The sequence below is a fragment of the Janthinobacterium sp. P210005 genome (genome assembly GCF_036231865.1).
Lineage (GTDB): Bacteria > Pseudomonadota > Gammaproteobacteria > Burkholderiales > Burkholderiaceae_D > Janthinobacterium > Janthinobacterium kumbetense.
This window is the reverse complement of record NZ_JAZARC010000007.1, coordinates 168,902-226,572: the sequence shown is the minus strand read 5'-3', so window position 1 is coordinate 226,572 and position 57,671 is coordinate 168,902. Positions and strand designations below refer to the sequence as shown.

General features: G+C 63.8%; 47 protein-coding genes and 2 tRNA genes (1 of these 49 cut by a window edge). 20 read left to right on the top strand and 29 right to left on the bottom strand.

Annotation, left to right across the window (positions count from 1 at the left end; translation table 11 throughout):
• Positions 1–278, top strand: partial view of a bacteriohemerythrin gene (locus tag VPH40_RS25105; protein ID WP_099664476.1) — the 3' portion only. It extends 121 nt beyond the left edge of the window; the window shows 278 of its 399 coding nt (coding positions 122–399); the start codon falls outside the window, past its left edge; its stop codon occupies positions 276–278.
• 3 nt (positions 279–281) lie between these two features.
• Here the strand turns inward: VPH40_RS25105 and VPH40_RS25100 are convergent, their stop codons facing one another.
• Entirely contained in the window at positions 282–1,157 is an 876-nt protein-coding gene (locus VPH40_RS25100) for a hypothetical protein (RefSeq protein WP_328574815.1), read from the bottom strand.
• Between the two features lie 336 nt (positions 1,158–1,493).
• Between VPH40_RS25100 and VPH40_RS25095 the strand changes: the two genes are divergently transcribed.
• The gene (locus VPH40_RS25095; RefSeq protein ID WP_328574814.1) at positions 1,494–3,728 is read left to right on the top strand and encodes a TonB-dependent siderophore receptor; all 2,235 of its coding nucleotides are present in this window, start codon (positions 1,494–1,496) and stop codon (positions 3,726–3,728) included.
• Positions 3,729–3,743: 15 nt separating this feature from the next.
• Here VPH40_RS25095 and VPH40_RS25090 read toward each other — a convergent pair whose 3' ends face one another.
• A complete protein-coding gene (locus tag VPH40_RS25090) occupies positions 3,744–4,505 on the bottom strand; it encodes a nucleotidyltransferase domain-containing protein (RefSeq protein ID WP_289898941.1) in 762 nt (253 codons plus the stop codon).
• 94 nt (positions 4,506–4,599) lie between these two features.
• Here VPH40_RS25090 and VPH40_RS25085 point away from each other — a divergent pair, with 94 nt between their 5' ends.
• From VPH40_RS25085 to VPH40_RS25075, 3 genes are all read left to right on the top strand, one after another.
• Positions 4,600–5,166, top strand: coding sequence for a methylated-DNA--[protein]-cysteine S-methyltransferase (locus VPH40_RS25085; RefSeq protein ID WP_328574813.1), 567 nt, complete (start codon positions 4,600–4,602; stop codon positions 5,164–5,166).
• Between the two features lie 58 nt (positions 5,167–5,224).
• Positions 5,225–5,599 (top strand): DUF1294 domain-containing protein, encoded by a 375-nt coding sequence (locus tag VPH40_RS25080; RefSeq protein WP_305057198.1) that lies wholly within the window; start codon positions 5,225–5,227, stop codon positions 5,597–5,599.
• Between the two features lie 124 nt (positions 5,600–5,723).
• Positions 5,724–6,113, top strand: a complete 390-nt coding sequence (locus VPH40_RS25075; RefSeq protein WP_289905478.1) for a hypothetical protein — start codon at positions 5,724–5,726, stop codon at positions 6,111–6,113.
• 81 nt (positions 6,114–6,194) lie between these two features.
• On the opposite strand, the gene VPH40_RS25070 is transcribed toward VPH40_RS25075, so the two are convergent.
• Positions 6,195–6,914, bottom strand: coding sequence for a hypothetical protein (locus VPH40_RS25070; protein ID WP_328574812.1), 720 nt, complete (start codon positions 6,912–6,914; stop codon positions 6,195–6,197).
• A gap of 158 nt (positions 6,915–7,072) precedes the next feature.
• On the opposite strand from VPH40_RS25070, the gene VPH40_RS25065 reads away from it, so the two are divergent.
• The gene (locus tag VPH40_RS25065; protein WP_099664483.1) at positions 7,073–7,252 is read left to right on the top strand and encodes a hypothetical protein; all 180 of its coding nucleotides are present in this window, start codon (positions 7,073–7,075) and stop codon (positions 7,250–7,252) included.
• A gap of 123 nt (positions 7,253–7,375) precedes the next feature.
• Entirely contained in the window at positions 7,376–7,588 is a 213-nt protein-coding gene (locus VPH40_RS25060) for a hypothetical protein (protein ID WP_099664484.1), read from the top strand.
• A 63-nt stretch (positions 7,589–7,651) separates the two neighbouring features.
• Here the strand turns inward: VPH40_RS25060 and cydX are convergent, their stop codons facing one another.
• The 5 genes from cydX to cydD all read right to left on the bottom strand — a co-directional run bounded on the left by cydX (position 7,652) and on the right by cydD (position 14,027).
• Positions 7,652–7,777, bottom strand: coding sequence for a cytochrome bd-I oxidase subunit CydX (gene cydX / locus VPH40_RS25055; protein ID WP_077402854.1), 126 nt, complete (start codon positions 7,775–7,777; stop codon positions 7,652–7,654).
• Positions 7,778–7,799: 22 nt separating this feature from the next.
• Positions 7,800–8,954 (bottom strand): cytochrome d ubiquinol oxidase subunit II, encoded by a 1,155-nt coding sequence (gene cydB / locus VPH40_RS25050; RefSeq protein ID WP_305053196.1) that lies wholly within the window; start codon positions 8,952–8,954, stop codon positions 7,800–7,802.
• Between the two features lie 13 nt (positions 8,955–8,967).
• Positions 8,968–10,545 carry a cytochrome ubiquinol oxidase subunit I gene (locus VPH40_RS25045; RefSeq protein ID WP_099664486.1) on the bottom strand — a complete coding sequence of 526 codons (1,578 nt, stop codon included), beginning with the start codon at positions 10,543–10,545 and terminating at the stop codon, positions 8,968–8,970.
• A 114-nt stretch (positions 10,546–10,659) separates the two neighbouring features.
• The gene (locus tag VPH40_RS25040) at positions 10,660–12,342 is read right to left on the bottom strand and encodes an amino acid ABC transporter ATP-binding/permease protein (RefSeq protein WP_328574811.1); all 1,683 of its coding nucleotides are present in this window, start codon (positions 12,340–12,342) and stop codon (positions 10,660–10,662) included.
• The gene (cydD, locus tag VPH40_RS25035; protein WP_328574810.1) at positions 12,339–14,027 is read right to left on the bottom strand and encodes a thiol reductant ABC exporter subunit CydD; all 1,689 of its coding nucleotides are present in this window, start codon (positions 14,025–14,027) and stop codon (positions 12,339–12,341) included. The genes VPH40_RS25040 and cydD overlap by 4 nt, the downstream gene beginning before the upstream one ends.
• Before the next feature lie 138 nt (positions 14,028–14,165).
• On the opposite strand from cydD, the gene VPH40_RS25030 reads away from it, so the two are divergent.
• From VPH40_RS25030 to VPH40_RS25020, 3 genes are all read left to right on the top strand, one after another.
• Positions 14,166–14,717: a GbsR/MarR family transcriptional regulator gene (locus VPH40_RS25030; RefSeq protein WP_170909696.1), complete on the top strand. Its 552-nt coding sequence runs from the start codon at positions 14,166–14,168 to the stop codon at positions 14,715–14,717.
• Between the two features lie 291 nt (positions 14,718–15,008).
• Positions 15,009–15,575 (top strand): PEP-CTERM sorting domain-containing protein, encoded by a 567-nt coding sequence (locus tag VPH40_RS25025; RefSeq protein WP_328574809.1) that lies wholly within the window; start codon positions 15,009–15,011, stop codon positions 15,573–15,575.
• A 145-nt stretch (positions 15,576–15,720) separates the two neighbouring features.
• Positions 15,721–15,900, top strand: coding sequence for a hypothetical protein (locus tag VPH40_RS25020; protein WP_251351227.1), 180 nt, complete (start codon positions 15,721–15,723; stop codon positions 15,898–15,900).
• An 89-nt stretch (positions 15,901–15,989) separates the two neighbouring features.
• Here the strand turns inward: VPH40_RS25020 and VPH40_RS25015 are convergent.
• The 6 genes from VPH40_RS25015 to VPH40_RS24990 all read right to left on the bottom strand — a co-directional run bounded on the left by VPH40_RS25015 (position 15,990) and on the right by VPH40_RS24990 (position 21,400).
• A tRNA-Arg gene (locus tag VPH40_RS25015) sits at positions 15,990–16,064 on the bottom strand.
• Positions 16,065–16,158: 94 nt separating this feature from the next.
• Positions 16,159–16,235 (bottom strand) — tRNA-Pro (locus tag VPH40_RS25010).
• Positions 16,236–16,316: 81 nt separating this feature from the next.
• Complete coding sequence (gene glmM, locus VPH40_RS25005) at positions 16,317–17,654, bottom strand: phosphoglucosamine mutase (RefSeq protein WP_099664491.1); 1,338 nt, start codon at positions 17,652–17,654, stop codon at positions 16,317–16,319.
• 40 nt (positions 17,655–17,694) lie between these two features.
• A complete protein-coding gene (folP, locus tag VPH40_RS25000; protein ID WP_251351226.1) occupies positions 17,695–18,528 on the bottom strand; it encodes a dihydropteroate synthase in 834 nt (277 codons plus the stop codon).
• Positions 18,529–18,633: 105 nt separating this feature from the next.
• Complete coding sequence (gene ftsH / locus VPH40_RS24995; protein ID WP_328574808.1) at positions 18,634–20,514, bottom strand: ATP-dependent zinc metalloprotease FtsH; 1,881 nt, start codon at positions 20,512–20,514, stop codon at positions 18,634–18,636.
• Between the two features lie 202 nt (positions 20,515–20,716).
• Entirely contained in the window at positions 20,717–21,400 is a 684-nt protein-coding gene (locus VPH40_RS24990; RefSeq protein WP_034757436.1) for an RlmE family RNA methyltransferase, read from the bottom strand.
• Positions 21,401–21,442: 42 nt separating this feature from the next.
• On the opposite strand from VPH40_RS24990, the gene VPH40_RS24985 reads away from it, so the two are divergent.
• The gene (locus VPH40_RS24985; RefSeq protein WP_010397237.1) at positions 21,443–21,913 is read left to right on the top strand and encodes a YhbY family RNA-binding protein; all 471 of its coding nucleotides are present in this window, start codon (positions 21,443–21,445) and stop codon (positions 21,911–21,913) included.
• Positions 21,914–22,011: 98 nt separating this feature from the next.
• Here the strand turns inward: VPH40_RS24985 and VPH40_RS24980 are convergent, their stop codons facing one another.
• From VPH40_RS24980 to VPH40_RS24955, 6 genes are all read right to left on the bottom strand, one after another.
• Positions 22,012–22,455, bottom strand: a complete 444-nt coding sequence (locus tag VPH40_RS24980) for a DUF4149 domain-containing protein (RefSeq protein ID WP_251351225.1) — start codon at positions 22,453–22,455, stop codon at positions 22,012–22,014.
• Complete coding sequence (gene greA / locus VPH40_RS24975; protein WP_034757428.1) at positions 22,455–22,931, bottom strand: transcription elongation factor GreA; 477 nt, start codon at positions 22,929–22,931, stop codon at positions 22,455–22,457. The genes VPH40_RS24980 and greA overlap by 1 nt, the downstream gene beginning before the upstream one ends.
• 163 nt (positions 22,932–23,094) lie before the next feature.
• Positions 23,095–26,325 (bottom strand): carbamoyl-phosphate synthase large subunit, encoded by a 3,231-nt coding sequence (gene carB, locus VPH40_RS24970; RefSeq protein ID WP_328574807.1) that lies wholly within the window; start codon positions 26,323–26,325, stop codon positions 23,095–23,097.
• Entirely contained in the window at positions 26,318–27,496 is a 1,179-nt protein-coding gene (carA, locus tag VPH40_RS24965) for a glutamine-hydrolyzing carbamoyl-phosphate synthase small subunit (RefSeq protein ID WP_099664495.1), read from the bottom strand. The genes carB and carA overlap by 8 nt, the downstream gene beginning before the upstream one ends.
• A gap of 295 nt (positions 27,497–27,791) precedes the next feature.
• The gene (locus VPH40_RS24960; RefSeq protein WP_034786036.1) at positions 27,792–28,199 is read right to left on the bottom strand and encodes a GlcG/HbpS family heme-binding protein; all 408 of its coding nucleotides are present in this window, start codon (positions 28,197–28,199) and stop codon (positions 27,792–27,794) included.
• Between the two features lie 60 nt (positions 28,200–28,259).
• On the bottom strand, positions 28,260–29,171 hold the full coding sequence (locus VPH40_RS24955; protein ID WP_328574806.1) for a patatin-like phospholipase family protein: 912 nt from the start codon (positions 29,169–29,171) through the stop codon (positions 28,260–28,262).
• 238 nt (positions 29,172–29,409) lie between these two features.
• Between VPH40_RS24955 and VPH40_RS24950 the strand changes: the two genes are divergently transcribed.
• From VPH40_RS24950 to VPH40_RS24940, 3 genes are all read left to right on the top strand, one after another.
• Entirely contained in the window at positions 29,410–29,853 is a 444-nt protein-coding gene (locus VPH40_RS24950) for a hypothetical protein (RefSeq protein WP_328574805.1), read from the top strand.
• Positions 29,854–29,972: 119 nt separating this feature from the next.
• Positions 29,973–30,635 (top strand): hypothetical protein, encoded by a 663-nt coding sequence (locus tag VPH40_RS24945; RefSeq protein ID WP_328574804.1) that lies wholly within the window; start codon positions 29,973–29,975, stop codon positions 30,633–30,635.
• Positions 30,632–30,919, top strand: coding sequence for a barstar family protein (locus VPH40_RS24940; RefSeq protein ID WP_305061526.1), 288 nt, complete (start codon positions 30,632–30,634; stop codon positions 30,917–30,919). The genes VPH40_RS24945 and VPH40_RS24940 overlap by 4 nt, the downstream gene beginning before the upstream one ends.
• A 14-nt stretch (positions 30,920–30,933) precedes the next feature.
• Here VPH40_RS24940 and VPH40_RS24935 read toward each other — a convergent pair whose 3' ends face one another.
• The 5 genes from VPH40_RS24935 to tssF all read right to left on the bottom strand — a co-directional run bounded on the left by VPH40_RS24935 (position 30,934) and on the right by tssF (position 40,230).
• Positions 30,934–31,836 (bottom strand): hypothetical protein, encoded by a 903-nt coding sequence (locus VPH40_RS24935; RefSeq protein ID WP_328574803.1) that lies wholly within the window; start codon positions 31,834–31,836, stop codon positions 30,934–30,936.
• Positions 31,837–32,303: 467 nt separating this feature from the next.
• Positions 32,304–34,526, bottom strand: a complete 2,223-nt coding sequence (locus VPH40_RS24930) for a T6SS effector phospholipase Tle3 domain-containing protein (RefSeq protein ID WP_328574802.1) — start codon at positions 34,524–34,526, stop codon at positions 32,304–32,306.
• 40 nt (positions 34,527–34,566) lie between these two features.
• The gene (locus tag VPH40_RS24925) at positions 34,567–37,320 is read right to left on the bottom strand and encodes a type VI secretion system Vgr family protein (RefSeq protein WP_328574801.1); all 2,754 of its coding nucleotides are present in this window, start codon (positions 37,318–37,320) and stop codon (positions 34,567–34,569) included.
• Between the two features lie 79 nt (positions 37,321–37,399).
• The gene (tssG, locus tag VPH40_RS24920; protein WP_328574800.1) at positions 37,400–38,425 is read right to left on the bottom strand and encodes a type VI secretion system baseplate subunit TssG; all 1,026 of its coding nucleotides are present in this window, start codon (positions 38,423–38,425) and stop codon (positions 37,400–37,402) included.
• Positions 38,389–40,230: a type VI secretion system baseplate subunit TssF gene (gene tssF / locus VPH40_RS24915; protein WP_328574799.1), complete on the bottom strand. Its 1,842-nt coding sequence runs from the start codon at positions 40,228–40,230 to the stop codon at positions 38,389–38,391. The genes tssG and tssF overlap by 37 nt, the downstream gene beginning before the upstream one ends.
• A gap of 483 nt (positions 40,231–40,713) precedes the next feature.
• Here tssF and leuA point away from each other — a divergent pair, with 483 nt between their 5' ends.
• Positions 40,714–42,420, top strand: coding sequence for a 2-isopropylmalate synthase (leuA, locus tag VPH40_RS24910; RefSeq protein WP_328574798.1), 1,707 nt, complete (start codon positions 40,714–40,716; stop codon positions 42,418–42,420).
• Positions 42,421–42,586: 166 nt separating this feature from the next.
• A complete protein-coding gene (locus VPH40_RS24905) occupies positions 42,587–44,188 on the top strand; it encodes a methyl-accepting chemotaxis protein (protein WP_328574797.1) in 1,602 nt (533 codons plus the stop codon).
• 5 nt (positions 44,189–44,193) lie between these two features.
• Here the strand turns inward: VPH40_RS24905 and egtB are convergent, their stop codons facing one another.
• Together egtB and egtD are read right to left on the bottom strand one after the other, a co-directional pair.
• Positions 44,194–45,435, bottom strand: coding sequence for an ergothioneine biosynthesis protein EgtB (gene egtB / locus VPH40_RS24900; RefSeq protein WP_328574796.1), 1,242 nt, complete (start codon positions 45,433–45,435; stop codon positions 44,194–44,196).
• A gap of 9 nt (positions 45,436–45,444) precedes the next feature.
• A complete protein-coding gene (gene egtD, locus VPH40_RS24895; RefSeq protein WP_251351217.1) occupies positions 45,445–46,437 on the bottom strand; it encodes an L-histidine N(alpha)-methyltransferase in 993 nt (330 codons plus the stop codon).
• 322 nt (positions 46,438–46,759) lie between these two features.
• On the opposite strand from egtD, the gene VPH40_RS24890 reads away from it, so the two are divergent.
• The 3 genes from VPH40_RS24890 to VPH40_RS24880 all read left to right on the top strand — a co-directional run bounded on the left by VPH40_RS24890 (position 46,760) and on the right by VPH40_RS24880 (position 53,645).
• Complete coding sequence (locus VPH40_RS24890; RefSeq protein WP_034757401.1) at positions 46,760–47,452, top strand: ABC transporter ATP-binding protein; 693 nt, start codon at positions 46,760–46,762, stop codon at positions 47,450–47,452.
• Positions 47,453–47,633: 181 nt separating this feature from the next.
• Entirely contained in the window at positions 47,634–47,921 is a 288-nt protein-coding gene (locus VPH40_RS24885; RefSeq protein ID WP_034786045.1) for a hypothetical protein, read from the top strand.
• Between the two features lie 261 nt (positions 47,922–48,182).
• Positions 48,183–53,645: a CHAT domain-containing protein gene (locus tag VPH40_RS24880; protein WP_328574795.1), complete on the top strand. Its 5,463-nt coding sequence runs from the start codon at positions 48,183–48,185 to the stop codon at positions 53,643–53,645.
• Here the strand turns inward: VPH40_RS24880 and VPH40_RS24875 are convergent.
• Positions 53,578–54,339 carry a GNAT family N-acetyltransferase gene (locus VPH40_RS24875; protein WP_099664512.1) on the bottom strand — a complete coding sequence of 254 codons (762 nt, stop codon included), beginning with the start codon at positions 54,337–54,339 and terminating at the stop codon, positions 53,578–53,580. The two genes, VPH40_RS24880 and VPH40_RS24875, sit on opposite strands and share 68 nt — an antisense overlap.
• 145 nt (positions 54,340–54,484) lie before the next feature.
• Between VPH40_RS24875 and VPH40_RS24870 the strand changes: the two genes are divergently transcribed.
• Complete coding sequence (locus VPH40_RS24870) at positions 54,485–56,809, top strand: FdhF/YdeP family oxidoreductase (RefSeq protein ID WP_328574794.1); 2,325 nt, start codon at positions 54,485–54,487, stop codon at positions 56,807–56,809.
• Here the strand turns inward: VPH40_RS24870 and fdhD are convergent.
• On the bottom strand, positions 56,785–57,612 hold the full coding sequence (gene fdhD / locus VPH40_RS24865; protein WP_328574793.1) for a formate dehydrogenase accessory sulfurtransferase FdhD: 828 nt from the start codon (positions 57,610–57,612) through the stop codon (positions 56,785–56,787). The genes VPH40_RS24870 and fdhD overlap by 25 nt on opposite strands.
• Positions 57,613–57,671 lie beyond the last annotated feature (59 nt).

The following is a 57,671-nucleotide window of genomic DNA, read 5'->3' as shown; positions in this document are numbered from 1 at the left end:
TGGCGTTTCGCGAGCTGATCGCGGCCGTCGAACGCGATTTCCGCGAGGAAGAGGATTTGATGGAGCAAATCGCCTTTCCCTCGCTGGCCAACCACCGCGAACAGCATGCGCGCGTGCTCAGCGGCCTGCACCATGCCTGGGCCGCCGTCGATGAAGGCGACCTGGAACAGGGGCGCCATGCACTGTCGCTGTTGCCGCAATGGCTGATCTTTCACCAGGCCACGATGGACCTGGCCCTGGCGGCGGCGCTGGAGCTGGTGCAGCGCCAGCCTAGCTAGCTTCTACAGCAGCAGCACCGTGGCTTGCTCGGGCAAGACGACGCGGTAGTGGCCCGGGTATTTGTCTTCGCCATCGAAAATCTTGCAAAACACGGGCTGGTTGATGTCGTTGACGGCGGCCTCGTTCATGGGCAGGGTGGCGATCAGCTGCTCGCCTTCGACCAGTTGCAGCGCGCTGCCCCGCTCGGCAGCGCAAAACGCCAGCGATTGCACGTCGCTGGCGAACGGCCGCTTGTACCACGGCGTGATGGCCCGCACGGCGCGCCGGGCGTCCTGCAAGACCTGCCCCACGCGCTTGACGTTCCAGGCATCGCGCGCCACGGACGGCTGAAGCACGATATTCGCCGTCAACTCGCCCCTGCTCTTATTCACCAGGAAAGTACCGTCCTGCGCGGCGATATCTTCGTTGAGCGGCACGACGAACACGCCGCCATCGGACACCTTGATCGGCATGGGAGCGCCATTGCCTTGCAAGGCCACGCGCACGTCGTCGATGGTGGCGCTCAGCTTGGCCGGAATCAGGCGCAGGGCCATGACCACGCTGCCGCTCGACACTTGCCACACTTTCCGGGCCGTCAGATAACTGTCGCGGTAAGCCGTGAAACGCACGCGCGGCGCCTTGGCGTCGCTGCTGGCGGTGACCGTCACCGTTTGCGATGGCAAGGTTTCCTCCGCGCCCGCCGGCGCCGCTGGCGCCACGGGCGTGGCTGGCGCAGGGAGTGCCGGCACGAGCGGTGGCGGCACAAGCGGCGGTGGCACGGCGGCGGGCGGCACGCTGGCGCTCTGCAGCGGCGCGGGGATAGCCGGCGGCGCGTGCTCCTGGGCCTGGCCCAGCGACACGACACACAACCATCCGGCACAAGCGATCCATGTACGCATGCATTTCTTTCAATGAGGAAAATATTTTATCAGCGCCTGCATTATCGCAGAAGGCCAGCCCATGCGCCGCCCCTGGTCTGCCTCCACTCCTGCCCGCACTCTTTTGGTGCGCACGCTTGATTATTTAACAAATACCACTTATATTGATAATGATTCTTATTCACACAAGTGAAGGGAATCGCGCGCCCTTCTTTTCCACTGCCCGCACGCGCCGGGCCTTGCGGTGGAACTGCTATCCAAGCCAGACCACGGGCCAGCGTCACGCCATCCCCCAGCTACTGCGCACCTCGCCAGACGAGATAGGAAAACACACAACTACAATATGCCAGGAAAATGATGCAATCGACGACAGTCTTCCCTCCTTCGCGCCAGCCCGCCTTGCGCCCCCTCCCCCGCCTGTTACACGTCGCCCTGCTGAGCCTAGCCGCCGGCACCGTCTTGCCGGCCCAGGCCGCCGACGCCGCCGCGGCCGACGTCACCATGCCGGCCGTCACCGTGCTGGGCCAGTCGATGGCCGGCACGGAAGGCACGCAGTCGTACACGACAGGCGAAGCGCGCAGCGCCACGCGCATGGACCTGTCCCTGCGCGAAACGCCGCAATCGGTCAGCGTCATCACGCGCCAGTTGCTCGACGACCTGGGCGCCGTGCGGCTGGACCAGGCGCTGGCGCAGACGACGGGCATCCAGGTTGGCCAGAATGACACGGAGCGCACGACCTTTTATGCGCGCGGCTTCGGCATCAACAATATCCAGATCGACGGCATGGCGCGCGGCGGCCAAGCGCCGCTGCAAGACACGATTTTGTACGACCGCATCGAGGTCGTGCGCGGCGCCACCGGCTTGATGGGCGGCAAGGGCGACCCGTCGGCCACCATCAACATGATACGCAAGCGCCCGACGAAGGAATTCCAGGCCAGCGCCGGCCTCATCATGGGCCGCTGGGATGACCAGCGCGTCGAGGCCGACCTGTCCACGCCGCTGAACGCGCAGGGCAGCGTGCGTGCGCGCACGGCCCTGGCCTGGCAAAAACGCGATTCCTACCTGGACATGTATCACGAACGCAAGACGGTCGGCATGCTCATCGTCGAGGCGGACCTGCGTCCCGGCACCCGGCTGACGGCGGGCGTCGACTTCCAGGACAACGAGCCCACGGGCGCCACCTGGGGCGCCGTGCCCTACTGGAACGCGGACGGCAGCCTGGCCAATTTGCCGCGCAACACCAGCTGGACGGCGCCATGGAGCACCTGGGCCAAAAAACAGCACACGGTGTTTACCTCGGTGGACCAGCGCCTGCCGGGCAACTGGAATCTGCACCTCGGCTATGCGCGCACGGAAAGCACGAACCGCACCACCGTTCTGTATGCGGGCAAAGGTTATCCCGATCCCGCCACGGGCAAAGGCATGGAACTGTGGACGGGCGCCTGGGGCGCGGGCAAAAATTACAGCGACAATTTCGACGTCTACGCCAGCGGGCCGTTTACCTTGCTGGGACGCAAGCACACGGCCATCATCGGCTGGAATGGCGACAACAGCCAGGATCGCTCCATCGGCGGCAAGGAAAAAATCGATTACTCGAAATTCATCCCCGATTACCGCAGCTGGACGGGCAACGTCCCCCGCCCCGTGTTCACCCCGGATGGCTCGCACACGGAAAGCGTGACGCGCCTGGCGGGCGGCTATGTGGCCACGCGTTTGAGCCTGGCCGACCCGCTGCACGTGATCATCGGCGCGCGCAGCAGCACCTATCGCACGGACACGCGCAGCTACAACACGCAAGGCGTGTACACGGGCAGCAGCGACTTTGTGGAAACGCGCAATGAAATCACGCCGTACGTGGGCGCCGTGTTCGATATCAACAAGCAATATTCCGCCTACGCCAGCTTCACGCAGCTGTTCAACCCGCAAACGAGCAAGGACCGCAACAACCAGTTCCTGGCGCCGGAAACGGGCGACAATGCCGAGCTGGGCGTCAAGGGGGAATTCTATGAAGGCAAGCTGAATGCGTCGGCCGCCCTGTTCCACACGAAGAAAAAGAACCTGGCGGAACTCGACCGTTCCGTGCCGCCCGGCTTTTTGCTGCCCGACGGCGGCCAGGCCATGGTGGCCAACGGCGCCGGCGTGACGGCCAAGGGCGTCGAATTCGACGTTTCCGGCCAGTTAACACCCGCCTGGGAAGCGAGCGGCGGCTATACCTATCTGCACGCGGCCGAGGCCGATGGCCGCCGCGCCGCCACCACCCAGCCGCGCCATTTGCTGCGCCTGGCCACCAGCTACCGCTTCGACGGCCGCCTGGCAGGGCTGAAAGCGGGCGCCAGCCTGACGGCGCAAAGCGCCACCTACAGCGAATCGTGGTACGGCCGTCCGCCGTCAAGCGAGATGACGAACATCCCGCAAGCCGGTTATGCGCTGGTCAACGCCATGGCCAGCTATGCCATCAACCGCCATGCCAGCGTGCAGCTGAACGTGAATAACTTGCTCGACAAAAAGTACTACCGCAACGTGGGCTTCTTCGATGGCGTGTTCTGGGGCGAACCGCGCAACATCAGCCTGGCCGTGCGCACGGCGTTTTAAGCGGGACGCAGTGCATCAGGCTGCCGGCGCGCTGCGCCAGTGCGCGGGCGCGGGCAAAGTGAAGCCTTCGAGCAAGGGGCCGCCCACGGGCGCCAGCACGGCGGCGGCCACCTGCCCGAACGCATGCTGGCCGGCCGGCAAGTCGCTGGCGACCAGGCGCAGCGCGCCGTCCAGCTGCCCGGCGACGGCGGCGTCGAACGCCTGCAGGCGGCGGAACAGATGCTTGCCGCCGCCGCTCCATACGCCCGCCGCGCGCAAGTGCAGGTCGGCCAGCGCTTCGTACAGCTGGCAAGCCACGGCCAGCGCCTCGCCCGGATGCACGCTGTCGACCAGGTCTTCCAGCGCCGTGGTGATGGCGTAGCGGCGGCGCTGCAGGTTTTCCACGTCGAGCAAGGGCGGCCCGGCTGCGGCGATGGCTTGCGCCAGCGCCAGCAGCTGCGCGTGCTGCGCTCCGGGCGCGAGAATGTTTTCCCCTTCCACCACCATCATCACCAGCGGCACCTTGCCGCCCGGCGCATCGATTTCCTTGCAAAAATACGTGAACGTGGCCATGTCGTGCGCGAACAGTTCCACCGTGCGCCCTTCGGCCACGAGGGTGTCGCGCCAGGCGCAATCGACGTGGTCGAACAGCAGCAGCAAGTCGATGTCGGAAGTGGGCGTCTGCCGGCCCGTGGCGAACGAACCGCCGATGATGGCCGCCACGGCCGTGGGATAGCGTTCACGCACCAGCCGCACGGCGATCGCGCGGATAGCGTCATAGGTGGAAATGTCTGTCACAGCCAGTGCTCCTTGCCGAAAAGCACTATCCTACACGCGATACGCGGCCTGCCGCCATCCTGCTACACTGGCGCTCTCTGATCAAGGAACCAACATGGAATACGATTGCATCGTGGTGCCCTCGCCCGTGGGCGAGCTGACGCTGGTGGCGCGCGGGACGGCCCTGGCCGCCATCCTGTGGGAAAACGACAAGCCCAACCGCGTGCGCCTGGGCGCGATGCGCGTCGATGACGGTTGCGCCGTGCTGCAGCAAACGGCGCGCCAGCTGGCGGAATATTTCGCCGGCACGCGCCAGTGTTTTGACGTGCCGCTCGATTTCGCCGGCACCGCCTTCCAGCAGGAAGTATGGCGCGCACTGCTGACGATACCGTATGGCCAGACGCGCAGCTATGGCGAGATCGCGCGCCAGATCGGCCGTCCCGCCGCCGTGCGCGCCGTGGGCGCCGCCAACGGCAAGAATCCCATTTCCATCATCGCCCCCTGCCACAGGGTCATCGGCGCCACGGGCGAGTTGACGGGCTTTGCGGGCGGCCTGCATGCCAAGGAAACCCTGCTGGCGCTGGAAGGCATCGCCCTGTCCAGCGACCGCGAAGCGCTGAAAACGGGCCACGCCCGCCGCCGCGCCGTACCCATCGATACGGCGCAAGGCTGCTTGTTTTAGCCGCGGCATCGCTCCCCTTGTGGGATACTCACGCCCTCCGTTCAAGCAAACACACCCTATGCCCTACCTTGTCATCCTGTTCTTTGTCGTCCTGTATTTGCTGGCCACGTTCTTTTTCCACATCCCCGCCCTGGTCGCCCTCGTGTATGGCGTGCTGAGCCTGAGCTGTTTCGTTGCCTATGCGATCGACAAGTCCGCCGCCAAAGGGGGCCGCTGGCGCACCTCGGAACGCACCCTGCTGCTGCTGGGGCTGCTGTGCGGCTGGCCGGGCGCCGTGCTGGCCCAGCAATGGCTGCGCCACAAGTCCAGCAAGCGCTCGTTCCGCATCCTGTTCTGGATCACGGTCGCCCTCAATATCGGCGCCTTCGTGTATTTCAGCATGCATTACGCGGCGCCCGATATCGGCACCGACGTGGCGCCCATCGAACTGTAAAACTACTTCGCACCAAGATGTAACAATTATTGCAGCCCGTTGTTCTTGAAATGATCGCCTGTCAGAATATCAATATTCACGATATTCAAGCCAATTCATTTACACGGGAAAGCCCTTTTCGACCATGCGTACCTTGCAATTCCACAATTCCTTCCTGTTCCGCCTTGCCGCCGCGATTTGTTTCGCCATCACCTTGGCGGGCTGCACAAGCTATCGCTTTATTCCCCCGGACTCCGATGCGGGGCGTCAATGCGTGACGAGTTGCGGGACCAATCGGCAAATATGCATTGCCGGCAAGGAACAAGTTGCCGCGGCCCAGGCGCAAGCTTGCGAGATGCGCAACGTCAGTACCGTTTCCCTCTGCCTGGCCGTGGCGAAAACAGATGCGGACCGGGAACTGTGCTCGAAGAAACGCCAATATTGCTCCTCAAACAACTCTGCAACGTGGCAATGCGAGGCGGATTACCGAAGCTGCTATACGCAATGCGGCGGCAGGATCGAGGAAAGCGAATAAACGCGGAAAGCCTGATGCCATCGAACAGGATGCCGCGTGGCAAGCGCAAGGCGCGATGAACGACGCGCGGCAGACAGCTGCTTACTCGCCCAGCAGGCGCAGCGATTCCAGCCAGTCCGCCTTCCATTCGCGCAGCAACGGTTGCGTGGCGAACGCCTTCTTCAGGTGCGCCATCGGCACGCGGTGCACGTCGTGCAAGCCGAACGCCAACGTCACCGGATGCCACAGATGGCTGTTCTTGCCGCCGCGCGAATTCTTGCGCACGCGCGCGCCATCGTCGCCGAAGATGCCCACGCCGCTGGCCAGCCCCTTGTCCAGGTCGACCTTGCCCACGCCGGCGAAGGCCAGCAGAATCTGCTCGCGCCCCAGGCCCTTCAAGGCGCTGGGCAAGACCACGGGGCCCTTGTCCACCTCTGCGACATCCGGCTGCGGATGCTGCAACTCCTTGAGCAAACGCAACAGATCGCGCTCCTGGAAGTGCAAGCCGTCCAGCGGCGCGCGCAAGCCCGGCGCCTTCAGTTCGATGGCGATATTGCCCGAGTCGCGCGTAAAACGCAGCCACACGTCGTCCGCGCCCGAGGCCAGGTGCTGCTTGTCCCCGATAAACACGACGGGCGCCGCATAGCGCGTCACGCCGTCATGGAACAGCTCGGCCCATGCCTCGCTGTAATCGAGCCAGACGTAGGGCAAGCCGCCCTGCTCCAGCAAGCGCGCCAGGGTCCACGGCGTGCCCGTCTGTTCAGCCAGCCAGGCACAGGCGTCAAGGGCGGTGGCCCGGTATGGCAGGGATATGGCAGTCATGGCGGTTCCATCGATAAAAGTGGAGCGCAGTGTAGCAGACCTCGTCCTCATCCCCTTCGGCAGGCGCAGCGGGACGCTGCGCGATGTGCTAGGCTGGAAGCATCAGCACGCGCCATGCCCATTCCGGCCGCCTGGCGCACTACCGCGAGGGGATCACCATGCATTCGAGCACCAACGCCGCCACCGCACCTGCCCCGCCACCGGAACGCGATTCGCCCACGCCGGCCAGCGAAAGCCATGCCGAGGAAGCGCTCGATGAAGCGCTGAAGGAAAGCTTCCCGGCCAGCGACCCGATCGCCATTGCCACGCCAAAACCAGCCGGCAAGACGCCGCCCTGATGGCGCGCGCCCCAGCCACCGTTGCGGTGGCTTTTTTTTGCCTGAACTGAATCCGGACGCCCCGCCCCCGCGTAGATGGCTATGCCACGACCGAACGAAGTTACTACGCGGAAAGGAAACGCCATGCAGCATTACAGCAAAAAGACGGATCCCCTGGACCAGCGCCTGTACCTGGCCCAGCGCATCGACCGGGCCGATGCGCGCCTGCAACGCTTGCACGATGCGGCCGAGCGCGAACGCTGCGCGCAATGGATCACGGCCTGGGCCGTGGCGGCGGGCGCCGACGCGCCGCGCGGCATGAAGCTGCGCATCCGCGGCGAATTCATCCTGCTTTGATCCAAAACAAAAGCCCCGCCCGGTGCATGCGCACGGGGCGGGGCCAGTCAAGCCGACAGTTTCCTAATCGGACGTGTCGCGGTACTGCTCGGGCGTCGTGTCGCCATCGGCGACTTCATACCACATCGCATTGAGCACGGCGAAGGTCGCCGCCAGCGGAAGACCCAGTATCCAGGCGAAATACCACATAGTTATATCCTTTCGTTGATTCTTAGTAGGCGTGACCGCTGTCGTCCTTGATTGCTTTTGCGTCAACCTTACCCCACAGCACTTTATATACCCACGTCGTGTACGCCACGATGAGGGGAATGAAGACGGCCGTGACGACCAGCATGATGAACAGGGTCATGTGACTGGACGAGGAATCCCACACCGTCAGGCTGGCGCGCGGGTCGATCGACGATGGCAGGATGAACGGGAACATGGCCGCGCCCACGCCGAGGATGATGCCGGCGATGCCGGCCGCGCTGGCCAGCAAGGCGGGCACTTCGCGGCGCGCGCGCTGGAAGGCAAAGGCCAGCAGCGGGCAAAGCAGGCCCAGCGCAGGGGCGATCCAGGTCCAGGGATGGGCGGCAAAGTTGAGGAACCAGGCGCCCACGTGCACTTCCGCCGTTTTCAGCATCGGGTTCGACGGACCGTCGACCACCACCGTGCTGCTGATGCGGTAGCCATCGACCCACAGCCACAGGGCCACGCCGGCCAGCGCATACAACACGACGGTGGCAAGCGCCGCCACGCTGCCGTAGCGGCGCGCCCGTTCGGCCACGGCACCGTCCGTTTTCAGCTGCAGCCAGGTGGCGCCGTGCATCACCAGCATGGCCACCGAGACGAGGCCGCACAGCAGCGCGAACGGGTTGAGCAGCGCAAAGAAGCTGCCGTCATAGAAGATGTGCATGTCTGGCGAGAAACGGAACGGCACGCCTTGCAGCACGTTGCCGATGGCCACGCCGCAGATCAGGGCCGGCACGAAGCCGCCCACGAACAGGGCCGCATCCCAGCGGGCGCGCCAGCGCGGGTCTTCCCGCTTGCTGCGGAACTTGAAGGCCACGGGGCGCACGATCAGCGCCACGAGGATGACGAACATAGCCAGGTAAAAGCCCGAAAACGACACGGCGTACAGCTGCGGCCAGGCGGCAAAGATGGCGCCGCCGCCGAGGATCAGCCACACCTGGTTGCCTTCCCACACGGGACCGATACTGTTGATGACGACCCTGCGCTCGAGGTCCGTCTTGCCGACGAAGGGCAGCAGGATGCCCGTGCCCAGGTCGAAGCCGTCCGTGATGGCAAAGCCCACCAGCAAGATGCCGATCAGCAGCCACCAGATCAGGCGCAGTGTTTCGTAAGAAATCATTTCATGCAAAATCATGGTCTGGCCCTCCTTAGGCGCGTTGAGTCTGAATGGCAGCGGGGGCTGGCACGGGGGCCGGCGCCTTCTCTTCCGGCCCCTTGCGGATGGCCTTGAGCATGAGCTTCATTTCAATCATCAACAGCACCGTGTAGATGGCGGCAAAGCCGGCAATCGTGATCAGGAGGGTCGAAGCGCCCAGATTCGAGACGGCCACGGCCGTCGGCAGCACGCCTTCGATGACCCACGGCTGGCGGCCCACTTCGGCCACGATCCAGCCCGCTTCAATGGCCACCCACGGCAGCGGGATGGCGAACACGGCCAGCTTCAGCAGCCAGCGGTGCTTGTCCAGGGTGCGGCGCGTCGACAGCAGGAAGAAGGTGCCGGTCAACAAGATAAAGAACATGCCCAGGCCCACCATCACGCGGAAGGACCAGAACAGGGGCGCCACGGGCGGCACGGTATCGAGCGCGGCCTTGCGAATTTGCTCGGGCGTGGCCTGGCGCGGGTCGTCGACATAGCGTTTCAGCAGCAAGGCATAGCCCATGGACTGGCCTTTCGACTCGAACATGTCCTTCGCGTCCTGCGGCACGGGGCTGCCCGGCGCCACGCTGCGGATGGTTTGCAGCGCGTCATACGCCTTGATGCCATCCTTGATCAGCAGTTCGCCGCGGTCGACCAATTGCTCGATGCCGGGGATTTCCGTCGTCAGCGAGCGCGTGCCGATCAAGCCCATCACCATCGGGATGTGCACGGCGTAATGCGTCTCGCGCGCTTTCGCGTCGGGGAAGCCGAAGGCCGTGAAGGCGGCCGGGGCCGGCTCCGTGGTCCACATGGCCTCGATCGCGGCCAGCTTCATCTTTTGGTGTTCCGACGACAGGTAGCCGCTTTCATCACCCAGTACCACCACCGACAGCGAAGCGGCCAGGCCGAACGAGGCGGCGACCGTCATCGAGCGCTTGGCCAGCTGCACGTGGCGGCCCTTCAGCAAATACCAGGCGGAAATACCCAGCACGAACACGGCTGCGGCCGTATAGCCGGCCGACACCGTGTGCACGAATTTCGCCTGAGCAACAGGATTCGTCAGCACGGCGCCGAAATCCGTCACTTCCATGCGCATGGTTTGCGGATTGAAGGCCGCGCCGACGGGATTTTGCATCCAGCCGTTGGCGATCAGGATCCACAGGGCCGAGAAGTTCGAACCGATGGCCACCAGCCAGGTCGTGACCAGGTGGCCCCGCTTCGACAGCTTGTCCCAGCCGAAGAAGAACAGGCCGACGAAGGTCGCTTCCAGGAAGAAGGCCATCAAGCCCTCGATGGCCAGCGGCGCGCCGAAAATGTCGCCCACGTAATGGCTGTAGTAGCTCCAGTTCATGCCGAACTGGAATTCCATGACGATGCCCGTCGCCACGCCCATGGCGAAGTTGATGCCGAACAAGACACCCCAGAACTTGGTCATGTCGCGCCAGATGGGGCGGTTCGTCATCACGTAAACCGTCTCCATGATGGCGAGGATCACTGACAGGCCTATCGTCAGCGGAACGAATATAAAGTGGTACAGGGCTGTCAGCGCAAACTGCAGTCTGGATAAAGCGACAATATCGAAGTCCATATGATTTCCTTGGTGTTTCCCTACTGTAATTGTAAACTTGGTATCTATCTGATGCGATTCGATTGGTTCCGCCGCCTTCGGGCTGGCGTGCGGCACCGCCTGTCTCCGTTCTTGTCAATCCCCCCGCAAACCCGCCAAGGCCGCTTCGAAGCCATCCGTGCCGCGCCGCAGCTCTTCGACGATGCGGCCGTCGCGGATGCGCAGCAGCCGGTCCGCCAGCGCCGCTTCGCGCCGCAAGTGGGTTGCGATCAGCAAGCTGCGCCCTTCACAGCGCGCGCGCAAGCGCTGCAAAACGTCGCCTGCCGTCCCCGCATTCAGTGCTTCCGTCGCTTCGTCGAGCAGCCACAAGGTCGATTCGTGCAGGAACAGCCGCGCCAGCGCCAAACGGCGCGCCTGGCCGCCCGACAAGCCCAAACCGCCCTCGCCCAGCATGGTGTCGAGGCCGCCCGCCAGGGCGCGCACCTCGTCGTCCAGGCCGGCCGCCTGCAGCGCCGCCCACAGCTGCGCATCGCTGGCGGCGGGGTCGGCCAGGCGCAGGTTGTCGCGCAAGCTGTCCTGGAACAATTCCGTCTTCTGCGTGAACAAACAGGCGCGCGGCGCGCTCACCTTGCCCGACAATGGCGCCAGCTCGCGCGCGGCCAGGGCCAGCAAGGTGGACTTGCCCGCGCCGCTGGGGCCGATCAAGGCCACGCGCTCGCCGGCGGCGATGTGCAGCGATACGTCATGCAGGATGGCAACGTGGCTGCCCGCATGCGCGGCGCTGACGCGTTCCAGGCGCAAGCCCGGTGCGGCATCCATGGGCAGCGTGGCGACATCCTGCTGCTCCAGGCGCGGCGCCAGGCGGCGCATCGCCAGCAGCATGCGCCCCGCTTCCAGCGCGCCGCGGCGCAATCCCGCAAACGGTTCCACGGCCGTCAGGGCGATCAGCAGGGCCAGCGCCGCGGCCGGCACACTCAGCGCCTGCTGCTGCACCAGCGCGGCGACGGCCAGCAGCACGCCAGCCAGGGTCGCGCTGCCGGCCACGCCATACGCTGCGCCCGCCGCCGTTTCCAGGCGCAGCAAGGCGAAATCGGCTTGCGCCAGCGAGCGGTCGATCCGCCCCAGCGCCGCGCACTGGGCGTCGATGCGGCCCGCCATCACCAGGTCCGTCTGGCCGGCCACCAGGTCGATGGCGCCGGAACGCAGTTTTTCGATGGCGCGCGAGCGCACGATGGCCGGGCGGCGGGCGCGGCGCGCCACGCTCCAGCTGATGCCGCCGCCGGCGGCCAGCAGCCACGCGGCCAGTCCCAGGCCCAGCTGCCACTGCATCACGCCCAGCGCCACGCCCGCCAGCAAGGCCACGCACAGGGCCGTGAAGGCAGGCACCAGCAGGCGCAGGTACAGCGATTCGAGCGCATCGATATCGGCCGTCAGGCGGAACAGCAGCTTGGCGGGCTGGCGCAGCAGGCGGCTGGCCGCTTCCGGGCGCGACCAGCCGCGAAACAGTTGCACGCGGATGCTGGCCAGCGCGGCGAACGTGGCGTCGTGCGTGACGAGGCGTTCCGCATAGCGCGAACCCGTGCGGCCGATGGCCAGCAGGCGGATGCCGGCCGACGGGCCGAACACGTCGAACAGGATGGCCGTCGAGGCATGCAGGCCGGCAATCGAGGTGGCCGTGATGAACCAGCCGGACAAGCCCAATAAGGCCATGCCGGACACCGCCGTCAGGGCCGCCAGCAAGGCGCCCCCGATCAGCTTGCCGGGTTGGGCCAGCAGCAATTGCCGCAGGACGGGATGCGAGATCAGTGTGGTGTTCATGCGCGCAACTCCTGTGCCTGCGCCCGGGCATCGACCTGCACCGTGCGCTGCAGGCGGCCGGCCAGCACGGGGTCGTGCGTGGCGACGATCATCGTCTTGCCTTTCGCCAATTCCAGCAAGGCGTCCGTCACGCGCGCCGCCGTTTCGCTGTCCAGGTGGGCCGTCGGTTCATCGACCAGCAGCAAGTCCGCATGCGGATGCAGGGCCACGCGGGCCAAGGCCAGGCGCACGGCTTCGCCGCCGGACAAGCCCTGCCCGCCATCGCTGAGCATGACGGCCGGCTGCGCCTGCGCCACGGCAGCCAGGTCGGCCAAGTGCAGCGCCTGCGTCACTTGCGCGGCATGCGCGCCCACGCGGCCCAGGGTCACGTTCTGGCTGACGGAGGCGGCAAACACATGGGGACGCTGGCCCATCCACGCCATGCGCTGGCGCAAGGTATTCACGGTGCCGTCGGTCAGGCGTACGCCGCCGATGCGGATCTCGCCGCCGCTGGCGGGCAGCAAGCCGGCCAGCAAGGACAGCAAGGTGGTCTTGCCGGCGCCGCTGGCGCCCAGCAGCGCGACATGTTCGCCGGCGCGCACGGTCAGGTCGAAGCCGTCGAAGACGCGCGCCTCGCCGGGATGGGCAAAGCGCAGTTGATGGATATCAATAGCGGGCGGCGGCGCCACGGCCATGGCGGCGGCGGAGACGGCAGCGGCTGCCACGCCGGCGCCGGGCAGGGGCACGCCTTCGGCCGCCAGGTCGTGCAGGCCGGCCAGGCCCGCTTCGCCGGCCGCCTTGTCGTGCCAGACGGCGGCCAGTTCGCGCAAGGGTTCGAAAAACGCGGGCGCCAGCAGCAGGATGAACAAGCCCTGCCCCAGGCTCAGTTCGCGGCCCCAGGTGCCGAAATTGATACTGCCCAGCAAGGAGAAACCGATAAACGCGGCCACCATGGCGACACCGAGCGCGGAAAACAGTTCCAGCACGGCCGACGACAGGAAGGCGATGCGCAGCACGACCATCGTGCGCCGGCGCACGGATTGCGACGAGGCATCCAGCCGCGCGGCCGTGGCATCGACGGCGTCGAGCGCGCGCAGGGTAGCCAGGCCGCGCAGGCGGTCCAGCAGAAACGCGTTCATGCTGCCCATTTCCACCATCTGCGCGCGGCTGGCCGCTTGCGCGCCCATGCCCACGAGGGCCATGAAGACGGGAATCAGGGGCGCGGCGATGAGCAGGATCAGGGCAGCGATCCACGACAGGGGCGTCACCACGGCGAGGATCACGAGCGGCACGAGCATGACTTTCCAGCGCGCGGGCTTGTAGCGCACCAGGTAGGGCACGATGGCTTCGGCCTGTTCGGCGATGACGCTGGCCGCCTGCCCCGACTGGGCGCGCTGGCGGTCCAGCGGCGAACGGTGCGCCAGCGCTTGCGCCACTTGCGCGCGCAAGGTGGACAGGTGGTCGCGCGCCGCCGCATACATGCGCCGCGCGCCCCACGCTTCGCAGCCGGCGCGCAGCATGCCCAGCAGCAGCACGCCGGCGGCCGGCAACAGGGCCGCGCGCCACGGTGCACCGGCGAGCATGGCTTGCACGGCCCAGGCCAGCAAGGCCGCTTGCGGCAGCCACAGCAAGGCGGCGCCGCCCTGCGCCAGGCTGGCGGCGCGGGGAAGGATAAAGCGGGGCAAGGACAGTGGCGTGGTAGGCATCTCTATACTTTTTGAGTTTTCAGAATTTTCTGTAAATTCGATATTTTGTATAATACTGCGAAACATGACATATATCAATTGACCCTGCGGGTGTGGCGTGAAAAAATTCAGATAATTATGAAAACTCAACATATCCAAATGACGCCGCTGATCCTGACCTTCGTCAGCCATTTCGGCGAGATGGGCAGCCGCTGGGGCTTTAACCGGACAGTGGGGCAAGTGTACGCCTTGTTGTTTGTCGCAGAGCATCCTTTACACGCGGATGAAATCGCGGAACACCTGAGTTTTTCACGCTCGAACGTGAGCATCGGCTTGAAGGAATTGCAGGGCTGGGGCTTGATCCGCCAGTCGCGCATCCCCGGCGACCGGCGCGAGTATTTTTCCTCGCTGGGAGATGTGTGGCAAATCTTCCGCGTGGTGGCCGCCGAGCGCCGCCGCCGCGAAGTGGCGCCCACCTTGACGGTGCTGCGCGAATCGCTGCTGGCGCCGGCCACGGAGCCCGTCGACCAGTATGCGCAGGAGCGCATGCGCGAAATGTATGAACTGGTCGACCTGGCCAACACCTGGTTCGACGACTTGCAGCGCCTGTCGCCCGAATCGATGGCGCAGTTGATGAAAATGGGCGCCAAGGTGCAAAAGCTGCTCAATGCCAAGGATCGCTTGTTCGGCGTCAGCAATAACAGCGACTGAAACCCGCCCCCCCCCTCTCCCCAATCAAGGCATTGCTAGCACAAGCTGGCACGCCTTGTCACGCCATTTCCGCTCGCCGTACAGGCTTACGCCAGCACAGCCATACATAGCCGTATGCGATGTTGTCAAGCATGCCAATAGCATTATTTAAATTGTATTAATTTACATCAAGACTAAGCTTGCATATGCGTACTCACGCAAAGGCGACCGGGCGACAAGTCGACCTCCCTGACCGGACGGCGCGCACCCTGAAGCAGTGAAATGTCTGCAATAAAATAAAAGGGGATTTTCATGAAAAGCATAACAAGCATTGCCATACGGGCATCCATGCTGGCCGCCCTGACGGCCTGCATGGGCGTGGCACAGGCTGCTACATGGGTCGATGTGGGACCGGCCAGCGGTTTCAGCATCGAAGGCAGCACCGTCACTTACTCGCCGTCACCTGCCCTCATGGTGAAATACTATAACGACAATCTCGTGCCGCAGAGTCCCACCGACATCCAGGGCTATATCAACGGCGTTTTCGGCACCAGCCTGGGTGCGGCCGTCTCGTTTTGCGACAATGCCACCTCAGGCTGCACCGCGGGCACCACGGCAGGCGCCAGCGGCGGGGTGAATTCCTTCACGAGTGCGGCGGACTATGATTACCTGGCCATCCATTTCGGCCAGGGCGAACTGGTCTTCCACTGGGCAGCGCCCGTCGCAGCCGGCACGACCTTCACGGTGGAAGGCTTGCCCAAGGACCTGAGCAATTACCGCGCCTACGTTTCCGCCATCCCTGAACCGGAAACCTATGCCATGCTGCTCGCCGGCCTGGGCCTGCTCGGCGTCCTGGCGCGCCGCCGCCAGGCAAAATAAGAGCATCGGGCAAGACCCGCAACACGGCGCCGGCGCACCCATGTTTACAGCGCGCTTGCGCCGCGCCGCTCACTCTTTACACCGTCTTTATGCCCCTCCCGCTATGCTGACCGGCATCTTCAGTCATCGTTGCGAGGGAGCCCACATGCATGAATCCCCATTCCAGCCGCGCGCGCGCCATGCGCTGCGCCAGCACTTGCCCGTGCGCGAACGGCTGCGCCTGGCACGCCTGGCCAGCAAGAAAGTGCTGTCGCTGTGTTCCGCGCTGCTGTGCGCGGCGCCGCTGCTGTATTTGCTGAGCTTAGTGCTGGGCGCGCAGCCCTGAACAGCTGCGCGAAAACCGGATGTGGGGGAAAGATGGGGTGCGTAGCGTTGCGGCAGCTTGGCGCCGCATGATCGTGGCCAGTATGAAACTGGTCCGCCCAGAGGGAATCGAACCCCCATTCACGGTTTAGAAGACCGTTGTCCTATCCGTTGAACGATGGGCGGAGAGGTGCAGTATTTTAATCCATGCGCGCCAGCAATGAAATGCCAGCGCGGAATAGAAAACGGGCTGTCATTTCTGACAGCCCGCTTATGACTTTGGTCGGAGTACAAGGATTCGAACCTTGGACCCCCTGGTCCCAAACCAGGTGCGCTACCGGGCTGCGCCACACTCCGAAGACAAGATAATAACGCCCCCACCCAATTTCGTCAATTGCCATAGACGAATTAGATGGAAATAACTATCGGCGCCTGCCTTTACACAGCCACTTTATCCGCAATGCGGCGCGCCATCGACTCGGCCTTTTCCTTATCTTTCGCCTCGACCATCACGCGGATCAGCGGCTCGGTGCCGGAAGCGCGGATCAGCACGCGGCCCGTGTCGCCCAGTTCGGCCTCGACCAGTTCTTTCTCGGCCACCATGGCGGCATTTTTTTGCCAGTCGAAACCGGGCGCCACGCGCAGGTTGATCAGGGTTTGCGGGAACAGCACCAGTTCGGCCAGGCATTGCTGCAGGCTCTGGCCGCTGCGCTTGAGGGCGGACAATACTTGCAGCGCGGAAACGATGCCGTCGCCCGTCGTGTGCTTGTCCAGGCACAGCAGATGGCCGGAACCTTCGCCGCCCAGTATCCAGCCCTTTTCCTTCATGACTTCCAGCACGTAGCGGTCGCCCACCTTGGCGCGCGCAAAGCCGATGCCCTGCTGCTTGAACAGCACTTCCAGCGCCATATTCGTCATCAGGGTGCCGACGGCGCCGGCCACGGGGCCTGTCGCCAGGCGGTCCTTGACCATGACGTACAACAACTCGTCACCGTTATACAGGCGGCCCGTGGCATCGCACATGATCAGGCGGTCGGCGTCGCCATCGAGGGCGATGCCCAGGTCGGCGCCGTGCTCGACGACGGCTTCGGCCATGGCCTTGGTTGCCGTGGCGCCGAAGCCCGCATTGATATTGAAACCGTCGGGCTTGTTGCCGATGGCGATGACTTCCGCGCCCAGCTCATGGAACACGTGCGGCGCGATATGGTAGGCGGCGCCATGCGCGCAATCGACGACGATCTTCAGGCCGCGCAAGTCCAGCTCGTTCGGGAAGGTACCCTTGCAAAATTCGATGTAGCGGCCCTGGGCATCGTCCAGGCGCTTGGCGCGGCCCAGCTTGTCCGAGGGCACGCAAGCCATGGGCTCGTCGAGCGCCGCTTCGATTTCCAGTTCCACGCTGTCGGGCAGCTTGGTGCCCTGGCCAGAAAAGAACTTGATGCCATTGTCGTGGTACGGGTTGTGCGAAGCGGAAATGACCACGCCGGCCGACAGGCGCAGCGCCCGCGTCAGGTAGGCGATTGCCGGGGTCGGCATAGGGCCGGCCAGCATCACGTCCACGCCGGCGGCCGACAGGCCCGCTTCCAGCGCCGCTTCCAGCATGTAGCCGGAAATGCGCGTGTCCTTGCCGATCAGCACCGTCGGTCGCGTCTTGCCGCCTTGCGACTTGGCCAGCACCTTGCCGGCCGCATAGCCGAGGCGCATGACGAAGTCGGGGGTGATCGGAGCCGTGCCCACCAGGCCGCGGATGCCATCCGTGCCAAAATATTTACGCGTCATAGTATTTCTCTTTTTGTTGTTTATGATAAATCTTACAGGCTCAGTGTGCCATGCGCCAGACCTTCAGTGCATCGACGGTTTCAGCTACATCATGCACACGGATAATTTCCGCACCTTGCGCTACCGCAGCAAGCGCACCGGCAACACTGCCGGCCAGGCGCTGCTCGACGGGACGTCCCGTGACGGCGCCGATCATCGACTTGCGCGACAGCCCGGCCAGCACGGGCAGGCCCAGTTCGCTGCGCAACTGGCGCGTGGCGCGCAATAAGGCGTAGTTCTGCTCCACCGTCTTGCCGAAGCCAAAGCCGGGATCGACGCACAGGCGCTCGCGGGCGATGCCGGCCGCCGTCATCGTGTCGATGCGCTCGCGCAGGAAGTCGATGACTTCGCGTACCACGTCTTCGTACTGCGGCTGGGCTTGCATAGTTTCCGGCACGTTTTGCATGTGCATGATGCACAGCGCGCAATCGCTGTCCCGCACGGCGTCGATGGCGCCCGGCGCGCGGAAACCGTTGATATCGTTGATCATGTCGGCGCCCGCCAGGATGGCTTCGCGCATCACTTCCGGCTTGTAGGTGTCGACGGACAGGGGTTTGCCGCAGTCGCGCAAGGCGTACAGCACCGGCATGACGCGCTGCAACTCGTCTTGCAGCGGCAGCGGCGGCGCGCCGGGGCGGCTCGATTCGCCGCCGATGTCGATGATGTCGACACCGTCCATGATCATCTGCTCGGCGCGCGAAATGGCAAATTCCAGGTGCTGGTACTGGCCCGCATCGGAAAACGAGTCGGGCGTGATGTTCAGGATGCCCATCACCAGCGCCTGCGTGCCCTGCAGGTTGAAGCCGAAACGGCCGAATTGCAAATAGTGTCGCATGTGAATCTTTGTAGTCGTCAGGAAAAAACTGCTGCGGCAACGAAAAAGGGCAAGGATTGCTCCTTACCCTTCTCTTGCATGCCACTAATCAGGCAGTGGTCGCTATCAGGCTGGCGCCGTCACGTTGGGCGAGATGCCGCCCGCGCCGCTGTCGCCCGCATTGCGGCGTGGCGGGATGACTTTCGGTGGACGCGGCTCCAGGCCGGCCATGATGTCATTGATTTGCTCTGCATCAATGGTTTCCCATTCCAGCAAGGCTTTGGTCATCATTTCGACCTTGTCGCGGTTGCCTTCCAGCAAGGTGCGCGCCAAAGCATATTGCTTGTCGAGAATGTTGCGGATTTCAGCATCGACCTTTTGCTGCGTCGCTTCCGAGATCGTCTTCGTGGCGCCGCCGAAGAAACCTTCGTTTTCGCTGTCTTCGTAGACCATCACGCCCATGCTGTCGGACATGCCGAAGCGGGTCACCATGGAACGGGCCAGCTTGGTGGCGCGCGAAAAGTCGTTCGACGCGCCCGTGGACATTTGGCCCACGAAAATCTCTTCGGCGATACGGCCACCGAACAGGATGGAAATTTCTTCCAGCATCTTGTCCTTGTAGGCGGACAAGTTGTCGTGTTCCGGCAACTGCCAGGTCAGGCCCAGGGCCCAGCCGCGCGGCATGATCGTTACCTTGTGCACGGGATCGGCCTTCGGCAGCAGCTTGGCGACGACGGCGTGACCGGACTCATGGTAAGCCGTATTGCGACGCTCTTCCTCGCGGATGATCATCGATTTACGCTCTGGACCCATGTAGATCTTGTCTTTCGCATCTTCGAAGTCCGCCATTTCCACCAGGCGCTTGCTGCGGCGCGCGGCGAACAGGGCTGCCTCGTTGACCAGGTTGGCCAGGTCAGCGCCCGAGAAACCGGGAGTGCCGCGGGCCAGGATATCGGCTTTCACGTCGGTACCGATAGGCACTTTGCGCATGTGCACGTTCAAGATCTGCTCGCGGCCGCGGATATCGGGCAAGCCGACGGACACCTGGCGGTCGAAACGGCCCGGACGCAGCAGCGCTTTGTCGAGCACGTCGGCGCGGTTGGTGGCGGCCACGACGATCACGCCGGAGTTCGCTTCAAAACCGTCCATCTCGACCAGCAACTGGTTCAAGGTCTGTTCGCGCTCGTCATTGCCGCCGCCCATGCCGGCGCCGCGGTGACGGCCGACAGCGTCGATCTCATCGATGAAGATGATGCATGGCGAATGCTTTTTCGCGTTTTCGAACATGTCGCGCACGCGGCTCGCGCCGACGCCGACGAACATTTCCACGAAGTCGGAACCGGAAATCGAGAAGAACGGCACCTTGGCTTCGCCGGCGATGGCGCGCGCCAGCAGGGTTTTACCCGTGCCCGGAGGACCGACCATCAGCACGCCGCGGGGAATGCGGCCGCCCAGTTTCTGGAATTTGCTCGGGTCCTTGAGGAAGTCGACCACTTCGTTGACTTCTTCTTTCGCTTCGTCGCAACCGGCGACATCGGCGAAGGTGACGGTGTTGCTGGCTTCATCCATCATGCGCGCCTTCGACTTGCCGAACGAGAATGCCCCGCCCTTGCCGCCGCCTTGCATCTGACGCATGAAGAAGACCCAGACGCCGATCAACAGCAGCATGGGGAACCAGGAAACAAAAATAGTTTGCAGGAAAGACGCTTCCTCGGGCGGACGCACATCGAAATGCACGCCATTGTCGCGCAAGTCGCCGATCAAGCCCTTGTCGAGGCTGGTGGCGGTGGTACGCACCTTGGTGTCGTCCATCAGCTTGGCGGTGATCGACGAACCTTCGATCACGACATCCTTGACGCGCTTGGCTTTGACTTCATCCAGCAAATCGGAATAAGCGATGGCCTTGCTGCCGCCTGTGGCGCCATGACTGTCGAATTGCTTGAACAGCATGAACAACAGCAGCAATACGACTACCCAGATGGCAGATTTGGAAAACATGTTATTCACGAAGACTCCTTGGATGCAGTGCGCATCTCTTTACCTATAGCTAGAAACACGATTTTACTCGCAATAAGCGGGCCGTGCCAAAGCCCGCCGATCCGTGCGCGCGAAAAAATCGCGTTCACGCAAAAAAATGCAGTATAAACAATTTAGGCTTTTATGCCATCAGACGCTACTGCACTTCTCGTTCCCATGTGCGGATTCCCTCTTAAATATCAAGGGCGGAATCATCTTCTTCCACGGCATTTTTCAGCGGATTCTTGATTCCACGGCCCATCAGGAAGATTTCCGACGATTTATCGCGGCTGGCCTTGGGCTTTTTCTGCACGACGACCTTGAATTCGGCGCGGAATTTCTCCACGATCTGGCTGAAACCCATGTCCTTGAAGCATTTCACCAGCAGCACGCCAGACGGTTTCAGGTGCAATTGCGAAAATTCGATGGCCAGGTCGATCAAGTGTTCCATGCGCGCGGCATCCGCCGTGGCAATGCCCGACAGGTTGGGCGCCATGTCCGACAGGACCAGGTCGACCTTGCGGCCCTGCAACACCACTTCCAGCTGGCGCAGCACGCGCGCTTCGCGGAAGTCGCCCTGGATGAAGTGGAAATCGGCGATTGGCTCCATTTCCAGCATATCCAGGCCAATCAGGGTACCATTGACCCCGCCGCCGTCCTTGCCGGCCAGCTTGCGCCGCGTGTACTGGGCCCAGCTGCCAGGAGTGCAACCCAGGTCGACGATCACCTGGCCAGGTTTGATCAGTTTCTCGTCTTCATCGATTTCTTTCAGCTTGTATGCTGCCCGGGCGCGGTAGCCCTCTTTTTGCGCCAACTTCACATATGGATCATTTATGTGGTCGTGCAACCAGTTTTTGTTTAATTTCTTCTTTGCCATTCGCGTAGAATACTGCTTTTAAGGGAATTACTAAATATTATTATGCTAAAACTTACACCCGTAGAGCGCAGCGCACTGCGCGCCGAAGCACACGCGCTGAAGCCTATCGTCATTATTGGCGAAGCGGGCTTGACACCTGCTGTCCTCAAAGAGATCGACCTTGGCCTGGATTCGCACGGTCTGATTAAAGTCCGCGTGTTCGGCGACGACCGCGAAGCCCGCGTCGGAATGTACGATACGATTTGCGGCAATCTCGGCGCCGCCCCGGTACAACATATTGGCAAACTGCTGGTAATCTACCGTCCGAAAAAAGAAGTGGTTAAGGAGAAGGTCAGCGCCGGCAAAGGCATGCGCGAAGTGACCATCGTCAAGGCCAGCGCCAGCGGCACCAAGCGCCCGAGCGTGACGAAAGTCATGATCAAGGGCAATGAGCGCGTTACCGAAGGCGGTTCCATCAAGCGTGCCAAGCCACGTCAGAAAAGCGCCAAGAAAAGCGCACTGGGCAGCAAGTAAGCCTGTTCACCCGGCCACCGCAAGGCGGCCGGGCTTGAAACAAGAAGCGGAGCACGGGATATTCCCTGCTCCGCTTTTTTATTGCTGCTGAATCAAGATTACTGCTGTTTCCAGATCAGCACGCCCGCCAGCAGGCTCTGCACGGCAAAGATCAGGGTCGACACGCCATGCAGCATGCCGAAGCGGCTGCGCATGGCCTCGTCCATGAGGCCCGACGGCGCTTGCGCCTTGATTTCGGCCATCAGGGGCGAAATGCCGAAATGGCTGAGCAGCGCGCACACCAGCATCGATAGTACCAATGCGGCCAGCAAGCGCCGGCGCTTCAGTTCCAGCGCGCCCGCGCCCCATTGCAACAGGGCCAGCAGCACCAGCGCACAGGCGATGGACAGCCAGGCCTCGGCGCGGAACATGCTGCCGGCGATATTGCCCGCCAGCACGCGGTCACTGAGGGTGCCGAACAGGGTGGGCGCCACGATGAAGCCGATGGTCCACAGGCTGCCGGCCCACAGGGTGGCAACGAGGAGGCGCACGCGCGTCAGCATCAGATGTACAGCACTTCCAGGATTTCGTATTCGCGCGGGCCGGACGGCGCCTGCACTTCCACCACGTCGCCGGCGTACTTGCCGATCAGTGCGCGGGCGATCGGGGACGTCACGGAAACCTTGTTCATTTTCAAGTCGGCTTCATCGAGGCCGACGATCTGGTACGTGACTTTCTGGCCCGATTCCAGGTCTTCCAGGTTCACGGTCGAGGCAAACACCACGCGGCCTTCCGCGTCGAGCGCGGTCGGGTCGATGATTTGCGCTGCGCCCAGCTTGCCTTCGAGCTCGGCGATGCGGCCTTCGACGAAGGCCTGGCGTTCCTTGGCGGCATCGTACTCGGCGTTTTCCGACAAATCTCCGTGCGAACGCGCTTCGGCGATCGCATCGATGACGATGCGGCGTTCCTTGGTCTTCAAATGATGCAGCTCTTCCTTCAAGAGTTCTGCGCCGTATTTGGTCAATGGGACTGAGGTCATGTTATCTCTACTATCTGCTAGTTATCGGCGCCGCTGTCCGTGTTTTGCCACGGTTAACGGACTTACCAAGTGAAAACCACAGAGGCCGCGCGCTGCTCTGCACGGAACTCTGTGGTTGATAAGCATGCAGTGTACCGCCTAACGGCGGCCACTGCAAACGCACTTAGTTCAAGGTCTTGTGCAGACCTTGCAAATCGTACACACGCAGCTCATCCAGGTGGCGGATGCCTTCGACGGCCGCTTCCGCGCCGGCGATGGTGGTGTAGGTCGTCACGCGCGACGCCAGGGCCGACGTGCGGATGGCCCGCGAATCGACGATGGCGCTGCGTTTTTCTTCCACGGTGTTGATCACCAGCACGATTTCATGGTTCTTGATCATGTCGACCACGTGCGGACGGCCTTCGATCACCTTGTTCACTGGCGTGACGGCGATGCCGGCAGCAGCGATCACGGCGGCGGTACCCTTGGTGGCGACCACGGTGAAGCCGGACTCGACCAGGTCACGCGCCACTTGCACGGCGCGCGGCTTGTCCGACGCTTTCACGCTGATGAAGACCTTGCCCGATTTTGGCAGGTTCACGCCGGCACCGAGTTGCGATTTCACAAACGCTTCGCCGAACGTCAGGCCCACGCCCATGACTTCGCCCGTCGATTTCATTTCAGGGCCCAGGATGGTGTCCACGCCAGGGAACTTGACGAACGGGAACACGGCTTCCTTGACGCTGAAGTATGGCGGCACGACTTCCTGCGTGATGCCTTGCGACGCCAGCGACTGGCCAACCATGCAGCGCGCGGCGATCTTCGCCAGTTGCAGACCGGTGGCTTTCGAGACGAAAGGCACGGTGCGCGACGCGCGTGGATTGACTTCCAGCACGAAGACGACGTCTTTCAGCTGGCCATCGATCTCTTGCTTCTGGATCGCGAACTGCACGTTCATCAGGCCGACCACGTTCAGGCCCTTGGCCATCAGCGCCGTCTGGCGTTTCAGTTCTTCAATGGTTTCCGGTGCCAACGAGTATGGTGGCAAGGAGCAAGCCGAGTCGCCCGAGTGGACGCCAGCCTGTTCGATGTGTTCCATCACGCCGCCGATGAACGTCGTTTCGCCGTCGGAGATGCAATCGACGTCGCACTCGATGGCGTCGTTCAGGAAGCGGTCCAGCAGCACCGGCGAATCGTGCGACACCTTGACGGCTTCGCGCATGTAGCGCTCGAGGTCGCGTTGCTCGTGGACGATTTCCATGGCGCGGCCGCCCAGCACGTACGATGGACGCACGACCAGCGGGTAACCGATTTCCTGCGCCAGCGCCAAAGCGTCGGCTTCCGTGCGCGCGGTGCGGTTAGGCGGCTGGCGCAGCTCCAGCTTGTGCAGCATTTGCTGGAAACGCTCGCGGTCTTCGGCCGCATCGATCATGTCGGGCGAGGTGCCGATGATGGGCACGCCATTCGCTTCCAGGTCCAGCGCCAGCTTCAAAGGCGTCTGGCCGCCGTACTGCACGATCACGCCCACCGGTTTTTCGATGGCGACGATTTCCAGCACGTCTTCCAGCGTCAAGGATTCGAAGTACAGACGGTCCGAGGTATCGTAGTCGGTCGAAACCGTTTCTGGGTTGCAATTGACCATGATGGTTTCGTAGCCGTCTTCGCGCATGGCGAGGGCCGCGTGGACGCAGCAATAGTCAAACTCGATACCCTGGCCGATACGGTTCGGGCCACCGCCCAGTACCATGATCTTTTTCTTGTCGGTCGGATTCGATTCGCACTCTTCGTCGTACGTGGAATACATGTACGCCGTGTCGGTCGAAAATTCCGCCGCGCACGTGTCGACGCGCTTGTAGACAGGACGGATGTTCAGCGCATGGCGCTGCTGGCGCACGGCCGTGTCGGTCGTCTGCAGCAGGAAGCCCAGGCGGCGATCCGAGAAGCCCTTCTGTTTCAACTTGTACAGGGTGTTCTTGTCCAGGTTTTCCAGCTTCTGCGTATCGAGCCACAGTTCCAGGTCGACGATTTCCTTGATCTGAATCAAGAACCACGGGTCGATCTTGGTGAGTTGGTGCACTTCTTCCAGGGTGAAGCCCTGGGCAAACGCATCGCCCACGTACCAGATGCGCTCAGGACCAGGCTCGCCCAGTTCTTCTTCGATCTTTTCGCGGTCCTTGGTCTTTTCATTCATGCCGTCCACGCCCACTTCCAGGCCGCGCAAGGCTTTCTGGAACGATTCCTGGAAGGTACGGCCGATGGCCATCACTTCGCCGACGGATTTCATCTGCGTCGTCAGGTGGTGGTCGGCGGTCGGGAATTTCTCGAACGTGAAACGGGGGATCTTGGTGACGACGTAATCGATCGACGGTTCGAATGATGCCGGCGTGGCGCCGCCCGTGATTTCATTGCGCAGCTCGTCCAGGGTGAAACCGACGGCCAGCTTGGCGGCGATCTTGGCGATCGGGAAACCCGTCGCTTTCGATGCCAGGGCCGACGAACGCGATACGCGCGGGTTCATCTCGATGACGATCATGCGGCCATCGACAGGGTTGATCGAGAATTGCACGTTCGAGCCACCCGTGTCGACGCCGATCTCGCGCAGCACTGCCAGACTGGCATTGCGCATGATCTGGTATTCCTTGTCCGTCAGGGTTTGCGCTGGCGCAACCGTGATGGAGTCGCCCGTGTGCACGCCCATCGGGTCGAGGTTTTCGATCGAGCAAATGATGATGCAGTTGTCCGCCTTGTCGCGCACCACTTCCATCTCGTACTCTTTCCAGCCCAGCAACGATTCTTCGATCAGCAACTCTTTCGTCGGCGAAGCTTCCAGGCCACGCTTGCAGATGGTTTCGAATTCTTCTTCGTTGTAGGCGATGCCGCCGCCGGAACCACCCATGGTGAACGATGGACGGATGATGGTCGGGAAGCCCAGGGTGCGCTGCACGGCCCACGATTCTTCCATCGAGTGCGCCACGCCGGAACGGGCCGAACCGAGGCCGATCTTGGTCATCGCGTCCTTGAACTTGGAACGGTCTTCCGCCTTGTCGATGGCTTCCGGCGACGCGCCGATCAGCTCGACGTTGTATTTTGCCAGCACGCCATTGTTGAACAGGTCCAGCGCGCAGTTCAGCGCCGTCTGGCCGCCCATCGTCGGCAGGATGGCGTCAGGACGCTCCTTGGCGATGATGCGTTCAACGACCGACCAGGTGATCGGTTCGATATAGGTCACGTCGGCCATTTCCGGATCGGTCATGATGGTCGCAGGATTGCTGTTGACCAGGATGACTTTGTAGCCCTCTTCGCGCAGGGCCTTGCACGCTTGCGCGCCGGAATAATCGAATTCGCAGGCCTGGCCGATCACGATCGGGCCAGCGCCAATAATCAGAATACTTTTGATATCTAAACGTTTAGGCATTTTTCTTTTTCTCCTCCGCAGCCATCAAGTTGATGAAGCGGTCAAACAGGTAAGCAACATCCATCGGGCCCGGCGACGCTTCAGGGTGGCCCTGGAAGCAGAAGGCCGGCTTGTCCGTGCGGGCAAAGCCCTGCAGGGAGCCGTCGAACAGCGATTCATGGGTCACGCGGCAGTTCGCGGGCAAGGTTGCCGCGTCGACTGCGAAACCGTGGTTTTGCGAGGTAATCAAGACCTGTTTCGTTTCCAGGTCTTGCACCGGGTGGTTGGCGCCGTGGTGGCCGAACTTCATCTTCAGGGTTTTCGCACCGGAAGCCAAAGCCATGATCTGGTGGCCGAGGCAGATGCCGAAGGTCGGGATGCCCTTCTCAATCAATTCCTTGGTCGCCGCAATCGCGTAGTCGCACGGTTCCGGGTCGCCGGGGCCGTTCGACAGGAAGATGCCGTCCGGATTGAGCGCCAGGGCGTCGGCAGCCGTCGCTTGCGCAGGCAATACGGTGACCTTGCAGCCGCGCGCCGTCAGCATGCGCAGGATATTGCGCTTGACGCCGTAGTCGAAGGCGACCACGTGGTATTTCGCGTCCGCGTCGGCCAGCTGGCCGTAGCCTTCGCCCAGCGTCCATTCCGTTTCGCGGTACTCGTAGGCATCCTTGCTGGACACGACCTTGGCCAGGTCCATGCCGGCCAGGCCGGGGAAGGAGCGGGCCAGTTCCAGCGCTTGCGCGGCGGATGGCTCGTTGCCTTGCGTACCGACGAGGATGGCGCCGCCCTGCGCACCTTTTTCACGCAGGATGCGCGTGAGCTTGCGTGTATCGATGCCGGCGATGGCGACGATATTTTCAGCTTTCAGGTAATCGGACAGGGAGAGGGTGGAACGGAAACTGGATGCCAGCAATGGCAGATCGCGGATGATGAGGCCAGCGGCGTGAACCTTGGAAGATTCGACATCTTCCGGATTGACGCCCGTATTGCCGATATGCGGATAGGTCAGGGTGACCATCTGACGGCAATAGCTTGGGTCGGTAAGGATTTCCTGATACCCGGTCATCGAGGTGTTGAAAACAACCTCGCCCGTGGTATGACCGGCGGCACCGATCGAAAAACCTTTAAAGATCGTTCCATCAGCAAGCGCTAATATGGCTGGAACGGCAGGGCCAGAAAAAAATGGCGGCAAGGGCAACTCCTGATAAAGTTACCGTAGCTGCGCCACGTCAGACCGACCGCCTAGATACCCGAGCCAGATGCACTCAGGGTGTTTCAACGGTCATTTTGAATGAGGGGATGGGTAGTCGCTACGGTATATGTGTGATTGGCTAAACCTTTGAATTATAACCAAAAGGAAGCTTTTCCACAAGGAAGAAAACTCGGAATCGGCGGCATTTTTTTGCGCAGCAGCATAAATCCCCCGCCCCATGAAAAAAGCCGCCCGGCTTGCGCGGGGCGGCTGGTTCTGCAACTGCGGCTACTACTTAGGCCGTCAGGGCCGCAATGCCCGCTTTCGCGATTTGCGCGTCCTCGGCGGACTTGACGCCCGAGACGCCGACGGCGCCCACGTAATGGCCGTCGAACACGATGGGCACGCCGCCTTCCAGCAAGCCGTCGATTTCCGGCGCGCTCAGGAACGAGACGCGGCCGCCGTTGATCATCTCTTCATAGATGCGCGATTCGCGGCGGCCCAGCGCGGCCGTCTTGGCTTTCGATGGGGCGATGTGCGACGAGATCGGCGCCACGCCATCCATGCGCTGCAGCCACAGCAGGTGGCCGCCGTCGTCGACGATGGCGATCGTGACCGCCCAGTTATTCTTGACCGCTTCCGCTTCGGCGGCGGCAGCGATTTTCTTTACGTCGTCCAGGGTCAAAATCGGTTTCGATTGCATGGTGCATCCTTGTTATGTTGAATCAAAATTGTATACGAAATGCGGGGCCAGAATAACGACTTACTGCTCGCGCTTGGCTTTCAGCTTTTGCTTGAGCTGCGCCATGACGGCAAAGGTCGCCTGCTCGCCCGCCAGGATCGCCTGGTTGCGGCTGTTGAAATCGTTGCCCTTCATGGTGCCCAGGCTGGGCTGGATCACCACGTCCGCATCCTTGAGCTCGAACTGGTTGATGCGCTGACCCATGATGGCGAAGGTCTGCATGATCACTTCCATCGAGCTGATGGCTTTTTGCGTATCCGTTTGCGACGAAATATTCACGGCAATGATGAAATCGGCGCCCATGTCGCGCGCAAAGCGCACGGGCACGGGAGCGACGAGGCCGCCATCGACATAGGTGTGGCCGGCAATCGTCACGGGCTGGAACACGCCGGGCACGGCCGACGAGGCGCGCACGGCCATGCCGGTGTTGCCGCGCTGGAACAGGATCGGCTGGCCATTTTTCAGGTCGGTCGCCACCACGCCAAACGGAATTTTCAGTTTTTCCAGCGGCACGCCGCCCACGGCCTTGTTGACATAGCTTTGCAGCGCTTCGCCTTTCAGCACGCCGGACGACTTGCCGAACAAGGGCAAGGCCCAGTCGGAAATGGCCGCCTCGTCCATGTCGAACGCCATCTTTTGCAGGGCGAAACCGGAGTTGCCCGCCGCATACATGGCGCCCACCACGCTGCCGGCGCTGGTGCCCGTGACGATGTCCGCGTTGATGCCCTGCGATTCGAGCGCCTTGATCACGCCGATGTGCGCGAAACCGCGCGCCGCGCCGCCGCCCAGGGCCAGGCCGATCTTGATCTTGCGCGGCGCGACGACGATGGGCTCGGGTGGCGTCAATACCTGGATAGGTTTCGGGGCGGTGGTTTCGCAGCCGGCCAGCGCAAAGGCGGCCAGGGCAAGCAGGGTCAGGCGTTTAGGGAACATGGTGGAGAATGAGAACCGCGCGCGGCAGTGGCAACAAAGGAGAGCCGATTGTAGCGCAAGCAGGGCCGCCCGCACTGAAGGCCGCCTTAAATGTTAATAAATAACAAGATTCCGAATCGTGCGCGCCACTGCGGCTGCTAGACTGGCGCCTGGCTTACCGCATCATTAATGTTGTTTTTAATATAATCAATTGCGCGCACCAGCCTGGCGCCGCAAGCCAACCTATATTGATCGGCTTATGAAAACAGACCTGTTACGCCTCATCGCCCATCCATGCCTGCTCGCTGCCGCCCTGCTGGGTGCGGCCGGCGCCAACGCCGTCGCGGCGACACAGGGCGCCAATAACATCGCGGAGAAAATGGCGGGCTTTACCTGTACGGGGAACTTGCAGATGCCCATGGATCCGGGGGAGCACACGATAGCGCTCAGCTTTGACGCCCCCGACCAGCACGGGGCGCAAGGCACCCTCATGGTTGACGAGCGCGGCAAGGCGAGCAACTTCTACGACTGCCGGCAAAGCGGCGACAACCTGGCGTGCACATATGACGCGGGACCGGCCAGCGGCCCGCTGACCATGCGCTTTAGCGGCAAATTGAAGGAGGTAAAGGGCGAGATCAATTCCCCGTTTGAAAACAGCGCCACCATGCACTTTTCCGCACGCTGCCAAAAATCGGCGCCGTAGCAGCCAACCCTCCGGCGTCGCAGCGTCCGGTGTATTGCTCAACCCTGCTTGCTCAACCCTGCCCCTGGCCAGGCAGGCAGTCAACCTATAAACTCTTCTCACTCGCCGAATCACAGAACATGTCCGACGCATATCAATTTTCCGACAGCCGCGCCCTGAGCGACCCGTTTGCCCAACAGCTATCGCAGCAGCAGCCCGACGGCGCCCTCGCCTGGCTGACCGCCATCCTCGCCGCGCAGGCGCCCGCGCTGCGCTCATCGAACGCCACCTTGCTGGCCTACACGGGCAATCCGGCCGCCCTCGCCTGGATCGACGCCAATGTGGGCTCGCCCGTGGCGGGACAATGGGGCGTGGCGGCGGCGCTGCTGGGCACGCCGTGGCCGCGCATCCTGGACTGGCTGCAGCGCGGCGGCCCGCACCGGCTGATGGCGCTCGACACCTTGCTCGCCTACCGCAAGCCGGCCGTCAACATGTCGCCGCTGGAACAGATCGCCGCCCCCGTGCTGCCGCAGGCGCCCGCGCGCGCCGAACTCGACGCCGCGCTGGCAGCCTGCCTGGCCGCCTCGGCGACGCCGCGCATCCAGGCGGCCGTCAACTCGATCCAGCAGCATGCGGACGACATCCTGCGCGGCGGCCCGCGCGGCGTGGCCGTGGCCGACTTGCCGCGCCTGTATCTGGACCCGGCGCCATTCCAGGATGCGTCCGCTATCCTGGAACGGCACGAAACGGTGGTCGCCGGCATGCGTGCAAACCTGCAGAACTTGCTCAAGGGAATAGTGTGAAGAGACCAACCCTTGTGTCGGTCGACTTGAGCGATATCAACTCGCCGCGCCAGCTGCACGCGGCGCTGGCCGCCGCACTGGGTTTTCCTTCCTTCTATGGCATGAACTGGGATGCTTTCCAGGATGCCATCACGGGCCTGGTGGACATGCCGCAACAACTGGAGCTGCGCGGCTGGCCAGCCTTCGCCGCGCGCCTGCCCGACGAAGCGGCCATCCTGCAGCGCATCCTGGCGCGCATGGCGCAAGATGCGCCGGACGGGGCGGCGCAGCTACGCTATGCCTGACATGTCACCATCTTTTACTTCGAGTAACCCTGCTCATTGAATTGCCCCGCATCCAGCGTCGCCCACGCATGGCGGATGCCCCACCACATCAGATAGGCATTGCCGCCGCCGCGCGCGCGGAACCACGGTTTCACGGGGTCGATGGGCCGCACCTTGGCCGGCGGCAAGATCAACACGCCAGTCGTCTGGCCCGCGTCGCTGGTGCCCGCCACCAGCACGTTCTGGCCGAAGTGATTCGCCTGCGCGATGCCCAGCGCCACGTTCGTCAAGGCTGTGGCGGCGCCCATCTCGCCCAGCAAGGCCGGCGTATTGAAGGTCTGCTGGAGAAAATCGAAGGCCGGCAATTCCATCGTCAAGGTTTGCGCCAGGTAGGCGATGCGGTCCGATGAAGCCGGATGCGCGTTGTGCGCATCGTGGATCACATAGCCGATCTCGGCATCGGTCTTGCGTCCATTCGCGGCCGCCTGCGCCAGCGTCGCTTGCCACGCCTGCACCGTCGGCGGCGGCAAGCCCTTCTGCGCAGCAAAGGCGCTGACCTGCTGCGTGGCCGGATAGCCTATCCACGCCAGCGCATCGCGCTCCGTCTTGTAATGGGGACCGGCCAGCACCAGCAACACCATGTTTTCATTGATCTGCTCATCTTTCGGAAAACTGGGCGCATCCCAGCTCATCACCCACACTGTTTCCTTCGGATGCGCCTGCAGGTAATCGAGCGCGGCCGCCAGGGAAACAAATCCGGAATGCGCGCCACCGGCCGTCACACGCACGTCGGGCGGGGTGGACTTGGTCCAGGAGTTGGGGAAACTTGGGTTGCCGATGGAAAAAGTATCGATGATTTCTTCGCGCAGGGCGGCGCCGGCCAAGAGAGGATCAAAACGCTCTGCGGGCACGGCATATTCGACATGAATGCCCGCCAATTCATTCCAGCCTTTTTTATGTTTGAAGTCGTGGGCGTTATAAAAATAGGTGGGATTGGAAAAATACACACCGTGGAAATTACCTATCATTTCAAACAAATATTTACCATGAAAATTAAAAAAAGTGCCCTTTCCATTATTTGACGAAGCTATCCCCGAAACAGATCTTACTTCGGAAAATATAGCAGGATATTGTTCTAACATATCGTCTTTTTTATTTGGCTTTACTTTCCCGAGCGTCCATAGCAGTTGCCATTCGGTTGGATAATCCTGACGCTGCAGCGGATTTAACCATTGCACACCGACCACTTGAGCAACGAATGGCTTCTCTGCTTCGATTGCTTTTAGCATGTCGTCATTAGTAGTAGTTCCCGAATGCACAGCGCAGGAAGATAGTCCTATTGTGGCCATGAGCGCGACCATGGAGGTAAATCTGAATTTTTTAGCCATTATTAATCCCTCTAATTTTAATTACTGGCATCTTCGCGTGAATCTATAATTTTTTCCGGCATTGCTCCTCCTGTGGATTCTTTTATCCACTCCGAGGCAGTCTGCCGTTTTAATCTCCCTTTTTTTAGATACTCCTTAAATACGAGCATATCCTTGCTTCCCTCAAAATCATTAAGAAACCGCCAATCCGCCATCGTCCTCAATTCCCGCAGCTCCGTTTCCAACAAATGACAACAGCCCACGGCCACGTCATACGCCAGCGCCTTTCTGGAGTGCTCGCTGTTGGTCAGGATGGTGGAGTGATCGGCGGCATAGGTGCCGACGTTGCCAGCCAGGCCCGCCTGGATTTTCCGGTGGCGCCAAGCGGTGTATTCGGCGCTTGCCGTTTCGGGATGGTCTTCTTCGGTGACATGTTTGTCTTTCTGGACCTTGCCTTCGCGCTTGGCCATCATGCGCAGGGAGGCGTGGTATTCGTATTGCAGGGCTGCTTCGCTGCCTTCATCGCCGCGCGCCGCGTCCGTGCGCTGTTTTTCGCCATGCAGGCCGCCGCGCGGTATCGGCAACTCGCGCTCGCCATGGAAAGGGTCGCCCTGCGGATGGGCGGCATCCTTGTTGCGTTCCCAGCCGTGAGGATGCAGGCCCATGTCAAAGCTGGGGCAGATCGCGCCAAACAACTTCGCCTGCGGGAAGAACTTCTCCGGCAAGTCGGGCGCTTCCAGCGGGATTTTCCAGTACTTGTCGGGCGAGGCATTGATACGCTTGCGCATCAAGGTGGTGGCCACGATGGCGATGGGCGCAAACGCCACGGTGAGTATCTGGAACAGCCAGTTTTCTTGCGCCTCCAGCCCCTTTTCCACGCTATACGTGGAAATCATGGACGGCGGATTCCAGAAATGGTCGCTGCCGAAATCAATGGCAGGACGATGATCGCCCCAGTAGTCGTACGCGCCCTTTACGCCGACGGGAAAACCCTCGGCAAACACGCGCTGGGTAAATATTCCCTCGCCACCTGCCCTGGCGATTTCGCCAGGGTCGACCTTGCCCTGGCGGTCTCTCCTGGGCAGGCCGTCCTTGTTCAGCACCGGGCCGGCCAAGCCGCGCCAGCCGATGCCTTGCACCGTCAAGGACGAAATCACCTGGTCGTGCGGATTGCAATACAGGGTCACGCGGCCCACGGTCGCGCCCCGCACGCCATAGGCATCGATATCCTGCTGCGCCTTGAACGGATGGTGCGCACTGCTCATGGCCTGGTCGATCTTCCCGGCCGGCCATTGTGCGGCGCGCCGCTCGCCGATGAGGGCGAAAAAGGCCGCCAGCGTGTCGATGCGCGCCGCGGCCGTCTGGCGGCCCGTGCTGCCGTCCGCCGCCTTCAGGTTGGACGACGTCCAGTTCTCCGCCATGTTGTCTTCCACCACGCTGTAGGGTGGATTACACAGGACATAATTATCGGCAATGCAAGGCCATAGCCTGCCTTGGGAGTCCGCCACCTTGGGCAGGCGCTCGCCGAGGAAGGCCGCCGCCATGCTGACCATATTGCCCTGGCTGTGGCACACGATGGTGATCGGCACATCGGCCTGCTTTTGCCGGATGGCCTCGATCAACCGCGCCAGGCGGTAGGCGGCCAGCACGAAATACGGCCGTGGCGGGCAAGCGTACACTTGCCGGTCATTGGTGGGATTCATGTGCTGGATCTGCATCCACAGGAATAGCTGGTCCGACAGGCCCTCGCCCCACAAGTCCGGCAGCGAAGTGCAGCCATTGGCAAAGGGCCCACCGCCCCAGTAATTCTGTTCATTCAAGAAGATGCCGTCGCCATACGTCTGCAACTCGATATCATTGGCTGCGTAACCCCAGCGAAAACGGATCACGGGCGAATAGCCGTCGCCCTCCATGAAGGTTCTGGGTTTCATCAGGGGATTGATGAAACCGTCGCGCGTCAGCTGCTTCAGATAGCGGGCCGGCGTCATGGCGATGCCTTCCTGGGCGCCCCGCCCGGCATCGTGTACGCGCCGGTGCAGGCGGACATTCAATCCCGCGCACAAACCGGCTTCCGCCTCGTCATACCACTCGCCATCAGAGTTGACGCCATGCACGAAAATCATGATCCCCGGCAAGGGCAAGCGCGTGGTAATCGGCAAGGTGTCATGGTCGAAGCGCAGCAGGCCGTCCTTTTCGCCTATCTGCAGGTATTTGCTTTCATCGAAGGGCAAAGAACCGGCCTTGGGCTTATGTACACTCATGCTTGACTCCCGTGAATGGTGGACAATGCACGATCCATGCTCAGTCGCGCGGCCTGAAAATACGCACCTTGAGTTTTTCCAGGCTGTCGCCCACGATGGCCGCGCCCTTGCCTTCGCCATCGGCATCGACCACGTGCTGCGAGCCATCCTCGCGCTCGACGACGATCTTGACGCCGCTGACGGGACTGCCGTCGAGGCCGGAAAGCACCTGGGGCATGCGGCCCAGGTCACCCTCATCAAAGCTCGGCAGTTCAGCCTTGCTGCTGGCCGGCCCATTCCAGTGATGGCCGTCAGTCTTGATGGTCAGCGCACCGGGGCCGCCCAGTTCCACGCTGCCGCCCGCCAGTTTCAGATAGGCGCCCCCGGCCGTCATGAACGTGATTTCATCCTGCGCCATGCCGATCAGGCGGGTATTCGCCGTCAATTGCAGGGCCTTGGCGGCGTTGAGCTGCATGTCGTCAAACTGGCTCTGCATGAGAAATTTGCCATGGTGCGCGATTTGGGCGATGCCGCCCTTGTGGGCAAACACGGAAACGCCATCGCCGGCTTGTACGCTGCAGCGCTGGCCGGCGATCACGTGCACATGCTGCTGCGCCACCGTGTCGACATTCACGCCGGCATAGCTGACGATGGTCTTGGGACTGCTCAGCGCCAGCCCCGCAGGCGCCGTCAGGCTGGCCGCAGGCGCCTCGGCACCAGCCACCGCTTCTTTCAAGGCGGCGGCGGGCGCCACGTCGACCGGCAGCGCCTGGTGCGCGCCAGCATACTCGCCCAGCGATTTGAACAAGTTCAAGCACTCCTGCATCAGGGTCACATGTTCCTCGGCCGATAGCTGGCCGCCTGCGGCGTCGAGCCGGCGCCAGGCCGACAGCAGCAATGCCTTGCCGCTGCGCACGGCGCCGCCATGATCGCTGCGCAACTCGAATCCGTCGCCGCGCTGGCGGCCCGCGCCGCCCGCGCGCGGCTCGACGAGAAATCCCAGGTTGAGCTCGGTGGCGGCGTGATCGCTGGCCAGCTGGGCGCTGATTTGCCGGGGCGTATCGTCGAAACGCAGCTGATTGCCACCCTGGCCGCGCACTTCGCGGCTGCGCATGCCCGCCAGGTAGCGGTTGCCCGGCAGCGCGCCCCGCTTGCTGAGGGCCGGTGGTGGCGCCACCGTATTGAACAATTGCCCCAAGACAATCGGCCGGTCGGGATCGCCCGCCAGAAATCCGATCAGCACTTCCGAGCCGACGCGCGGCAATGCCAGCGTGCCGCACTGGTGCGCGCTGCCCTGTCCATCGCCAGCCCAGTTGCTGACGACACGCAGCCAGGCCGTGTCGCGCTCCGTATCCGAAGCACCGGAACCTTGCGCGTGCGCATGGTCGGCAGCACGGGTAGCGGGGAAACGCACCTTGATGCGCCCTTGCTCGTCGCAATGCACTTCTTCGCCGCCGGGTCCGACGACGATGGCGCTTTGCAATTGCGGCTGGGGCACATCGCGCTGCGGATCGAAGGCGGGCACCAGGGCCACGCTGGAACGCACGCAGCGAAAGCGCATGCGATAGCGCGGCGTTCCTGGCCCCGTCTCGCCCGCTCCCCAGGCCGCTCCTTGCCCCTGCCAGCCATTCGAGGCGAACAGGCGCGCGATGCGCGCATCCAGCGCTTGCGGCAGATTGTTGCTGGCATGCACCTCCAATGCCGTCACCAGGAAACGCCGGTCCTCCGGCCGGTGCTGGTCGATTTCCGGATGTCCCGCCAGACTGAACTGCTGCCCCGCGCACAGCGTGCGCACCACGCCTTCGCCATGAAAGCACTTGGTTTCCACGTCATGGCGTGCCATCGCCAGCAAGCCCAGCCGTCGAAAATCCTCGGCGTCATTGCCCAGGTGCGGCGTCGCCACCAGATAATCGTCGAGGCTGGCGGCAAAACTATTGCCGCTGCTTCCCTGATCCGCCATCCCGCCAGCGTCCACCTGCATGAACTGGCGGTTACGCGGCGCCGCATAGTCCCAGCTGTGAAAGCCGGCACTGCCGGCTTGCAAGGTGCGCACGGCGCCCCAGGCCGTGATGGTATCGCTCTCCTCCGTGGCGTCCGCGCGGTGGTAGCGGATCACCGGCGCCGCATTCTCGGGCAGGCGGCTGGCATCATCGAACAGCAACAGGACGTGCGAGGGCACGGCGTCGGATGCCCCGCTCAGTGCGGCGCCAGGCTGGATGACCCAGGAAATGCCGCGCCGCCGCAACAGGCGCCGGATGAATGCGGCATCGGATTCATTGTGCTGCATGGTCAATTCACGGGCCGGGAATCGACGGTCGGCCAAGGCCTGATCGATTTTGCAGGCAAACGTGGCGCCGATGATGGTGCTGCCCAGCCGCCATTCGGCAATCAGCAATTCGACGATCTCCAGCTCCGTCTTGCCACGGAAAACACGCGTATTGCGGCGTTTCTCCATCAACGTCAGCGTATCGTGCAGCACCAGCTGGTAGGTGGCGAGGCCTCCATCGCTCAGTCCCGCGGATGCCTGCCCGACGATGCCGCACACGCTGCGCAACTGCCCTGCGTCGGTCACGATCTGCAACTCCGCCGGCACGCCGATGAACTGCTTGAGCGGCAGATGCGCATCGAGCGAAACGCAACGTATGTCGTACTCCAGGCTGCCGCAAATGGCTTCACGGCCATGCACCTGCTGCGGCAACAGCACATCATCGTTCACGCCGTCCGCATACGCCAGCCGCAGGCGCAATGGCCGGTTGCTGGAGTTCAACTCCTGCGCCTCCAGCATGAATTGCATGAATTCTTCCGCGCTATCCATTCCACCTCCCTGCATGCCGACACGCATCGTCCCAAGCTCATCAGTATTCATCTATTTACCGGCGGCCAATTGCGGCGCGTCAAGCGGAACCGGGAAATCGGACGTCATAGTGCATGGCGTCGCAGTCGCTGCCTGCCGCTCCCGCCAGCAAACGCGCAGCTTGCCCGAGGCAGGCAGCACCCTGCCGAGCCGCCAGGGTGCTGCCGTGCACATCGGCAGCGCGCAGGATCAGACGGATGTCGTATTGCACGCAAGGCAGGCCAAACAGGCTCAACATGCTTTTCAAGGCCAGTGCGCCCGAATTTCCAGGAAGAAAATCGTCGAACCGTGCCCGCGTCAGAGGGCCCAGGCACAGGCGCACGCGCAAATCCCTGCGCCGGCAACGGGCACCCAGCATGGTCCCCTGCCCCAGGCTCGCATTGCTGCGATTGAGCAGCGAATGCTCATCGCTTGGGCGCACGTGCCAGGTGCTGACGAACGATTCGATGCGCAAGGGCACGTTAAAATAATCGGCCAGCACGTCCGCCATCCATGCGGCGCTGACGGGCCGCTGCCGCAGCGCCGCCGCGTAGTAAGCGAGCGCTTCCGGTGGCAATGCGCCTGTGCTTGCCAGGCGCGACGGCCAGGCGCCAGCCAGCGCCAGCTGCAATGACAGGAAGCCGGGGCGGCCGCTGGCGTCGACCTGGCACTCGATCCGGCTGCCGGCCCAGGCCTGATACAACAGCACGGGAGCGCGTTGCGACAGGGCGTCGAGAAAAGCACGCGCGCCGGCATTCCCCGTTGCCCGCTCCTGGCGCACCAGCCGCTCCGTATAGTGCAGGGGCAAAGTGCCGTTCACACCCAGCAAACCCATGAAACTGGGCCGCAGGTGCAGGCGGCCATGCTCGCTGTCATGCCATACTGCCTCTATCTCGCAGGCAGGAAAGACCAGGGCAACGCTATGATGGAAACGCAATCCATCGTGCAAGGCCGACTCCGCGCACGCTCCCTGCCGGCATAGCCAGCGTTCGAGCAGGCGTACGGTCTGGAAGAAACCGAAACGGTACGGCGCCTGTGACAGCAGCGCGACTACGCCAGCGTTTGCTGGCCATTGCGGGGCAGGCATCGCAGCAACTCCTTCCCGCTTTTGTGCGAAATCACGAACAAACGGCAATAGCTGTTCACATGCACATACATGCCCAGCACATGGTCGATCACTTGCGCAAAGACATGCAGGCCACTGCCGATATAGGCTTCTTCCTCCACTGTCAGCAAGACGTCAATGCCAAACACCAGTACGCCGCCACTGGCGTCGGGCATCCAGGTGCTGCTGGCGCGGTGCGTCAATGCCTTGATGCCCTGAATTTGCCGTTGCGACATCAGGGAAGCCGGCAAATCATGCAGCGTCAGCATTTCCTGAAACAACGCCACGCCATCGTCCAGCAAGGATTGATGATTCAATGACAGCAATGCCAGCAACCGGGCTTGCGCAGGCAAGTCGGCTTTAAAGCGGTACGCCGGACTCGGTTGACGCAACAGGCGCACCGGCAGCGCGCCAGCCGCCCCCTCGTGCCGCAGATCGCCGCCGGGCGAACCGAATGGCAATGCGCCCGGCAAATCGCGATTGCTGCACGTCAGGTCGACCGATACCGTCGCCATGCCCCCATGCGTATCGTCCTCGTCGCTGTCGACAAACGCCAGGCTGCTTTCGTAACCGGGATGGGCGAGCGCCCGCGCCTCATCGCGCCGCAGCACCCAGCAAGGGCTCTTCGCCCCGGCAGGCTGCCCATGGTGCATGGCATAAAACGGCTGGCATTGCGTGACCGTGCCGGCATTGGCCCCCTGCCGCACCAGGCGCACGGCGTCGACACTATGGATGTCATACGCATGCGCATATTTATGTTCGGCGAGCAAGGGATACTCGCTGTGCGTTTGCGTCAGCCTGATCGGTGCTGCCGCCTGCTGGAACAAGTTAATGACCGGCGTGCAGCCAAGCAGCAGATTGCTTGCCGATACAGAGCGCAGCAAACGTGCGCCAGCGCTGCCGGCAGCGATGTCCCGCAAGCCCAGGTGCAAGGTCCAGCGCTCGCATCCGGGCGGCAAGCGTGGCGTAATCAAGCCAAGGTCGATATCAAAAAACTGGAATTTCTCAGGGAAGGCAAAGTATTCGGTCAGCAGGCAATAGGCTCGATGCGAGCCCGGCTTGCGCGGCAGCAGCGCTTCATCCGGCAAGAAACCGACGGCACGCAGCGGCACTTGCGGCAGTGGCAACTGTACGCCTCCCGCCTCGACCCACGCGTGCGCGGCATGCAGAAACAGGGCATCGCGCAACGTGGCGGCGAGCGATGGCGTGCCGTCGATGAAGACGCGCACGGCAGGCAGCGTGCATTGCTCCAGCGTGCCGGTGGCCGACGTGGAGACGATCTCGATGGCGATCGCGGTCGCGATGTCGGCGGGCAAATGCATCGCCGCAGTCACATCAATGATGGGAATGAAACGCGCACCGGCAAGGCTGAGCGGTGCCAGCACCACATCATAGGCGGTGCGAAACTTGCAGACGACACCCTGATATTGGGCTGCATGCATCAAGGTTCCGCGCGGCAACGTATCGATGCCGTCACGCGCCTGGCCCGCCGCCCCACTGGCGTCCACATGGGCAATCGAACACGCTGGAAACGGCCTCAGGTAGTGTGGAAAATTCACTTCCAGCATGGACTCGGTGAAGACACGGCGTGCGTCATCGATCTTCTTGGCCGTGCGGGCATTGCACAGGGCATATGCCTCGATCAGGCGTTCAATGTGAGGGTCCTGGCAATTGCTGCCCACGATGCCCAGTGCGGCAGCGACACCAGGATAGCGCGCGGCAAATTCCTGCTGATGCGTACGCAGCATGCCCAGTTCGAGTTCATAGTATTTCAGCAAAGATTCCATGCCGGCGGCTCCAAGGCAGGACGGGCGACACACATCGCCAGACGGAAACTGCATTATTCAATAATGATAAAAAAATAAATTGCGCAAGAACAATAAGTCGACCTGCGGCGTGGCGGCAGCATCGTTCCCTGCTGAAATATGCTTGACAGCCCCGCCCAATTTCCCGTACATTAAGTGCATGTCCTCCTTCAAACATTCCTCCCCTTCCCTGCTGTCGCTATCGCGACTACTACTAGCACGCGCATAAGTTTGCCGCATTGCTTCGCCTGGCCACACGCCGGCGTGTTTCAAAAACCCTGGAAGGTTTGATGATGTTTGCACCATCCCCATTCGTACACGTAATCCCCACTGCGACCGCCCCCGCTGGCATCGTCGCTGCACTGCTATCGCTACCGATCGCTTGCCTGGCCTAGTGTTGCGTGGCCGCCCGGCAAGCTTGCGCCACAACCATTGATTTCCCCCTATCTTCAGGAGTACCCGATCATGATGTTGCAAAACCCAGCTTCCAAATACCGCGCCTTTCCTCCCGTCAAATTGACCGACCGTCAATGGCCGAACCAGATCATCAGCAAACCGCCTATCTGGATGAGCACCGACTTGCGCGACGGCAACCAGTCGCTGATCGAGCCGATGAGCGCGGAAAAGAAGCTGCGGTTCTTCGACATGCTGATCGCCATCGGCCTGAAGGAAATCGAAGTGGGTTTCCCATCGGCATCGCAGACGGATTTCGATTTCGTCCGCAAGCTCGTCGATGAAGGCCGCATCCCGGACGACGTCACCATCATCGTGCTGACCCAGTCGCGCGAAGAGCTGATCCGCCGCACGGTGGAATCCGTCGTCGGCGCCAAGCGCGCCATCGTCCACCTGTACAACTCCGTGGCGCCCGTGTTCCGCAAAGTCGTGTTCGGCATGTCGCGCGAAGAAATCACGAATATCGCCACCACCGGCACCACGCTCGTGAAACAATTGGTGGCGCAGCATCCGGAAACGGAATGGGGTTTTGAATACACGCCGGAATCGTTTTCCACCACGGAACTCGATTTCTCCAAGCATATCTGCGACGCCGTCAGCGCCATCTGGAAGCCGACGCCGGCCAACAAGATGATCATCAACCTGCCCTCGACCGTGGAATGCAGCACGCCCAACGTGTATGCGGACCAGATCGAATGGATGTCGCGCAAGCTGGCGCGCCGCGATTCCATCATCATCAGCGTGCACCCGCATAACGACCGCGGCACGGCCGTCGCATCGGCCGAGCTGGCCGTGATGGCGGGCGCCGACCGCGTGGAAGGCTGTTTGTTCGGCAATGGCGAGCGCACCGGCAACGTCGACCTGGTCACCCTGGCGATGAATCTGTACACGCAAGGCGTGCATCCGGGCCTGGATTTCTCCGACATCGATACCGTGCGCAAGTGCGTGGAAGAGTGCAACCAGTTGCCCGTCCACCCGCGCCACCCGTATGCGGGCGACCTGGTCTTCACGGCCTTCTCCGGTTCGCACCAGGATGCGATCAAGAAAGGTTTCGCCAAGCAAGAAGCCGGCGCCATCTGGGAAGTGCCGTACTTGCCGATCGATCCGGCCGACCTGGGCCGCAGCTATGACGCCGTGATCCGCGTCAACAGCCAGTCCGGCAAGGGCGGCATGGCGTACTTGCTGGAACAGGAATACGGCCTGGTCTTGCCGCGCCGCCTGCAGATCGAATTCTCGCGCGCCGTGCAAGCCGTGGCCGACTCCACGGGCCGCGAAATCGCCGCGCAGGATATCCACGACATCTTCCAGCGCGAATACCTGGAGCAGACGGCGCCGTACGCCTACGCTTCGCACCGCATGGTGGAAGACACGAGCAGCGACGAATCCGTGCAGATCGACATCAGCCTGTCGCACCGCCAGACGCCGCTGGCCCTGCAAGGCGGCGGCAACGGCCCCATCGATGCCTTCGTCAATGCGCTCGGTCTCGACATCAAGCTGATGGATTACCATGAGCACTCGATCGGCTCCGGCGCCAATGCGCAAGCGGCTTGCTACGTGGAATTGCGCCTCGACAACGGCCCGACCCTGTTCGGCGCCGCCATCGACAGCAATATCGTCACCGCCTCGTTCAAGGCCGTACTGTCCGCCGTGAACCGCCGCATCGGGCAAACGGAAGCCGAAAAAACAACAGCGGCCGACGTGGCTGCCAGCGCCGCCTAAGCAATTTCGGCGCGCCCCAGAGGGAGAAAAAGCGGTACGGCTTGATCGCCGTGCCGCTTTTTCATTTCTATAGGGCAATTAGTAGTGCAAATCAGGTATCACCCGCCTATAATTGTTTCATAACAAGACCACCGGAGACAGATCATTAGCTACCGAGGGAATCAGTATGAAATTAACGGATATGAAGATAGGCGTGCGCCTGGGTGCCGGTTTTGGCGTGGTGCTGCTGCTGATGGCAGTGCTGGTGGGCACGGGCCTGCTGCGCCTGGATAAGATCGGTGCGCTCAGCGAAGCCATCATCGAGAAAGACTGGGCCAAGGCCGACGCCATCGCCACCATCCGCAGTACCACGCGTTCGAACGCGGCACTGGTGCTGGAACTGTTCATCCATGAAGATCCGGCCCGCGCCAACGCCATCCACGGCGAAATCGACGCCAACAAGGCCACCATCACCGATGCGCTGGTCGTGCTCGACCGCCTGATCGTGCTGCCTGAAGGCAAGGAACTGTTGGCCACCCTGAAGCAGCAGCGCAAGGCCTATGTCGTGTCGTTCAGCCAGGCCGACAAGCTGCTGGTGGCCGGACAGCGGGCGGAAGCGGCCGTGCACGTGCGCGACGACACCCTGCCCGCCCTGAACCAGTTGCAAAAGACGGTCAACCACCTGAATGAAATCCAGCGCGGCGTGGTCGTGCATGGCGGCCAGCAAATCAAGCAGAACATTTCCGCCGCCAATGTGCTGATGGCCAGCCTGGGCACGGCCGCCCTGCTGCTGGGCGTGCTCTTTGCCTGGTGGGTCACGCGCTCGATCACCACGCCGATTGCGTATGCCTTGCGCGTGGCGCAAGCCGTGGCCGGAGGCGACCTGAGCAGTAAAATCGTGGCCGACGGCAAGGATGAAGCGGGCCAGCTGCTGCAGGCGCTGCGCGACATGAACACCAACCTGGCCACCCTGGTGGGCCAGGTGCGCGGCGGTACGGGCACGATCGCCGTGGCGTCGAGCCAGATTGCCAGCGGCAATGCCGACCTGTCGGCCCGCACGGAAGCGCAGGCGAGCGCGCTGGAAGAGACGGCCTCCTCGATGATCGAGATGACGGGTACCGTGCGCAGCAACAGCGACAATGCGCGCCAGGCCGACAGCCTGGCCCGCTCGGCATCGGCCATCGCGCAGCGCGGCGGCTCGGCCATGGCGGAAGTGATCGGCACCATGGACGCCATCAATGCCTCGTCGCGCAAGATCGTCGACATCATCGCCGTCATCGACGGCATCGCCTTCCAGACGAATATCCTGGCCCTGAACGCGGCCGTCGAGGCGGCACGGGCCGGCGAACAGGGACGGGGCTTCGCCGTCGTGGCTTCCGAAGTGCGCAACCTGGCGCAGCGCTCGGCAGCGGCCGCCAAGGAAATCAAGGAACTCATTGCCGACTCCGTCAGCCGGGTCGACCAGGGCGCGCAGCTGGTCAGCCAGGCGGGCGCGACGATGGATGAAGTGGTGGCCAGCGTGGGCCGGGTCAGCGCCATCGTCGGTGAAATCAGCGTCGCCAACCACGAGCAAAGCGAAGGCATCGAGCAAATCAATGCCGCCATCATGCAGATGGATCAGACGACGCAGCAAAACGCGGCCCTGGTCGAGGAAGCGGCCGCGGCGGCGGCGGCCATGCATGAACAGGCGGGCGACCTGGAAACCCTCGTCAGCCAGTTCAAGCTGGAACAGAGCGCTGGAGGCCAGGCGCCAGGCCGCCCTGCCCCGTCCGTTCCGCGCCTGCACTAAGCCGCTTATTCCACCTGGCGCGCCAGGCGGATGCCGGAAAATTGCCAGCGCGCACCGGCCGGGAAGAAATTGCGGTAGCTGGCGCGCGCATGGCCGGCCGGCGTGGCGCACGACGAACCGCGCAACACATACTGGTTCAGCATGAACTTGCCGTTGTATTCGCCGAGCGCCCCGGGCGCCGTGCGGTAGCCCGGATACGGCGCGTAGCTGCTGCTGGTCCACTGCCAGCAGTGGCCGAACATTTGCCGCAAGCCTGCGCCCGGCGCACCGGCGGCCGGGTGCAGCTGGCCCGTTTCCACGGCGACGCCTTGCGCCGCCACTTCCCACTCCGCTTCCGTCGGCAGGCGCGCGCCAGCCCAGTGCGCATAGGCGTCCGCCTCGAACAGCGATACATGCGTGACCGGCGCCTGGAGATCGAGCGGCCGCAAGCCGAACAAGGTGAATTCCTGCCAGCGGCCGGCGTCATCGCGCTGCCAGTACAGCGGACACGCCAGTTGCTGGCTGCGCACCCAGTCCCAGCCTTCAGCCAGCCACAGGTGCGCCGTGCGGTAGCCGCCCGCCTCGATGAAGGCGAGATAGTCGCCATTCGTCACCAGCGCGCTGGCCAGTTCAAAGGGCGCCACGTATTGCGGATGGCGCGGCAATTCATTGTCGAAGCAAAAGCCGTCGCCCGCATGCCCGATCTGCGCCAGGCCGCCGTCGAAGGAGAGCCAGGCCGTGGGCTGCGCGTGTTCTTGCGCTGGCGCAAGCCCGCTGTCCCCGCGCTCCAGGTAGGCGGGAAACAGGGCGCTCTGCGCCAGCAGGTGCTTGACATCCGTCAACAGCAACTCCTGGTGCTGCTGCTCGTGCTCGAGCCCCAGCGCCAGCAGCATGGTCAGCCGTTCGCGCTCGTCGCGCGCCAGTTCGCCCGCCAGCAGGCGCGCGATGCGCGCATCGACATTGGCCCGGTAGGCGCGCACGACCTCCATGCCGGGGCGTGTCAGCAAGCCCCGCTGGGCGCGCGGGTGCTTCTCGCCCACGCCGTTGTAATACGAATTGAACAGCACGCGGAAGGCCGGGTGGAAAGGCGCGAACGCCGCTTCCATGCTTTCCAGGATAAACGTTTCGAAAAACCAGGTGGTATGCGCGAGGTGCCACTTCACGGGACTGGCATCCGGCATCGATTGCGCGCCGCAATCCTCGTCGGACAGGGGTTCGGCCAGCCGCAGAGAATGCTGGCGCACTTGATGGTAATGATCGATCAGCATCGTCGCCTTTTAGTCGCGAATCACGCGTGCGTAAATGACGGCAAACCACTGCTGCGGGTCCGTCCAGACTTGCACGGTGGAAAATCCTGCCTGCTCCAGCAAGCCGACGAAAGTGGCGCGCGTGTATTTGTAGCTGTCTTCCGTATGGATGCGCTCGCCTTTCGCGAAGCGCCGCTGGCCACCTTTCCAATGGACAACTTGTTCGCTGCGCGCTTCCAGGTGCATTTCGACGCGGCGCTCGTCGGCATTGAAAAAGCCGTGGTGCTGCCACGCGCGCACGTCGAAATCGGCGCCGATCAGCCCGTTCACGTGGCGCAGCATGTTCAGGTTGAAGGCGGCCGTGACGCCCAGCGCATCGTCATAGGCGGCGTCGAGGATGGCGTCGTCCTTGATCAGGTCGACACCGATCAGCAGGCCGCCATCGCCATCCGCATTCGCGCGCAGGCGGCGCAGGAAGGCGGTCGCTTGCTCTGGGGCAAAATTGCCGATCGACGAGCCGGGATAGAAGAACAGGCGCCGCGCCTCGCGCACGCTGTCGGGCAAGTCCAGGCGGCTGGAAAAATCCAGGCCCAGGCCCGTCATCTCGATGTGCGGAAAGCGCTGCTGCAGCCGGCTCAGCGATTCGCTGAGGAAATCGTAGGAAATATCCACGGCCACGTACTGGGCCGGGTGCAGCAGGGGGAACAGGCTGGCGGCCTTGGCGCAATTACCCGCGCCCAGGTCGATCAGGGTGCTGCCCGGCCCCACGGCATGCGCGATCTCGGCGCCGTGGCGGGCGAAGATGGCCGCTTCCGTGCGCGTCGGATAGTACTCGGGCAAGGCGCAGATGGCTTCGAACAGTTTCGAACCGAGCGCGTCGTACAGGTACTTGGGCGAGGTCCAGGCCTGGCGCGCCAGCAGACCGCTGCTGATCTCGGCTATCGTGGCAGGAGTGGCGCTGGCCGCGGCGGCGTGGCTGGCGGGGCGGAAATCGGACTGCTGTTGCGCAAGTGGCATGGTCATGGGCTGGCGTCGTCAATGTTAGGTTCACTAGTTTCACGAAAGGCTTGCACGGTCGGCCACCGGGCGCGCCGCCCCTGCCGTGTTGCTTGGCGGGCGCCTTGCCGATGACTTTTTTCCATCATAACGGAATCCGCGCAAGCCAGCCGTGCGGCAGGTAACTTAGGGTCCATATCGGCGGCGTGCACGCAAAAGTGGTATTGCCAAGCAAAAAGCATAAGCCTGTCGTATACTACACATTGCCGGCCAAACAATCCGCGCCCCTTTGCAGTTCCCAGGCCCCCCTCTCCCCCGCGTGCCTCCCTTTACGATAGCCGTTAACACCATGCTCGAATTGCGCCATCTGTCGAAGTCCTATGCCAATGCCCGTCCCGTGCTGGCCAACATTTCCTGCCGTTTCAAGGCAGGGGAATTCATCGCCATCATGGGCGACTCGGGCGTGGGCAAGTCGACCTTGCTGAACCTGATCGCCGGCCTCGATACGCCCGACGCGGGTGCCGAAGCGCACCCTATCCTGGTGGACGGCATTGCCATGTCCAGCCTCGATGACGCCGCCGCCACCCGGCTGCGTCGCGCCCGCATGGGCTTTATTTTCCAGGCTTTCCACGTCTTGCCGCACCTGACCCTGCTGCAAAACGTGGCCCTGCCGCTGCTGCTCAACGGACTGCCCCAGGAGCGTGCCGCCAGCATGCTCGAGGCGGTCGGCCTGGGCGGACGCGGCGGCGACTTTCCGCAGCAATTGTCCGGCGGTGAAATGCAGCGCGTGGCCATTGCCCGCGCGCTCGTGCACAAGCCGGCGCTGGTACTGGCCGACGAGCCTACCGGCAACCTCGACCCGGACACGGCGCACAGCATCCTGCAATTGCTGCGCGCCGAAATCAAGGCCAACGGCAGTTGCGCGATCATGGTCACGCATTCGCTGGCCGCCGCCGAAATGGCGGACAGAACCATGATATTGACCAAAAGCGGACTACAAAATACAACAATCGTCAACCAAATTGATCAAACAATCAGTTAATTTAACTGACCATCTGTCACAAGTTTTGTTATCGTAGTATTATTGAAAACACTTGCCTGGTTATCAATGTTTTAACGCGAATGTTGTACTACGTCACCCAGACAGCCGTACTGCGATGACGAACTATAGCCGGGACCACCCAAAGTGGTCTCGTCCCTTGCATAACCTGAAGGAGGAGTAAATGAACGTTCGGCAAAAGAAGCTGGAAATGATTGAAGCGATGAACCGGGCGCGTGCGCTCGAACCATCGAGTTTTGTGCCCAACAAGCTGCTCGACACCCTGATCGAGAAGATGAACCTGAAAAATGATGCGGAACTGTGCCGTGTACTGGAAGTGCAGCCTCCCATCATCAGCAAGATTCGTCACGGCAAACTGTCGGTCGGTGCAACGATTTTATTGCGCATGCATGAAAAATCGGACATCACCATCCGCGAACTGAAGGAACTGTCCGCCACGCCAGTCCATTGATATAACCGCTGTTGTAATGCCATGCCAGGCACCCAGGTTCCCGGCGCCATGAACTTTTGCCATACAATTCGCGTAGTTCGTTCACCGCACCGCATCCGGACACGATAGCGAAGAGACCCAGCCCAAACCATGCTGACCGTTTCTCTGCCTTCCAGCGCCCTCCCAGCTTCTCCCCTGCATTTCCACTCAAACTTGATCTGACACAACACGCATGGTCCGCGCAGGCATCAAGGTCAGCTTTTAACCAGCGATCCCAACCGCATGTCCAGCGATCCCCTTGCGCCGCCCGTGCTGCGCCTGACGCTCACGCGCGATCCCCTCGCCAGCGCCGGCGACTGCCCCGCCGCGCCCGGCTGGCATAGCCAGACCCACGTGCTGTCCGGCGCGCGCGGCATCGGCAGTTGCCGCATCGCCCTCGATATCGGCCCGGACGACGTCGTGCAACTGCTGCTGTGCGACGGCAGTTCGCTGCTCGCCGGCAGCCTGGACCTGCCACGCTACCTGGGGCCGGCCACGCTGGCGCGCGACGGCGCGCCAGCCAGCCTCGAAGTGGGACTGGCCTTGCGCCCGCAGGCGGCGCGCCCGCCGCCGGGCGCCAGCCGCGACGGCCTGGGCGCGTGGATGCTGCGCGCCGTGCGCGTGTACCGCTGCGGCGGCGCCGCCATGACGGCGCTGGCGGCAGCGGGCGCCTTCCAGGACCGCCAGCTGGAACAACGCCTGGGCCTGTACCGCTGCGGCATAGAGGCGGGCAGCATGACGGCCGTCGCCAGCCTGCCCGTCGGGCCGGAACCGCTGCTGCTGTTGTTGCACGGCACGGCTTCGTCGACCCAGCGCAGCTTTGCCGGCCTGTGGCGCAACGGCCTGGCGCCGCAACTGGCGGCGCAGTACGGCAACCGCATCTATGGCTATGAGCACCGCAGCCTCAGCGACAGCCCCATCGAGAACGCGCTGGCCCTCGTGCGCCAGTTGCCGCACGGCGCCGTGCTGCACCTGCTGAGCCATTCGCGCGGCGGCCTGCTGGGCGAATTGCTGGCGCGGGCGCAGCGCATCGACAGCCGCGGCGCCGTCGACCTGGCAGGCGACGGCCTGGAGCGGCTGAGCGAAAACACGGTGGGCGGCGAAGCGTTCAACAGCCACGATATCGACCACTTCACGGCGCAGGCGCGGCTGGGCGGACGCGGCGGCTACGACGGGGATGCGGCGCGCCTGCGCGACTTGAGCATGGAGCTGAAGACGCGCGCCATCCGCATCGCCCGCTTCGTGCGCGTGGCTTGCCCGGCGCGCGGCACCACCTTGATGTCGGGCCGCCTCGACCGCTGGGCCAGCGCGATGTTCAACCTGCTGCTCCACGGCGGCCTGCCCGATAGCGCCATGGCTTTCCTGCTGGCCGTGGTGCAGCAGCGCTGCGACGCGCGCATCCTGCCGGGCCTGGAAGCGATGATGCCCGACTCGCCCCTGGTGGCGCTGCTCAACGCGCCCGACGTGCGCGTGGCCAGCCCGCTGCATGTGCTGGCCGGCGCGTGCAGCGGCGATAGCCTGCTGGGCTGGCTGGGCGACTGCCTCGACGACCAGCTGTATGGCGGGCAGAACGACCTGGTGGTCAATTGCGCCTCGATGGCCGGCGGCGCCACGCGCAGCACGCCCGTGCGGCAACTGCTGCTGCGCGGGCCGCACGCGCACCACCTCAACTATTTCGAGCGCGCGCCGTCCGGCCTGGCCGCCGTGCAGGCGCTCACCGGCGACGAGACCGCCTACCTGCCGCTGCCCGGCATCGAGCACGGCCCGCTGGCGCGCGGCGGCGAAGTGCCGAAGCGGCGCGCGCACGCGCCCATCGTACTGCTGCTGCCCGACATCATGGGCAGCCACCTGCAAGTGGGCAGCAACCGCATCTGGTTCGACCCCGTCAACCTGGTCGAAGGGCGCATCGAACGCCTGGCCGTGGGCCAGCCGCACATCGTCAGCGCCGGCTGGGTCGAATCCTGCTATGAACCGTTTGCCCGCTTTCTCGCGCAAAGCCAGGAAGTGCGGCCCTTTGCCTATGACTGGCGCTTGTCGCTGCAGCACTCCGGCAACGCCTTCCTGCCCGTGCTCGACGAGGCCATGCGCGACGCCGAACAGCGCGGCCAGCCGCTGCGCATCGTTGCCCACGGCATGGGCGGGCTGGTGGCGCGCCTGGCCCTGAAAGACCGCTGGCAGCGCTTCGGCGCCCTGCCCGGCAGCCGCCTGCTGCAGGTGGGCACGGCCAACCGCGGCACGCAGGCGATGGTGCAAGTGCTGCTGGGGCGCGACCGGCTGGTGCAGATGCTGGCGTGCTGGATAGGCTGGAAGCACACGCGGCGCCAGTTTCTCGGCTTCGTGCGCGCCTTTCCCGGCGTGCTGGACATGCTGCCGTGGCCGCAGCCGGGCGGCATCGATTATTTCGACGCCGGCGCGTGGGCGCAGCTGGCCGCCGGCGACGCGCAGGCGGGCCTGCCCGGCGGCTGGCAGGCGCCCGAGACCCAGGCGCTGGCCGCGGCGCGCGCCACCGTGGCCCTGCTGGAAGCGGCACCGCCCGACGCCCGCCATTGCAGCTACCTGGCCGGCTGCGCCGACACGCCGGTGGCGCTGCGCCTGCGCGACGGCGGCATCGAGACAGCCTGGTCGCCGGACGGCGATGGCCGCACGGCCTGGCAAGGCGCGGTGCCGGACGGCGTGGCGGCCTGCTACCTGCCGGTGGCGCATGGCGACCTGCTGCTGCAAAAGGAATACTACCCGGCCATCGCGCAACTGCTCGTCAGCGGCCAGGCCGCAGCCCTGCCGCGGCACCCGCCGCACGCGCCTGGCGGCGCCCCGCCCCGCTTCCATCCGTACGCCCCCGACGCCACGCCGCTGTACCCGCAGCCGCAGGAATTGCTCGACGCCGCCCTCGGCGCCGCCGGCCCCGCCATCGCGCCGGAGAGCCGCGCGCCGCAGCTGAGCCTATCCATCATCCACGGCAGCATGGCCTCGGCCGACGCGCCCGTCATGAGCGGCTGCTACGCCGCCGAATCGCTGCGCGGCAGCATGAGTTTTCTCGACCGCCTGCTGGCGGGCAAGCTGCAGGAAATCCACGCGCTGGGACGCTTTCCGCAGCGCCCCGACTCCGCCCTGGTGGTGCTGCAGCCCGATGCGGCGCGCCGGCCCGGCGGCGCCATCGTCATCGGACTGGGCGCGCTGGGCGAGCTGACGCCGGGCGAACTGGCGCGCGCCTTTGCCGGCGGCCTGCTCGAATACGCGTGCGTCTGCCTGCAGGTGCGCGCCGCCGGCCATGCGGCCGCGCCGCCGATGGGCGAGCACGGCTTGCGCGTGGCCAGCCTGCTGTCCGGTTCCGGCTATGGCGGCTTGAGCATCGCCCTGTGCGCGCGGGCCCTGCTCGACGGTGCGCGCAGCGCCAACCGGCGCCTGGAAGACGCGGGCATGGCTTGCCGCATCGGCCATATCGCCATCTACGAACAGTCCGAGGCGCGCGCCATCGCCGCCGCCATGGCCATCGAGCAGATCATGGCCGAGGCGCGCTACCAGGGCAGCTTCACGTTCGAGCAGCGCATCCGCCACAGCCCCGGCGGCTACCGGCGCATCTTGCCCAGCCTGAGCGGCGACAATGGCTGGCGCCGCGTACAGATCGTCGCCGCCGACCTCTCCGGCGCCCTGCGCTTCACCGTGCTGACGGACCGCGCCCACAACAGCGTCGACGAAGAGCCGAACCAGCGGCAAGCCGTCGATGGCCTGATCATGGACGCCACCGACAACACCACCGACCAGCCGGGCCTGTCGCGCGCGCTGTATGAACTGATGCTGCCCAATGGCCTGAAGGCGGCCATCCCCGAGATGCGCGGCCTGATCCTGGCCGTCGATCAGAGCGCCGCCATCTATCCGTGGGAGCTGATGCGCGACGAGGCGGGCAGCGAGGAAAGCCCGCTGTCGACGCGCATCGGCATGGTGCGCCAGCTGGCCAGCCTGCGCGAGCAGCCATCGGCCGTCAGCCCGCCCAGCAACAGCGTGCTGGTGATCGGCGACACCGATTCCGGCCTGCCCGAGCTGCCCGCCGCGCAGGCCGAGGCGCAGGACGTGGCGCGCATGTTCGGCGCGTACGGCTACCAGGTGCGCGAGCTGCTGCGCCCGCAGGCGCAGCGCGTGCTGGTGCATCTGTTCGACGAGCGCTATTTCGCCATCCACCTGGCCGGCCATGGCGAAGTGGCCGGCCCCGGCATCGCCCATACGGGCCTGGTGCTGGGGCCGAAGACGCGGCTGACGGCGGCGCAGGTGGGCAAATTGAAGCGCGTGCCGCAATTCGTCTTCATCAATTGCTGCCACCTGGGCGACATGCGCCCGGACGCCATCGCGCCGTGGTCGAAACTGGCCGCCAGCCTGGCCACGGCCTTCATTGAAATGGGTTCGCAGGCGGTGATCGCGGCCGGCTGGCGCATCGACGACCAGGCGGCCAGCATCTTCGCGCACAGCTTTTATCACGCCATGCTGAGCGGCGAATATTTCGGCGACGCCGTGCGCCTGGCGCGCGAGGCGGCGTACCTGCAGTTCCCGGCCTCAAACACCTGGGGTGCCTACCAGGCATATGGCGACGACCGCTACCGCTTCCCGAACACGCAGAGCCGGCCCTGGCAAGCGCCCGACTACCACTACCACGGCCACCTGCTGGCCGACCTGGAAACCCTGCACGCGCGCCTGGCGGGCGCCGATGCGGCGCGCCGCGCGGCCATCGAGGAAAAGCTGGGCAGCATCGAGGAAGCCGTGCGCGCCCGCTTCTTCGGCTGCGCCGACATCCGCGAAAACATGGCCGCCACGCGGGCCGGCCTCGGTGGCCTGGAGAACACCCTGCGCGCCATCGAACACTACCGGGCGGCGCACAGCGCGGCCGACGGCAAGGTGGGCTTGCGCGCGCTGGCGCACTGGGCGGAACTGGAAATACGCCAGGGCGCGGCCCTGTGCGGCCTCGATGCGGGCGCCGGCATCGAGGTGCCGGCCGTGCCCGATCTGGCGCAGGGACGGCAGTTGCTACAGGATGGAAAACAGCATATCGACCTGCTGGTGGCGCTGGCGCCCACGGCGCAGCGCCTGGCCCTGCTGGGCCGCTACTGGGCCTTGCAGGCGCGCCTGGCCTGCCGCGCTGGAAGCTCCGGCGCGCCGGCCCTGCGCGCCATGACGGATGCCTGCCTGGCCGCGCTGGAAGAAGCGCGGCGGCGCAGCGGCGTGGCCGATTGCGACCTGATTTTCCAGGTACTGGCGGGCGCCCTGCTGTTGAAAGCCCATGGCGACAGCGGCGCCTGGCGCGCGCTCGATCCGCAGCTGGGCGACCTGCTGCACGACGCCATCGCCTATGCGCGCCAGCGCCACGCGGACGAACACCGCGCCATCGACGCCGGCGCCCCCGTGCGCGCCGCCCTGCTGGCGGCCCTGTGGCAGGCGCCGGACGGCCGGCCTTTCGACGCGTCCGCGCGCGCCGCCGTCCTGGCCCTGTACCACGACGCCGTGCGGCGCCACGGCAGCATCGGCGAACCCGAGGCGATCACGGCGCCGCTGCGCTTCCTGCTCGAACTGCTGCCACCCGACGGCGCGGAGAGCGGCTTGCGCAGCGCCGTGCAGACGCTGGCCAGCCAGTTGCAGTCCTCGCTTCCCGCTCTTAGCCAGGCACCACGCCATAATGGCGCGCATAGCGCTCGTCCAGATTCGCCAGCGGCATCATCATGAACATGTCGGCGCTTTCGAAATCAGGGTCCCACGCCGGTTCGCCGCAAATCCAGGCGCCCGAACGCAGATAGCCCTTGATCAGCGGCGGCACCTGCGGCTTGTGCGCCGCTTCCACCTGGTGGATGGGGAAAGGCAGGTGCGGCGTGACGCGGTATTCGCTTGGAGCCATGTGCTTTTCGGCCAGCGCCTGGTACACGGCGACGGCGTTATGACCGCCATCGGCCAGGCTGATGCTGGCGCAGCCGACCAGGTAGTCGCAACGCTCGCGGCGCATGTACTCGGCCAGGCCGGACCACAGCAGCATGATCACGCTGCCGCCCCGGTATTTCGGGTGAATGCAGGCGCGGCCCGCTTCGACCATGCGTCCTCGCAGGTTCTTCAGGCGGCTCAGGTCGAACTCGTTTTCCGAATACAGGCGGCCGATCTTGGCTGCCTTTGCCGCGCTCAGCACGCGGTAGGTGCCCACCACTTTCAGGGTATCGGCGTCGCGCACGATCAGATGATCGCAGTGCGCGTCGAATTCGTCGCTGTCGAGGCCATCGGCGTTGGCCAGCGATGTCAAGCCCATGGTCTCGATAAACACCTTGTAACGCAAACGCTGGACTTCGCGCAATTCCGCCGCGGTCGTGGCCTGGCTCAGCACCAGTTGGACCGGCCGGGCCTTGGCTTCGTTTGATGCGACTATGTTCTGCATGGTTTCATCCCCTGTGATCAAGACGACTCCAGCGTACTTGTCTAATATGTCAGGAAAATGACAGCCGAATGTCATTTCCATGACGCAAGTCAATGTCATCCGGGGATCGTGCATAATTACCACACTCGCCCAGCCGAAAGAGCCCATGAAAGACCAGGACGCACCGCACATCACGCCCTACACCAGGCCGGCCGCCGGCTGGGACGCCTTGAAACACGTGGCCATCAGCCTGCGCCAGGAGCGCGTCGCGCCCGGCAACCTGAAGGCGCTGCTGGCGCAAAACCAGCCGGACGGCTTCGATTGCCCCGGCTGCGCCTGGCCCGACCGCGACCACGCTTCCACGTTTGCCTTTTGCGAAAACGGCGCCAAGGCGGTCGCCGCCGAAGCGACCAGCCGCCGCGCCGGCCCGGAACTGTTCGCCAGCCATACCGTCACGCAGCTGCTGGCACAGTCGGACTACGCGCTAGAACAGCATGGCCGCCTGACGGAGCCGATGGTGTACGACGCCGCCAGCGACCGCTACGTGCCGATCGCCTGGGATGACGCCTGCGCCCTCGTGGGGCGCCACCTGCGCGCCCTGCCCGACCCGAACCAGGCCGCGTTCTATACGTCGGGCCGCGCCAGCAACGAAGCGGCCTTCCTGTACCAGCTGATGGCGCGCCTGTACGGCACCAACAACTTCCCCGACTGCTCCAACATGTGCCACGAGGCGACCAGCCGCGGCTTGCCGGCCACCGTGGGCATCGGCAAGGGCACGGTGACCCTGGCCGACTTCGAGCTGGCCGACACCATCCTCATCTTCGGCCAGAATCCCGCCACCAACCACCCGCGCATGCTGGGCGAATTGCGCGACTGCGCGCGCCGCGGCGGCAGCATCGTTTCCATCAATCCCCTGCGCGAGCGGGGCTTGCAGCGCTTCATGGACCCGCAAAGCGCGCTGGAAATGGCAACCCTGGGCAGCACGCGCCTGGCCGGCCTGTTCGTCCAGCCGACCCTGGGCGGCGACTTCGCCCTGATCAAGGCCGTCGCCAAGCGCGTCGTCGAGCATGACGACGCAGCGCAGGCGGCGGGCGCGCCCGCCGTCATCGACCACGCCTTCATCGCTGAACACTGCAGCGGCTTCGAGGCGTTTTGCGACGACCTGCGCGCAGAAAGCTGGGAACTGCTGGAGCGGGAATCGGGCGTGGCGCGCGCGCAGATCGAGGCATTGACGGACATCTTCGTCAAGGGCCAGCGCATCATCGTCACCTGGGGCATGGGCTTGACGCAGCACAAGCACAGTGTCGCGGCCATCCGCATGCTGTCGAACCTGATGATGTTGCGCGGGCAGATCGGCAAGCCGGGCGCCGGCCTGTGCCCCGTGCGCGGCCACTCGAACGTGCAAGGCGACCGCACGGTGGGCATCGAGGAAAAGCCGACCAAGGCCTTCCTCGACCGCCTGGGCCAGGTGTATGGATTCGAGCCGCCGCGCGCGCATGGCCACGACGTGGTGGCCACCATCGAAGCCATGCAGCGCGGCGACGTCAAGGTATTCATCGCGCTGGGCGGCAATTTCGCCGCCGCCACGCCGGACACGCCGCTGACCTTTGCCGCCCTGCGCCAGTGCGCGCTGACGGTCCAGGTGGCCACCAAGCTCAATCGCAGCCACCTGGTCATCGGCAAGGAAGCCTTGCTGCTGCCCACCTTGGGACGTACGGAAATCGACTTGCAGGGCGGCGTGGCGCAGGGCGTGACGGTGGAAGACTCGATGAGCATGGTGCATATCTCGTACGGCCGCAATGCGCCCGCTTCGCCGCAGCTGCGCTCGGAAGTGGCCATCGTGGCCGGCATGGCCGAAGCGACGGTGGGGAGCAGTCTGGTGGACTGGCGCGCCTATGCGGCCGACTATGCGCGCATCCGCGACGACATCGAAAAGGTGTTCGACGATTTCCACGACTACAACGCCAGGGTGGCGCAACCGGGCGGCTTTCACCTGACGGTGGCGTCGCGCGAGCGCGTGTGGAAGACGGCCAGCGGCAAGGCCAGCTTCCTCGTCGCTCCGCTGGACCTCGATACGCCGCTGCACCACGCGAAACAGCGCCATGGCGAGCGCCTGATGGTCTTGATGAGCACCCGCTCGCACGACCAGTACAACACCACCATCTACGGCATGGATGACCGCTACCGCGGCGTGTACGGCACGCGCAAGGTGGTCTTCGCCAACGCGGAAGATATCGCCATGCTGGGCTTTGCCGATGGCGAGCTGGTGGACCTGATCGGCGCCTGGGACGATGGCGTGGCGCGCCGCGCCGACGGCTTCCGTCTCGTCGCCTACGACATCCCGCGCGGCTGCCTGGGCGCGTATTATCCGGAAACGAATGCGCTGGTGCCGCTGGCCAGCACGGCGGACGGCGCCGGCACGCCCACGTCGAAGTCCGTGCCAGTTTTGCTGGAGCGCAGCGGAAGCTACAAGGTGATACCGGGCGTGTAATCGACGTACGCATCCTGGCGGCAGAAACCCACCAGCTTCATGCCCGCCTGCGTGGCGATGGAAATGGCCAGCGAGCTGGGGGCGGAAATCGTCGCCAGCAGCGGAATCTGCATGCGCGCCGCCTTGCGCGCCAGCTCGTAGCTGCCGCGGCTGGACAGGAAGACGAAGCCGCGCCGCATATCCGCCCCGCTCAGTGCCAAATGGCCGATCAGTTTATCCAGGCCATTGTGGCGGCCGACATCCTCGAAGACGTGCACGATATCGCCATCGGGCGTGCACCACGCGGCCGCATGCACGCCGCCCGTTTCGCGCATCAGCGCCTGGTGCGCGCGCAAGCCGGCGGAGGCACGCGCCAGGGCGGCCGGCAGGTCGACATGGATCAGGGCCGGCGGCAGCGCCTGCGGCTGCAAGTCCAGCATCTCGATGCTGTCGATGCCGCACACGCCGCAGCCCGTGCGGCCCGTCAACTGGCGCCGCCGGTCCTTCAGGCGCACGAAATCCTCCTGGGCGATGCTCAAAGCCACTTCGGCGGAGTCGGGACGCAGGAACACTTCGCAATCGAAGATGGCGCCGGCGGAAGCGACCACGCCTTCCGTCAGCGCGAAGCCGTAGGCAAACGCTTCCAGGTCGCGCGGGGTGGCCATCATGACGACGTGGGAAATGCCATTGAAGACCAGCGCGACGGGGACTTCCTCGGCGACGTGGTCGATGGCTGGGGTAGAGACGCCCGCCTGGTGGCGGACGATGGCGCGCTCGACGAAGCCGGCGCGTTCGATATCTGTATCTTCTGACATGGCAACCATGGGGGAACTATCACAGGCCCCATGGTAAACCAGAATGGACAGGCAGGGGCGGCCCCTGC

What these genes read in the sequence shown, in the direction of transcription:
- VPH40_RS25100 (WP_328574815.1), bottom strand. Translation starts at nt 1,157, where the DNA reads ATGCGTACATGGATCGCTTGTGCCGGATGGTTGTGTGTCGTGTCGCTG.
- VPH40_RS25095 (WP_328574814.1), top strand. Translation starts at nt 1,494, where the DNA reads ATGCAATCGACGACAGTCTTCCCTCCTTCGCGCCAGCCCGCCTTGCGC.
- VPH40_RS25085 (WP_328574813.1), top strand. Translation starts at nt 4,600, where the DNA reads ATGGAATACGATTGCATCGTGGTGCCCTCGCCCGTGGGCGAGCTGACG.
- VPH40_RS25080 (WP_305057198.1), top strand. Translation starts at nt 5,225, where the DNA reads ATGCCCTACCTTGTCATCCTGTTCTTTGTCGTCCTGTATTTGCTGGCC.
- VPH40_RS25075 (WP_289905478.1), top strand. Translation starts at nt 5,724, where the DNA reads ATGCGTACCTTGCAATTCCACAATTCCTTCCTGTTCCGCCTTGCCGCC.
- VPH40_RS25070 (WP_328574812.1), bottom strand. Translation starts at nt 6,914, where the DNA reads ATGACTGCCATATCCCTGCCATACCGGGCCACCGCCCTTGACGCCTGT.
- VPH40_RS25065 (WP_099664483.1), top strand. Translation starts at nt 7,073, where the DNA reads ATGCATTCGAGCACCAACGCCGCCACCGCACCTGCCCCGCCACCGGAA.
- VPH40_RS25060 (WP_099664484.1), top strand. Translation starts at nt 7,376, where the DNA reads ATGCAGCATTACAGCAAAAAGACGGATCCCCTGGACCAGCGCCTGTAC.
- cydX (WP_077402854.1), bottom strand. Translation starts at nt 7,777, where the DNA reads ATGTGGTATTTCGCCTGGATACTGGGTCTTCCGCTGGCGGCGACCTTC.
- cydB (WP_305053196.1), bottom strand. Translation starts at nt 8,954, where the DNA reads ATGATTTTGCATGAAATGATTTCTTACGAAACACTGCGCCTGATCTGG.
- VPH40_RS25045 (WP_099664486.1), bottom strand. Translation starts at nt 10,545, where the DNA reads ATGGACTTCGATATTGTCGCTTTATCCAGACTGCAGTTTGCGCTGACA.
- VPH40_RS25040 (WP_328574811.1), bottom strand. Translation starts at nt 12,342, where the DNA reads ATGAACACCACACTGATCTCGCATCCCGTCCTGCGGCAATTGCTGCTG.
- cydD (WP_328574810.1), bottom strand. Translation starts at nt 14,027, where the DNA reads ATGCCTACCACGCCACTGTCCTTGCCCCGCTTTATCCTTCCCCGCGCC.
- VPH40_RS25030 (WP_170909696.1), top strand. Translation starts at nt 14,166, where the DNA reads ATGACGCCGCTGATCCTGACCTTCGTCAGCCATTTCGGCGAGATGGGC.
- VPH40_RS25025 (WP_328574809.1), top strand. Translation starts at nt 15,009, where the DNA reads ATGAAAAGCATAACAAGCATTGCCATACGGGCATCCATGCTGGCCGCC.
- VPH40_RS25020 (WP_251351227.1), top strand. Translation starts at nt 15,721, where the DNA reads ATGCATGAATCCCCATTCCAGCCGCGCGCGCGCCATGCGCTGCGCCAG.
- glmM (WP_099664491.1), bottom strand. Translation starts at nt 17,654, where the DNA reads ATGACGCGTAAATATTTTGGCACGGATGGCATCCGCGGCCTGGTGGGC.
- folP (WP_251351226.1), bottom strand. Translation starts at nt 18,528, where the DNA reads ATGCGACACTATTTGCAATTCGGCCGTTTCGGCTTCAACCTGCAGGGC.
- VPH40_RS24990 (WP_034757436.1), bottom strand. Translation starts at nt 21,400, where the DNA reads ATGGCAAAGAAGAAATTAAACAAAAACTGGTTGCACGACCACATAAAT.
- VPH40_RS24985 (WP_010397237.1), top strand. Translation starts at nt 21,443, where the DNA reads ATGCTAAAACTTACACCCGTAGAGCGCAGCGCACTGCGCGCCGAAGCA.
- VPH40_RS24980 (WP_251351225.1), bottom strand. Translation starts at nt 22,455, where the DNA reads ATGCTGACGCGCGTGCGCCTCCTCGTTGCCACCCTGTGGGCCGGCAGC.
- greA (WP_034757428.1), bottom strand. Translation starts at nt 22,931, where the DNA reads ATGACCTCAGTCCCATTGACCAAATACGGCGCAGAACTCTTGAAGGAA.
- carB (WP_328574807.1), bottom strand. Translation starts at nt 26,325, where the DNA reads ATGCCTAAACGTTTAGATATCAAAAGTATTCTGATTATTGGCGCTGGC.
- VPH40_RS24960 (WP_034786036.1), bottom strand. Translation starts at nt 28,199, where the DNA reads ATGCAATCGAAACCGATTTTGACCCTGGACGACGTAAAGAAAATCGCT.
- VPH40_RS24955 (WP_328574806.1), bottom strand. Translation starts at nt 29,171, where the DNA reads ATGTTCCCTAAACGCCTGACCCTGCTTGCCCTGGCCGCCTTTGCGCTG.
- VPH40_RS24950 (WP_328574805.1), top strand. Translation starts at nt 29,410, where the DNA reads ATGAAAACAGACCTGTTACGCCTCATCGCCCATCCATGCCTGCTCGCT.
- VPH40_RS24945 (WP_328574804.1), top strand. Translation starts at nt 29,973, where the DNA reads ATGTCCGACGCATATCAATTTTCCGACAGCCGCGCCCTGAGCGACCCG.
- VPH40_RS24930 (WP_328574802.1), bottom strand. Translation starts at nt 34,526, where the DNA reads ATGAGTGTACATAAGCCCAAGGCCGGTTCTTTGCCCTTCGATGAAAGC.
- VPH40_RS24925 (WP_328574801.1), bottom strand. Translation starts at nt 37,320, where the DNA reads ATGGATAGCGCGGAAGAATTCATGCAATTCATGCTGGAGGCGCAGGAG.
- tssG (WP_328574800.1), bottom strand. Translation starts at nt 38,425, where the DNA reads ATGCCTGCCCCGCAATGGCCAGCAAACGCTGGCGTAGTCGCGCTGCTG.
- tssF (WP_328574799.1), bottom strand. Translation starts at nt 40,230, where the DNA reads ATGGAATCTTTGCTGAAATACTATGAACTCGAACTGGGCATGCTGCGT.
- leuA (WP_328574798.1), top strand. Translation starts at nt 40,714, where the DNA reads ATGATGTTGCAAAACCCAGCTTCCAAATACCGCGCCTTTCCTCCCGTC.
- VPH40_RS24905 (WP_328574797.1), top strand. Translation starts at nt 42,587, where the DNA reads ATGAAATTAACGGATATGAAGATAGGCGTGCGCCTGGGTGCCGGTTTT.
- egtB (WP_328574796.1), bottom strand. Translation starts at nt 45,435, where the DNA reads ATGCTGATCGATCATTACCATCAAGTGCGCCAGCATTCTCTGCGGCTG.
- egtD (WP_251351217.1), bottom strand. Translation starts at nt 46,437, where the DNA reads ATGACCATGCCACTTGCGCAACAGCAGTCCGATTTCCGCCCCGCCAGC.
- VPH40_RS24890 (WP_034757401.1), top strand. Translation starts at nt 46,760, where the DNA reads ATGCTCGAATTGCGCCATCTGTCGAAGTCCTATGCCAATGCCCGTCCC.
- VPH40_RS24885 (WP_034786045.1), top strand. Translation starts at nt 47,634, where the DNA reads ATGAACGTTCGGCAAAAGAAGCTGGAAATGATTGAAGCGATGAACCGG.
- VPH40_RS24880 (WP_328574795.1), top strand. Translation starts at nt 48,183, where the DNA reads ATGTCCAGCGATCCCCTTGCGCCGCCCGTGCTGCGCCTGACGCTCACG.
- VPH40_RS24875 (WP_099664512.1), bottom strand. Translation starts at nt 54,339, where the DNA reads ATGCAGAACATAGTCGCATCAAACGAAGCCAAGGCCCGGCCGGTCCAA.
- VPH40_RS24870 (WP_328574794.1), top strand. Translation starts at nt 54,485, where the DNA reads ATGAAAGACCAGGACGCACCGCACATCACGCCCTACACCAGGCCGGCC.
- fdhD (WP_328574793.1), bottom strand. Translation starts at nt 57,612, where the DNA reads ATGGTTGCCATGTCAGAAGATACAGATATCGAACGCGCCGGCTTCGTC.